Raw genomic sequence first — 57,671 nt, forward strand, 5'->3', positions numbered from 1 at the left:
TGTGGACTACCAGTACGCCCACGGACGGCCCGGCCTGAGCGATGCGGTCATCAAGGCCTTTCAGGACATTGGCATCCGGGGCGTGCTGGCCCGGGGACATGCCAACACGGAGGACTACCCCGACCCCTGCAAGCCGCCCCATGTGGAGACCATGGAGGACTTCTTTGACAACGTGCGCCGTCTCCACAGCCAGTACCGCTCCGACCCCCGCATCGATGTCGCCATCGCCCCCGGCATTGTCTGGAGCCTGTCCGAGGACGGCTTCCGCCGCTGCGCCGATCTGGCCCGGGAGCTGGACACCCTCCTGACCATCCACACGCTGGAGATCGAGGAGGACAACGCCTTCTGTCTGGAGCGCCACGGGGTATCCACCATTGAATTTTACGAAAAGACCGGCGTTCTGGACACCAAGCTCCTGGCCGTCCACTGCGCCCTGATTCAGCCCCACGAGGTGGAGACCCTGGCTCGCCACGGGGTAAGCGTCTCCTACAATGCCATCTCCAACATGCTCATGGGGTACCAGACCCTGCCGGTGTGCCAGCTGCTGGAGCACGGCATCCCCGTAGGCCTGGCTACGGACGGAGCGGCCTCCAACGACAGTCAGAACATGCTGGAGGTGCTGAAGATCTCCGCCCTGTGGCAGAAGGCCTTCTACCGGGACCCCACGGTCCTCCCCGCCATGCGCCTTCTGGAGATGGCCACCATCGACGGCGCCCGGAGCATCCACCGCGAAAAGGACCTGGGCTCCCTGGAGGTGGGAAAGCGGGCCGATCTCTTCCTCTACGATCCCATGAACTGCACCACCGTCCCCAGCTTTGATCCGGTCACCTCTATTATCTATAACGCCAGCCCGGCCGGCGTCCGCACCACACTGGTGGAGGGCGAGGTGGTGCTGGAGGACGGCCGCCTCACCCGCATCGAGGAGGCCCGCTCGGTCTTCCGCCTCCAGGAGGAGGCCGCTCTGCTCCGGGAAAAGGGAGGGTTAAAGCCGTGAAAACGATAATTCTGGAGGGCTCCGCCCGCCGCCGGGGCCGCACGGCCGAACTGGTGGAATTCCTCCGTCTGCGCCTGCCCGGCGAGGTCACCGTGGTCCGGGCCTATGACACCCCAGTCTCCCCCTGCCGGGACTGCCGCTACTGTCTCTCCCACCCGGGCTGTGCCGTAAAAGATGAGATGCAGGATCTCTATCCGGCCATCGAGGGGTGTGACAATCTGATTATTGCCTCGCCCCTCTACTTCCACTCGGTGCCCGCTCCCCTGAAGACCATCATCGACCGGCTCCAGCCCTACTGGGCCGCCACCGTCCGGGGGGACGAAGATCAGATCTCCACCAAGCGGGGCGCGCTGCTGCTGGTGGGGGGCGCACCTCCCTTTGAGGGGCAGTTCCTTCCCGCTGAGCTCATGCTGCGGGGCGTTCTCTCCGATCTGCACGCCAGCTGTGAGGACATCATCCGCATGGATGACGCCGACCGCCGCCCACTTCCCCAGCGCCCGGAGATCCAGACACAGCTTATGGATTTGGCCCAGCGTCTGTCCACCCTGTAAATTTCCAGAGAAAGAGCGCCTGTCCCAGAAGGGACAGGCGCTCTCTTTGCATATCCGATGGATTGGATCTGTTTGGGATGCGTCACTGCCCCAGGAAAAGCTGGACCCATCCGCCCTCATGGTAACCCACGCCGATGTGGGTAAACGTGCTCTTGAGGATGTTGGCCCGGTGGCCCGGCGAGTTCATCCACAGCTCCATAACCCGCTCCGGATCATCGGTCCCCATGGCGATGTTCTCTCCGGCGGCGCGATAAGAGGACACGCCGCACTCCTCCAGGACCGTAAAGCAGCTGCGCCCATCGGGCCGGGTGTGCTCAAAGAGTGTTCCCAGCTCCTGGGCCCGAATCTCAGCCGCTGTCTCCAGTTCGGAGAGGACCTCCAGCGGGGGCAGGCCCTCCTGGGCCCGGACCTCATTGACCAGACGCACCACCGCCGCCACCGGGTCCTCTGCCTCGGGCGTGGTCTCCTGGGAGGGGAGCCCCGCTCCCGCTGTAAGCACACCCTCCAGACGGCCATATACCGCAGCGGCCTGGGCCCGGGTAAAGGTCGCACCACCGGCAAAGGTGCCGCTGCTGTCCGTACCAGAGAGGATGCCCAGAGCCATGACCGCCGCCACGGACTCCTGATATCGCGCGGGGATCTGGGCCCAGTCCCCGATCTTGGCCTGGGTATCCCGCAGGGCCTCCTCATCCGGCATGGCCACGCCCTGCTCCTCCAGCACATGCCGGATGACCACCGCCATGGCATTTCGGGTCAGGGCCCCTTCCAGGGGCACATCCTCCACCCCATCCAGCAGGCCGTGGTGCTCTGCTACCGCCGCCGCACCGGCATACCAGCTTCCGGAGGACGGGGCGGACGCCACCTCCTCCGGCCAGCAGGCGCGGGTCAGCATGCTCAGCCACTCCGCCATGCTGAGGGAGCCCTCGGGGGAAAACTGCCGTACTCCGGTCACGGCGTCATAGTAGGTCCCCGTCATCACTCCATCCGCATAGGCCTGCTCAATGGCCGCAAAGGCCCAGTGCTTCTCCAGGACATCCGAAAAGGCGCCCCGGCTCCCGGCCTGCGCCGGGACCCCCAGGATCATGGCGGCCGCCAACAGGGCCGCGGCTGCTCGCTTCTTCTGCATCCTCCATCCTCCTGTCATACTCTTATTTTCCCACACAGAACCGCTCAAAGATCCGCGCCGTCACATCCTCCCGGAGCGTCCGTCCGGTGAGTTCTCCCAGAGCCTCCATGGCCCCTTCCACATCCACCAGCACCGCGTCGGGCGTCATACCTAAGGCAAGGCTCTCCCGGGCGGCGCGGACCTGCTCCAGGGCCCGCCTGGCGGCGCCCGCCTGCCGGGCGTTAGTGAGCATCTCGCCCCGCTCTTCCCCTCCCTCCGAGGGGAAGCAGGCGGCGATGGCCTCCTCCAGGGCCGGAAGACCCTCTCCCGTACGGCTGCTCAGAGAGACCACCGGTACCGGCTTCTCCGCACTCCAGGGCAACGAAAGGGGATGGGCCTGGGGCAGATCGGCCTTGGTGCCCACCAGGATCACCTGTCCGGCCCGCTCCACCGCCTCCCGGAAGAGGTCCTTGTCCACCTCATCCAGGGGCCGGGTCAGATCCACCAGCACCAGAGCCAGTTCCGCACCGGCCAGCGCCCGGCGGCTGCGCTCCACGCCGATGCGCTCCACCGCGTCTCCGGTCTCCCGGATGCCCGCAGTGTCGATGAGACGCAGCAGCCGCCCGCCCAGCGTGCACTTTTCCTCGACCGTATCCCGGGTGGTGCCCGGGATATCGGTGACGATGGCCCGTTCATAGCCCAGCAGGGCGTTGAGCAGAGAGGACTTTCCCGCGTTCGGCTGCCCCACGATGGCACAGGGGATCCCCCCTACCAGCAGCTTGCCCCGGCGGTAGGTATCCAGCAGGGCGGAGAGATCCCGCTCCGCCCCTTCCAGCGCGCGGTCCAGGGTCTCCGCCCCAAAGGCATCGATGTCCTCATCCGGGTAGTCCAGCACCGCGTGGAAATGGGCGCTCACGTCCACCAGCGCGTCATAGACCGCCCCAATCCGGCGGCTGAGGGCACCTGAAAGCTGTCCCCCCGCGATCCGGGCCGCCGCCTGGGTCTCCGCGTCGATCAGGTCGGCCACGGCCTCGGCCTGGGTCAGGTCCAGCTTTCCATTCAGGAAGGCCCGGCGGGTAAATTCGCCCGGCCTTGCCTGGCGCACGCCCTGGGCAAACAGGGCCTCCAGCCCCAGCGTCAGCACCGCCGGGGAGCCGTGGCACTGCAATTCCGCCGTATCCTCCCCCGTATAGCTCTCCGGCGCCCGGGACACCGTGGCCAGCACCTGGTCCACCGGGTTTCCCGCCCGGTCCAGCAGAGCGCCCAGTACCAGGCGGCGATTTTCATACTCGGTCAGGCTTCGGCCGCTTATCGCCCGGAAAACAGCGGCGGCCGCCGCAATGGCCTCCGGCCCGGACAGGCGTATGATTCCCACCGCCGAGCGGACCGGCCCCGTAGCAATGGCGGCAATGGTATCCCTCATGGTCTCACCTCATCGACCGGCGCTCCATGGTGCGCCGGTTTTCATGCAGAATACACCGCCTGCACAGCGGGCGGTGCCTTGTCGCTGTTTATTCTAGCACGGTTCTCCGGAGGGGGGCAAGTCCCGCCCCTTTTCCTTTGGATATTCTGCCGTCTTTTTTCGTTATATTTTGCGTTATGTAAACAATATTTTGAATAATGCATCCACATAACTTGTCCACCACCTTGTGGATAACTATGTGGATAATGTGGAAAACTTACTCTCACAAGGATAGCCTTTTTCTTCCAATCCACATATCCTGTATATCATTTTGCATAGTGGGCTCCAAAGAAAAATTATTTTCACCCTTTTTTGACAGTCGGTTTTTACAAAAAGGTATGGACTACTCTTATAAAGTGTTATATAATCTCTCTAGATAAGGAGGTGAAGGCAATTCGGCCGCGCTTGCAGTGAATGCGCGGGAGGGCCGGAATTCTTTTCTTGTCTTATTCCACCCTCAAGCCTGTATACCGAAACGGCTCAGCCGGCGTCCCCTGGGGGACGGCGGTACTTTTTATGACCAGCCGACAGGCAGGCGGCACCCACCGAGTTCCCCCGACAGTGCCGCTTCGTCCGCAACGAGATGAGATGAAATGGAAGGGAACGCCCCTTCCCGTGGACATCCTGTGGAGGGACATACAACGTTGAAACAGTTCAAAAGCGCAAAAAGCAATGCCATCTATGAGTTGGACGGCAGACCGCCGTTCCTTCAGGCCTTTCCCCTTGGCTTCCAGCAGCTGCTGGCTATGTTCGTGGGCAACATCGTTCCCATGATCCTGGTGGCCAGCGCCGCCAATATGGACAGCTACTATTCCACCCTGCTCATTCAGTGCTCTGTTCTGGGCGCAGGCGTGGCTACGCTGATCCAGGCTTTCCCCATCCATCTGGGCAAGATCCGCATCGGTTCCGGCCTTCCCATTATGCTGGGCCTCACCTATACCTTCCTGCCCATCTGTTTGGCCGTGGCGACCAACGAAGAGCTGGGACTTCCCGTTTTGTTCGGTGCCCAGCTGGTGGCGGCCCTGTCCTCGGTCTTTGTAGCATTTGTGCTGCCTTACATTCGTAAATTCTTCCCGCCCATCGTGACGGGTACTATAATCGTCTCCATCGGTATCTCCTGCTTCTCCATCGCCGCCTACAACCTGGCCGGCGGTCAGGGAGATCCCACCATGGGACAGCTTCATAACTGGCTGATCGGCGGCCTGGTCATCGTGGTGATCGTGGCCTGCTCCGCCTTCGGCAAGGGCATGGTCAGCGCCGCGGCCGTGCTCATCGGCATCGTGGTTGGCTATGTGGTGGCCGCGGTGACCGGCTATGTGGACTTCAGCAACATCGCCTCCGCCAAGTGGTTTGACATTCCCCGTCCCCTGGCCTTCGGCGACGGCGGCCCCGCTCTGGTCTTCAAGCCCGAGTTCATCCTGGTCTTTATTCTGCTCTATTTCATCAACGCCGTGGAGATGGTGGGCGATATGACCGTGTCCGCCACCGGCGGCCTGGGCCGTCAGCCCAAGGACGAGGAGCTCTCCGGCGGTATCCTGGGCAACGCCTTCGCCTGCATGTTTGCCTCTGTCTTCAACTGCTTTGCCACCGGCTCTTACAGCCAGTGCTCCGGCATCGTGGCCATGACCAAGGTCTGCTCCCGCTGGGTCATGGGCACCGGCGCCCTGACCCTCATTGTGGCCGCCTTCTGCCCCAAGCTGGCCGGCCTTCTCTCCACCATCCCCAACTGCGTGGTGGGCGGCGCTACCATCGTGGTCTTCTCCATGATCGCCATGAGCGGCATGAGCCTGGTGGCCAAGAGCCGCTTTACCAGCCGTTCCATGCTCATCTGCGGCATCTCCATCACTCTGGGCCTGGGTATCTCCTTTGCCAAGGACACCCTGGATCTGGTGGGCGGCTATGTGCAGATGTTCTTCGGTGAGTCCAGCATCATTCTGGTGGCCCTGACTGCCATCGTGCTGAATATCGTCCTGCCCAAGACGCAGGAGGATCTGGACGCGGAAGCTTCCGCCGACTGATTTGGAAAGGAGCGCAACTACTATGATCGACCATCTGCTGAAAAACGGAATCATTGTCACCGTCAATCCCGACCGTGAGGTCTTTTTCCACGGTGCTGTGGCCATCCAGGGCAACCGCATCGTGGAGGTCGGCCCCAGCGACGCTCTGGAAGCCAAGTACACCGACGCCGCCAAGGTCACCGACCTGGACGGCAAGATCGTCTTCCCCGGCTTTGTCAACACCCACAACCACCTCTTCCAGACCCTGCTCAAGGGCCTGGGCGATGACATGGTGCTCAAGGACTGGCTGGAGACCATGACCTTCCCCGCTGCCACCAACCTGACCCGCAATGACTGCTACCTGGCCGCCATGCTGGGCTGCATGGAGGGTCTGCACAGCGGTATCACCACCATGCTGGATTATATGTATCCCCATCCCACCGGAGAACTCTCCGACGGCGTCATCGACGCCATGAAGGAGCTGGGCATCCGCGGCATCCTGGGCCGTGGCTGCATGAACACCGGCAAGCAGTTCGGCGTTCATCCCGGCATCATGCAGGATGTGGACACCATTGAGAAGGACCTGCGCCGCCTCTTTGAGACCTATCACAACAGCGAGGACGGCCGCATCAAGATCTGGGTGGCTCCCGCTGCCATCTGGTCCAACTCCAAGGACCTGCTGCAGATGCTCTGGCGTGTGACCAACGAGTACAAGTCCGGCTTTACCGTTCACATCTCCGAGACTCCCTTCGACCGCGACGCCGCGCAGGAGCTGCATGGTCTGCCTGACGCCGAGGTCCTGGAGGACCTGGGCATCGTGGGCCCCAACGTGCTGATGGTCCACTGCTGCTACCTCACCGACAAGGACATCGCCATGGCCAAGAAGTACGACATGAAGGTGTCCCACAACGTCTGCTCCAACCAGTACCTCTCCTCCGGCGTGGCCGATGTGCCCAAGATGCTCCGCAACGGCATCACGGTCTCCCTGGGCGTGGACGGCGCTGCCTCCAACAACGCCCAGGACATGGTGGAGCTCATGAAGTTCACCGCCCTCCAGCACAAGGTCGCCACCCGGGATCCCCTGGCCATGACCGCCGAGAAGGTGCTGGAGATGGCCACCATCGACGGCGCCCGCGCTCTGGGCATGGAGGACGAGATCGGCTCCCTGGAGGCCGGCAAGAAGGCGGACCTGGTCATCTTCGATCCGCTGGAGTGCCCCAAGGCCATCCCCATGCACAACCCCGTGTCCACTCTCGTCTACTCCGCCTCCATGAAGAACATCGTGGGCGCCATGGTAGACGGCAAGGTGGTCATGGAGAACGGCGTCATCACCACCGTCAAGGACGAAAAGGAGATCTACCGCAAGGTGCAGAAGTGCGCCGAGGACCTGTGCGAGCGCGGCCACATCACCAACCGCCGCGAGGGCCACAAGTGGAACCGCAGCTTCGGCTAATTGGCTCCTGTATTTCCTTTCTATCACACAAAAACATCCGCTCCGGAACTCCGGAGCGGATGTTTTCTTTTTTGCTCATTTCAAAATATTTTATTTTTGTGCCACCTCAATCAAAAATGTAACCATTCCTGTAACCGCGCCGTGTTACAATAGCACCAAGAGTTACAAAATGACATGTAATTGTCTTCTCTTTTCCTAGTTTGCAATCAGGAGGTGCTGTGGATGCGTTTTATCTATGAATTTACCGACCTGGCCGCCTTACAGGGCCTGTGTCTTCAGCGCCTGGGGATCCTGCCCGACGAGGTCTGGGACGTATCCATTCTGGATGTGACCGCCCACACCCGCCACGGCAACCTCCTCTTCTCCACAGCAGAGACCGACCTGCCCCAAAACCGCTGCCGCCTGGGCCTGTGTGTACATTCCGAAGATCTCCTGGCGCTGGAGATCCGGCTGGCCTATCAGCCGGGCTGGCAGTACCGGCGGCGTTTCGCAGTGGTCACCCTGCCAGTCTGGGAGCTCTGCTTTAGCCAGGGAATCCACTTCTCCCCCGTGGCCATCACCCTTGCACCCCAGGGCACCGCTTGCACCCTGTTCGACGGCCTTGCCCAGGTGGAGCTGCCCGAACTTCCCCACACAGATTCCGACCTCTATATTCTGGATACGTCGTCCCCGGTTCAGCCGGAACTGGCCGCTCTACCGCTGAGTTCCTGACCCGCTCTGCCCTTGTCTTCTATGGTCTGCTATGCTATAATGAACGAAATAATAATAGTAGCATAATGGTACTAATAGGAGAGGAGCTTGTCCTATGTCCCGTTCGGAACTTGTGCGGCGTTACGGCATTTTTACCTCCGGTGTTATCTTTGCTGCCCTTGGAATTTCTCTCATCACCCGTGCCGGGCTGGGCACCAGTGCGGTGTCCGGCCTGCCCTATGTGTGCAGTCTGATTTTCCCCGCACTCTCCTTTGGTACCTTCAATTTTATCTTTGAGATCCTGCTCTTTTTGGGGCAGGCCGCCCTGCTGGGCCGGGCATTCAGCCGGGTCCAATTTCTTCAGCTGCCCGCCAACTTTGTCTTTTCTTACTGCATTGACCTCTGGATGTGGGTGCTGCATTTCTTTATCCCGGAGGTCCTGCCCTATCCGGTGCGGCTGCTCCTCTTGCTGATCGGCTGCGTTCTGCTTGGCTTTGGTGTGGCCCTGGAAGTGGTGGCCGATGTACTCATCCTCTCCTACGAGGGCTTTGTCAAGGCACTGAGCCAGCGCTTCCACCGGGATTTCGGACACACCGAGCTGGTGGTGGACAACACCATCCTGGTTCTGGCCATTCTGACCTCCTTTGCAGGACTGGGCCGTCTGGCCGGACTGCGGGAGGGCACCATCATTGGAACGCTCATCGTGGGTCATATCTCCGGCTTCTTCTGCCGCCGTCTGGCTCCGCTTACAAAGCGCCTTTGTCAGAGCGGCGCCCTCGAGTAATGATACAAAAACGCCCCGGTCTCCCAAGGGAGACCGGGGCGTTTTCTTTTTCAAACCGAATCAGGCATCGGCGGCACTGCCGCCAAACTCCCGCAGGGTGAGGTTCTTGTTCCGGTCGGCCGTCCACTGGATGGCCCACTGGGACCCGAAGAGCAGGAGCTGATTGCCCTTGTAGTCCTCCACCAGCTTGGTATCGGTGCCCAGAATCAGATCCTCCTCCTTGAGCGGCTCGGCGTCCTCGTCCTCCCGGACGATCCAGCGCAGATACTCGTAGGGCAGGCCCTCCATATAGAGGTCCACGTTATACTCGTTTTTCAGGCGGTACTCCAGCACGTCGAACTGAAGGGTACCCACCACGCCCACGATGACCTCCTCCATACCGGAATAGGGGGTCTTGAAGATCTGGATGGCGCCCTCCTGGGCGATCTGCTCCATGCCCTTGAGGAACTGCTTGCGCTTCATGGTATCCAGGCTGCGCACCCGCTTGAAGTGCTCGGGCGCGAAGGTAGGGATGGGATCAAACTTAAACTTCTTGGCGGCAGTGCACAGGGTGTCGCCGATGGAGAAGATGCCGGGATCAAACACGCCGATGATGTCTCCGGCATAGGCCTCCTCGATGATCTCCCGCTCGGCGGCCATCAGCTGCTGCGGACGGGAGAGGCGGATCTTCTTCCCGCCCTGGACATGGTAGACCTCCTTGTCCGCGTCAAAGCGGCCGGAGACCAGGCGCATGAAGGCGATCCGGTCCCGGTGGGCCTTGTTCATGTTGGCCTGGATCTTAAAGACAAAGGCGGAGAAATTGTCGTCCATGGAGTCGATGATCTCCTCCCCCGCCTTCCGGGGCAGGGGCGCGGTGGTCATCTGGAGGAAGTGCTCCAGGAAGGGCTCCACGCCGAAGTTGGTCAGGGCCGAACCGAAGAACACCGGGGAGAGCTTGCCGTGGCGCACCCGGTCCAGGTCAAACTCGGCGGCGGCGCCGTCCAGCAGCTCGATCTCGTCCACCAGCTGCTGGTGGAGGGTGGAGCCGATCAGGCCGTCCAGGTTGGGATCCCCCAGCTCCACCTCGGTGGCCGTAGCCGCCTTGGAACCGCCGTTGCTGGTAAAGTGGATGATCTTCCGGCTGCCCCGGTCGTAGACACCTTTAAAATCTTTGCCGCAGCCAATGGGCCAGTTGACGGGGTAGGTCTCGATCCCCAGCTCCTTCTCCAGCTCTTCCAGCAGCTCGAAGGAGTCCCGGGCCTCCCGGTCCATCTTGTTGATAAAGGTGAAGATGGGAATGTCCCGCATGGCGCAGACCTTGAAGAGCTTGCGGGTCTGGGCCTCCACGCCCTTGGCCGCGTCGATGACCATGACCGCGGAGTCGGCTGCCATTAGGGTGCGGTAGGTATCCTCCGAGAAGTCCTGGTGGCCGGGGGTGTCCAGAATATTGATGCAGTATCCGTCATACTGGAACTGCATGACCGAAGAGGTCACCGAGATGCCGCGCTGCTTCTCGATCTCCATCCAGTCGGAGGTGGCGGCACGGGTGTTCTTCTTGCCCTTGACCTGGCCGGCCTGGGCAATGGCCCCTCCGTAGAGGAGGAACTTTTCGGTCAGGGTCGTCTTACCGGCGTCGGGGTGGCTGATGATGGCAAAGGTGCGCCGGCGCTTGATTTCCGATTCATATTTTGACAAGGCAAAAACCGTCCTTCATTTCAAAAATAGCATTTTATTTTATCACATATGCCGCCCTCGTCACAAGGGACCCCGCCGGGCGGTCTCATTCCTTCAGGGGGGCGTGAGCAGACCGGTCAGCTCCGAGATGGACTGAATGCGCCCCTCGGCCTGGTCGACGCTACCAAACCCATAGGCCGCATGGAAAAAGGGCACGCCCGCCCCGTGGGCGGCGTCGCAGTCCCCCTGGGTATCCCCCACATAGACCGGTGCGGAGAGTCCGTTGCGCCTCGCCACCAGGGCGATGTTCGCGGCCTTGGCCTGTCCGGTCCGGCCCGGGCACTCAAAATCCCGGATATACTTCTCCAACCCGTGGACTTTCAAGAAGCACTGGATATAGCCATCCTGGCAGTTGCTCACGATGAAGAGGGGAACGCGCCCGGACAGCTCCTCCAGCGTCTCCGCCACACCGGGGTAGAGCTTCCCGCCGTGCTCCCCCAGATAGCGGAGCTGGTGGCGGTAGCATACCTCCATGATCTCCATCCGCCGCGCCCCGTCTTCGATCTGTGGCAGGATCCGGGCGGCGATGTCCTCCATCAGCAGCCCCATGCAGCTGCGCAGCTGGGGCACGGTCAGTACAGGCTCCAGCCCACACTCCTGAAATCCGGCGTTCCAGCCCTGGCAGATTCCCTCCACGGCGTCCCAGAGGGTTCCGTCCAGATCAAATAAAATGCCGTCCGTCTCTCGCATGGCACTGCTCTCCTTCCGCAAAAATCACCTGTCTAGTGTACCATGTCCAGGCCGGTACGGCAAGGTGATAATTGGGCCAAAAAAGCCGGCTTTCGCCGGCTTTTTGTCTCTGTTTCTCTCAGTTGGCGGCCTCTTTGGCCTCGTCGATGTAGCTGTACAGCGTATATTTGGAGATCCCAAAGAATTTGCACACTTTATCACCGCTCTTGGTGATGAGGAAGGCCCCCGAGTTATTGAGGAACTGGATGGCCTTGACCTTGTCCTCCTTGTTCATCAGCGCCACCGGCTTACCCACCACCCGGACGCTCTGCTCGATGAGCTCGTCCAGCAGGTCGCTGACGTTGCGGGAGATCTCCTCCGGCTCTTGGTTCTCCTGCTCGGTGGAGGTAAACTGCTTGAGGCTGTTCTCCATGGCCAGCATGAGGGTAATGTCGTAGTTGATGCCGAAAATGCCAACGGCATTTCCATCGTCATCCCGGATATAGAAGGTGCTGGACTTGAGGATCTTGCCATCCTTGGTCCGGGTCAGGTAGCTCAGGTGGTCCTGCAGATTGGCCCGCTCGCTGCGCAGAGCCTCCAGCACCACATGGGAAGGGCCGTCTCCCACCTTCCGGCCGGTCACATGGCCGTTTTCAATGGCCACAATGGAGCTGTCCGGATCATTGGAGATCAGATCGTGGACCACCACTTCACAGTTGGGGCCAAATTGCTGGGCAATTCCCTTGGCCAGCTGAAACAAAAACTGAAGCATGGATGCGTTGAGCATAATTCATTCCTTCCTTCCGCCAGAGGCCGGCAGTCAAGCGCCTTTTTGCGGAAAATGTACCTTTTTTTGGCTCTTCTGTCCCCATTCTCTCCTTCTCTGCCTCAGAATCGGTCGTAAAAGCCACATATGCATTGAGAATATTGTATCATATCATGGAAGAATTACAAGAAAAATCGTTATGCCTGAAAAATTTTCTGGTACTCTAAAAAAGGGTTGATTTTCGGTGCACTCTGTGTTAGACTTGGAGTATAAAAAGTGATTTGCCTGTGCAAATCCACTAAAAAGTCATCATATTGGTCGTGGCTGCAACGAAGTGCTTCGCGCACGGGCTGGAGGAGTGTTTCTGAATCCGATTGCTGGTCATGGGCCGCAACCGGCAGGACGCTCATTTCCATGAGGGTCCTTTTTTATTCCGCCGCGCAAAGGGGAACAGGGGCATCTCGTGCAGACCCGCCGAACAAATAAGGAGGACAACCATATGCTGCTAGTGGGAAACGGTAAACTCATCACCCGCAACGAAGCCCTCCCCTATGTGGAGGATGGCGCTGTCGTGATCGACGGCCAGGTCATCAAGGAGATCGGCTCCTTTGCCGACCTGAAGGCCAAGTATCCCGAGGCTGAATTTGTGGACGCCAAGGGCGGCGTGATCATGCCCGGCCTCATCAACGCCCACACCCACATCTACTCCGGCCTGGCCCGCGGCCTGTCCATCAACGGCTTCAACCCCACCAATTTTTTTGAGGTGCTGGACGGCCAGTGGTGGTACATCGACCGGAATCTGACCCTGGACGGCACCCGCGCCTGCGCCTATGCTACGGTGCTGGACTGCATCCGGGACGGCGTGACCACCATCTTTGACCATCACGCCTCCTTCTGTGAGATCCCCGGCTCCCTCTTCGCCATCAAGGATGTTTGCCAGGAAGTGGGCATCCGTGCCAACCTCTGCTACGAGGTCAGCGAGCGCGACGGCATGGAGAAGTGCGACCAGGCCATCCAGGAGAACGCCGACTTTGCCAAGTGGTGTAAGGAGCAGGACGACGACATGATCAAGGCCATGTTCGGCGGCCACGCCCTCTTCACCATCTCGGACAAGACCTTCGAGAAGATGGTCAAGGCCAACGACGGCATGACCGGCTTCCACATCCACGTGGCCGAGGGCATGAACGATGTGTATGACTCTCTGCGCAACTACGGCTGCCGCCCGGTCAACCGCCTGCTCTACAACGGCATTCTGGGTGAGAAGACCATGCTGGGCCACTGCATCCACGTCTCTCCCGCCGAGATGGACATCATCAAGGAGACCAACACCATGGCGGTCAACAACCCCGAGTCCAACATGGGCAACGCCGTGGGCTGCGCGCCGGTCCTCCAGATGTATCAGAAGGGCATCCTCATCGGTCTGGGCACCGACGCCTACACCCACGACATGCTGGAGAGCCTGAAGGTCCTGCTGCCCATGCAGCGCCACAACACCGCCCAGCCCAACGTGGGCTGGTGTGAGGCCACCGGCATGCTCTTCCAGAACAACGCCAAGATCGGCGCCCGCTACTTCAAGAAGCCTCTGGGCATCCTGGCCGAGGGTGCCGCGGCCGACGTGATCGTCATGGACTACAAGCCCTTCACCCCCTTCTCCGACGCCAACATCGACGGCCACATGCTCTTCGGCATGATGGGCAAGAACTGCCGCACCACCATCATCAACGGCAAGGTGGTCTACAAGGACCGCGAGTTCGTCGGCATCGACGAGGACAAGATCAATGCTTGGTGCATGGAGCAGTCCAAGAAGCTCTGGGGCACTCTCAATCACTGCACCTACTAAGTGCAACGCACATTGAGCTTGTCCTCACCAAGCGTTTTGCCAAAGGCAAAACCTTGATGCCGGGGCGATTCACTCGCCCCGTGCAGATCAAAGCAGGGTTCCCACACGGCCCGCCGTGTGGGAGCAAGATCAACGCCTGGTGCATGGAGCAGTCCAAAAAACTCTGGGGTACCCTCAATCACTGCACCTACTAAGCACTGTAAACCGATTTTATCCTCCGCGGGGCGGTAAGCCCCCGCTTCGCGGAGGGATGTCCCTATTTGTCTGGAGAAAATACGGAAATAAGCCGGGAGGTTTTCTTTATGAGCGATATTATGCGTCCCATGTCCTTTGCCCATCTGATGAACTGGATCCTGACCGAGCATCATGACCAGGGTACTATCTTCGGCGTCTCTAAGATCGTCGAGCACAAGGACGGCCAGGCCCGTCCCATCTTCCAGGAGAAGATTGAGTCTCCCTTTGGTCCGGCCGCCGGTCCTCATACCCAGCTGGCCCAGAACCTGATCGCCGCCTATGCCGGCGGCAGCCGTTTCTTCGAGGTCAAGACAGTCCAGATCATGGACGGCGACGAGCTGTCCAAGTGCGTGGCCAAGCCCTGTATCACCGCCGAGGATGAGTGCTACAACTGTGAGTGGTCCACCGAGCTCTATGTACCCCAGGCTTTTGCCGAGTATGTGAAGGCTTGGTTCGCCTGCAAGCTGCTGGCCAAGGAGTACGGCCTGGGCGATCCCGACGGCTTCGTGTTCAACATGAGCGTGGGTTACGATCTGGCCGGTATCCAGTCCGAGAAGATCGACAAGTACCTCAATGAGATGCGGGATGCCTCCAACACCGAGGTGTGGAAGGAGTGCATGGACTGGGCCCTGAACAATCTGGACCGGTTCCAGAACGTGGATGAGGCCTATGTGAAGGCCATCACCCCCCGGATCAGTGAGTCGGTCACCATCTCCACCCTGCACGGCTGCCCCCCGGATGAGATCGAGCGCATTGCCAACCATCTCATCCAGAACAAGGGCTTCAATACCTTCATCAAGTGCAACCCCACTCTGCTGGGCTATGAGTTTGCCCGCAAGACCCTAGATTCCCTGGGCTTTGACTACATCCAGTTTGACGACCATCACTTCCTGGAGGATCTCCAGTTCTGTGATGCGGTGCCCATGCTCCGCCGCCTGATGGCCCTGTGTGCCGAGAAGGGTCTGGAGTTCGGCGTCAAGCTGACCAACACCTTCCCCGTGGACGTGGCCGCCAGCGAGCTGCCCAGCGAGGAGATGTACATGTCCGGCCGCTCCCTGTACCCCCTGACCCTGTCTCTGGCTGGCAAGCTCTCCCACGAGTTCGACGGCAAGCTGCGCATCTCCTACTCCGGCGGCGCGGATTATCACAACATCAAGGCGCTGGTGGACTGCGGCATCTGGCCTGTCACCATGGCTACCACCATGCTCAAGTCCGGCGGCTACAACCGTCTGGCCCAGATCGCCGCTCAGTTTGACGACAAGGAAAACGGCGCCTTCCAGGGCGTGGATGTGGCCAAGCTGGACGCCCTGCTGGCTCAGCTCTTTGCCGACTGCCACTACCAGAAGCCCATGAAGCCTCTGCCCAGCCGCAAGCTGGACAAGAAGGTCCCCCTCATCGACTGCTTCACCGCCCCCTGCCGCAACGGCTGCCCCATCGAGCAGGATATTCCCGCTTACCTGATGCTGGTCAACGCCGGTAAGTATGAGGAGGCCCTGGAGGTCATCACCCACCGCAATGCTCTGCCCTTCATCACCGGCACCATCTGCTCGCACCGCTGCCAGGACAAGTGCATGCGCAACGCCTATGAGGAGAGCGTGTACATCCGTACCCAGAAGCTCAAGGCAGCTGAGGGCGGCTTCTCCGCTCTGCTGCCCAAGCTGAAGGCGGGCGCGCCGGTCTCCGGCAAGAAGGTTGCCGTCATCGGCGGCGGCCCGGCCGGTATGTCTGCCGCCTACTTCCTGGGCCGTGCCGGCGTGGACGTGACCATCTTTGAGCGCAAGGATTCCCTGGGCGGCATCGTGCGCCACGTGATCCCCGCCTTCCGTATCCCCGCCTCCGCCATCGACAACGATGTGAAGCTCATGGAGGCCATGGGTGCCAAGGTGGTCCTCAACACCGAGGTCAAGAGCGCGCAGGAGCTCTTTGATCAGGGCTATACCCACGTCATCTTCGCCACCGGCGCCTGGAACAAGGGCAGCGCCGGTCTGGAGTACGGCGAGGAGATGAACGTCATCGAGTTCCTGGAGAAGGCCAAGAAGGCCCCCGAGTCCCTCCAGCTGGGCGAGAACGTGGTGGTCATCGGCGGCGGCAACACCGCCATGGACGCCGCCCGGGCTGCCAAGCGCATCCCCGGCGTTAAGAAGGTCTCCCTGGTCTACCGCCGCACCAAGCGCTATATGCCCGCCGATCAGGAGGAGCTGGAGCTGGCTCTGGAGGACGGCGTGGAGTTCCGTGAGCTGCTGGCTCCCGTGGGTGTGAAGGACGGCGTCCTCACCTGCCACGAGATGGAACTGGGCGCTCCCGATGCGACCGGCCGCCGCACCCCCGTGGATACCGGCCGCGTGGTGGAGGTCCCCGCCTGCACCGTCATCACTGCCGTGGGCGAGAAGGTGGACACCGCTCTCTACACCGCCAACGGACTGGCTGTGGATAACCGCGGCAAGGCTGTGGTCAACGCGGAGACTCTGGAGTCCAGCGTCAAGAACGTCTTTGTGATCGGCGACGGTCAGAAGGGCCCCGGCACCGTGGTGGAGGCCATTGCCGGCGCCACCAAGGCCGCCAAGGCGATCCAGGCCTTCGACACCGAGAAGTATGTGGAGAAGAACGTCAATGCCGACTACCAGGCTCCTCTGGCCAAGCGCGGCATCCTCTGCAACGACTGCAAGAGCTGCGACGAGATCCGCTGCCTGGGCTGCGCCACCGTCTGTGAGACCTGTACTGAGGTCTGCCCCAACCGCGCCAACGTGGCCGTCTGGGTCCCCGGAAAGCGGATGCGCCAGATCATCCACGTGGACGGCATGTGCAACGAGTGCGGCAACTGCGCCACCTTCTGCCCCTATGACTCCCGTCCCTACAAGGATAAGTTCACCCTCTTCTGGAGCGAGGAGGACTTCAACAACAGCGAGAACGAGGGCTTCCTCCGTCTGGAGGGCGATCTGACCCGGGTACGCCTGGGCGGCCAGGTCAAGGAGTACCACGTGGAGGACGCCTCCTGCGGCCTGTACGAGGACCTGCGGAAGCTCATCTGTGCGGTCTACGCCAATTACAGCTATCTGCTGAAGTAAGCGTGTTCCGATAAAACCCCTTTCTTCTTTCTCAACTCTGCAAACGAGAATCCCCGCCCGGAGCGCATGCCGGGCGGGGATTCTCGTTTATCCATTCGGTTCAATGTATAAAGCTGCCGGTCTCCCGCGGGAGACCGGCAGCTTTCCTCTGTTTTCAGCTTTGGACGGAGACCTCGGATGGGTCGGTCTCCTCCGTTGTCCGGTCCAGGAGGCTCCCAAGCTTCTCCCGGAAAAAGCGGGAGATGCCGCCTACGGTGGCCGCCGCTACGATCGTGCCCTCCCGCAGGCCGCTGATGTGCCCCAGACAGAGCACCGATACCACAATGGCCGAGAGCACCATGCTCAGATCAAAGAGGGTCTTAATCGTCCCAAACTCGGCGTGGCTCTTGTAGCTGATGGCCTTGACCACCCCTTCGCAGGGCAGATAGAGCACATCGCCCAGCACCTCCAGCGCCACGCCCAGGCCCAGGATCACACAGCCCGCCAGGAGGGGAATCCATCCCATGGGGTAGGCGCCCACGGTCCAATCCCGCATCAGGTAGGTCCAGAGATCAATCCCCGCCGAGAAAATGACGGTAGCCGGCAGCTGGAGAAACTGAATGGGCCGAAATTCCCGTCTCAACAGCAGGATCTGGGCTCCCAGCGCCGCCAGATTCACCAGCAGCGTAAAGGTCCCCAGCGAGACGCCCGGGACCACAAAGGTCATGACATAGGCCAGACTGGAGATGGCACTGGTCCCCAGCCCCGCCTTGGTGATGAGCGCAATGCCCAGGGCAGACAGGACCACCCCTCCGAAAAAGATGCCGTACCGGCAGGCGAGTGTGTGACGCTGCATGATGCGCCCTCCCTCTTTTTCTAAAAAATATTTTTTATTGCTTATAAAATTTTAGCATATTTAGACAGAAAAAGCAACCCCTCCACGTTCTTATATGTCTGGAATTGCATTTTATTTTTTAGGCTTTCCAGTCTGCACTTTCCGTCTTCTGCGGCATAAGATGGCATAGAAAGGGGGCGGTATGGATCGAAACCGAACGTTCTTCCCTTTTGGAGGGGCAGCGGGATGTAACCTGTACCATCCTCTTTCTGCTGTTTGCCGTCCTCTCTCTGCTGCTCGCCCTTCAGGCAGCACTCTGGGAACGGGAATCTCTGGATGCCCAGCTGGAGGGCCGCACCCCCCGGGAAACCGACTCCCTCCCCCTCTCCTGGGGGAGTGCCGCGCTGGAGGTGGGGGGCGGACTCTTCTTTCTCTGTCTGGCCTGGAAAAATCAGCGCTCCGCCCCTGCGGAGGAGCGGCGGGCCGCCGGGCTGGAGAGCGCTGCCTCGCTCCTCACTCTCCTGGCGGCCCTGCTCCGCTTTCTCGCCCTGGAGAGCGGTACCCTTCCCACAGACGATACCCTCCCCTAGAAAAAAGCGGGACCATTTCCGTGGAAATGGTCCCGCTGGTTTTATTCGCTTTTCTGCGTCTGTCCGTATGCTTTGGCCCGCTCCACCAGCTCTTCAAAGTTGGGCAGGGGTTTATCGGTGAGGAAAAAGCTGAAGGTCCCCACCGCCACCAGCGCGCCCTCGTCGTTGGTGAGCTCCGCCCGATAGAGGGTAATGGTCTTCCCGATCTTCTGGGGAATGGCCACGCAGCGGATCTTTTTCGTGTTGACCGCCGGCCGGAGGTAGTCCATCCGGCAGTCCATGGTCACGCCCACCCGGCCCCGGGTGGCCACCGCCGTACCGGTGACCGTGTCGGCCAGAGTGGCGAGACAGCCGCCATGGACCATCCCCATGGGGTTGAGATGGGCCTCGGTGACAGTGATCTCCCCCTCCACATGGTCGGTCTCGATCAAGGTAAGCTCGATGCCGTTGTGCTCGGCAAAGCGGTTGCACTTGGCACGGGCCCGCAGGTTACTGTAAGAATCCATCCAAAATTTTCTCCTCTGCCTCTTCCTCGGTCAGGCCCAGCGTCATCAGCTTGAGGAGCTGATCGCCGGCGATCCGGCCGATGGCAGCCTCGTGGATCAGCTGCGCGTCCACGTGGTTGGCCACGATGGCCGGGATAGAAGATACCTGGGCATTCCCCATGATGATGGAGTCACACTGCACATGGCCAAAGCACTTGTTGTTGCCCGTCATCTTGGGGTAGAAGATCTGCTTGGACTCCTCCTGTGCCACGGAACGGGAGATCACCCGGCCGCTGGCCCCCTCGCCGTCCAGGATAATCTCCATGTCGGACTCGGCGGTCTGGCTGCCGTGGGTAAGGAGCTTTTCGGTGATGACCGCTTCGGCGTTCTTCCCCACTACGATCTTGGTGTCCCGCTTGGTGGAGTCCACGCCCCGGATCTGGGTGGTCTCCATCTGGATAGAGGCCCCCTCCTCCAGATAGACCACGGTCTGGGGATTGAAGATCCGCTCGCCGGTCCCCTCGCCCTCGCCGTAGTGGCGCTCCACATAGCGCACCTTGGAGTTCTTTCCGATGTAGAAGGTGTGCAGGCCGTCGTGCTGGGCGGTCTCACAGCCGGTATTATGGATGCCGCAGCCCGCCACGATGTCGATGTCGCAGTCCTCGCCGATGAAGAAATCGTTGTAGACCAGCTCGGTGAAACCGGTGGCGTGGATGATGACGGGGATGTGCACCGACTCCTTCTTGGTGCCCGGCTTGACCCGGATATCGATGCCCGACTTTCCGTCGGTCTTGGTGGTAATGTCGATGTTGGCCGTGGTGGAACGGGAGTCCATCTGGCCGTTGACGCGGATATTGTAGGCGCCCTGGGGGGTCTTTTCCAGGTCCGCGATCTCCTTGAGGAGCTTCCAGTCGGTCTTGTCCATCATTACTTGTTCGCCTCCTGGCTGAGATAGGTGCATCCGGCGGAGGTCCGCTCCAGAATGAGGGGGAAGATCTCCTCCTTGGGCCCGTGCTGGGCCACGCGGCCGTCCTCGATCATGACGATCTCGTCGGCCAGATTGATGATCCGCTCCTGGTGGGAGATGATGAGAAGGGTGGCCTCCCCCCGGGCATGGATGGCCTGGAAGGTCTCGGTCAGCTTGGCAAAAGACCACAGGTCGATGCCGGCCTCCGGCTCGTCAAAGATCATCAGACCGCTCTTGCGGGCCAGAATGGTGGCGATCTCAATGCGCTTGACCTCGCCGCCGGAGAGGGAGGCATCCACCTCCCGGTCAATGTAGTCATGGGCACACAGACCCACCTTGGTCAGATACTGGCAGGCCTCCTCCGTGGCCAGATTCTCCCGGCCGGAGGCCAGACAGAGCAGATCCTTCACCCGCAGGCCCTTGAACCGGGGGGGCTGCTGAAAGCCGTAGCTAATGCCCATGCGGGCCCGCTCAGTGATGCTCTTTTCGGTGATGTCCACGCCATTCCAGAGGATGGAACCGCCCGTGGGCTGCACCAGGCCCATGACTGCCTTGGCCAGCGTGGTCTTACCGCCGCCATTGGGGCCGGTGATGACCACCAGTTTATGATCCTCGATCTCGAGGGATACGTCGTTGAGAATACCAAGGGACTCGCCGCTCTCGTCCGCCACCTGGTATTTCAGCCCTTTGATTTCCAGCATAATACCGATACTCCTTGTATCCAGAGATATTCTTTTCTCAATGGTGTATTATAATACGTAAGAAACAAAGCCACAAGCCTTGAAAGCCCATGCTTACAAGGCACGATGGCTTTGTTTGGGCGCAGGGTTTTATCCCTGCGCCTTCCATCCGGGCCGTGTATGCCCGGATGGAAATACGCATTGCAACAATGGATCCTTCTTTTCCGAGAACTGCTGGCAGTTTTCGGAAAAGAATTGTGCGGCGCAGCCGCACGAATCAACCGCTATGCGGTTGATTCAGCAGGCATTATTATAGCATTCTTTCCCCCATTATACAAGCTTGCCCCCGCCAAAGCCCGTTATAGGATACCCAAAACAGGGGCAATTTCTTCGCCTCGGACATAGGATGGAGGGAAATCCAAACAAACGGGAGGTATTTCCCATGACGCAAGTTCCAACCCCCGCCGGCAGCCCGCCCACTGTGGACGGCCGGAACGAACAGGACTTTGCCCGGATCTGGGGCCGGGTCATGCCACTGGAGCAGGCCGGATGTCCCATCCGGGTGGGGCGTCCGCCGGAGGAATCGCCCTCCGCCCCGCCCCAGGAGCGAGAAGACATGTGCTCCTCCACCCCCGCTGTCCCGGAAGTCCCCACTCCCCTGCCCTGTCCCCGGGAGGCTCCTCCCCCGTCCAGGGCCCACATCTCCCCCGCCACGCAGCCGGATGTCCCCCTTCTAGGATCGGGTTCCGCCATCTACGGGGAGCAGCTCCAGATGTACATCGACCAGGAGGCCGCCGACTGGCGGACCTACCTCTCCCTCTCCCGCCGCTCGCCCGGCGGGTGTGCCCGGGTACTGGCCGCTATGGCGGCGGAAGAACGCCGCCACGCAAAACGCCTCTCGGCGGCCTACTTTCTCATCTCCGGGGTACGGTATTTCCCCTCCGAGTCCTCTCTGCCCACGCCCCGGGGTGCACTGCCTGCGGCTTTGCGGCAGTGCTTCTGTGCCGAGCAGCGGGGGGCGCTGGCCTATCTGGCCGCTGCGGAGGAGTGTGCCGATCCCGCCCTGCGCGCCCTCTACCAGGAGCTGGCCCGGGATGAGGCCCGTCACGCCCAGCTTCTGCGGGAGCTGGTGGAGGAGCTCTGAGTCCGCCCATAACAGCGGGCAGGCGCGGCCAATGGCCGCGCCTGCCCAATTTTTTTCGTTCAACTCTTAGCGCCGCTTGTCCAGCTCTGCCTTGATGGCCTCCAGGAAGGCCCGGCTGTCCACCGCATTAGCAGGGGTCTCCCCCTCCCAGAGTCCAGCCAGGTCCTTGGTCATGGTACCCCCCTCGATGGTGGCCAGGGTGGCCGCCTCCAGCTGGTCGGCAAACTCCCGCAGCTCCACCAGGCAGTCCAGCTCTCCGCGCTTGCGCAGGGCGCCGGTCCAGGCGAAGATGGTGGCCACCGGGTTGGTGGAGGTGCTCTCCCCCTTGAGGTACTTGTAGTAGTGGCGGGTCACGGTGCCGTGGGCGGCCTCGTACTCGTACTTCCCGTCGGGAGAGACCAGGACCGAGGTCATCATGGCCAGAGAACCGAAGGCAGTGGAAACCATGTCGCTCATCACGTCACCGTCGTAGTTCTTGCAGGCCCAGATATAGCCGCCCTCGGAGCGGATGACACGGGCCACCGCGTCATCAATGAGGGTGTAGAAGTAGGTCAGGCCCATGGTCTCAAAGCGCTCCTGGTACTCCTTCTCATAGACTTCCTGGAAAATATCCTTGAAGGTGTGGTCATACTTCTTGGAGATGGTGTCCTTGGTGGCAAACCACAGATCCTGCCGGGTGTCCACCGCGTACTGGAAGCAGGCCCGGGCAAAGGAGTAGATGGAGGAGTCCTTGTTGTACTGACCCTGGAGCACGCCGGCGCACTCAAAGTCGTAGATGGTCTGGCACAGCTCCTGCCCATCCTCCCCGTGGAAGACCAGCTCGGCCCGGCCGGGGCCGGGGACCCGGTACTCGGTGGACTTGTATACGTCGCCGTAGGCGTGACGGGCAATGGTGATGGGCTTCTTCCAGTTTTTCACCACCGGAGAGATCCCCTTGACCATAATGGGGGCACGGAACACGGTGCCGTCCAGAATGGCCCGGATGGTGCCGTTGGGGGACTTCCACATCTCATGGAGCTGATACTCCTCCATGCGCTGGGCATTGGGGGTGATGGTGGCGCATTTCACCGCCACGCCGTACTTCTTGGTGGCCTCGGCGGCATCCACCGTCACCTGGTCTCCCGTCCGGTCCCGCTCGGGAAGGCCCAGGTCATAATATTCTGTCTTCAGGTCAATATAGGGGGTGAGCAGGATGTCCTTGATGTCCTTCCACAGGATGCGGGTCATCTCGTCGCCGTCCATCTCCACCAGGGGAGTTCTCATCTGGATTTTTGCCATAATACATGCACCTCCGAACGCAGTACGCGCTATGTTCTGCTGTTTCCTGTCTATTATACTGGGGTGGGCCTGCTTTTGCAATGTCAATTTACTATATTAATGCAACAAAGCAACAGCCGCCCCGGAACCTTGGTTTCGGGGCGGCTGTTCTGTTCATAATTTACTTCACGCTCTCGCCGGCGGCCTGCTTGGCCTTGATCTCCTTCAGAGCGTCCTTGTAGGAGAGGTTCACACGGCCCTTCTCGTCGATGTCGGTGACCTTGACCCAGATCATATCGCCGATGTTGACCACGTCCTCCACCTTCTCCACCCGGCGGTCGGCCAGCTTGGAGATGTGGACCATGCCGTCCTTACCGGGAGCCAGTTCCACAAAGGCGCCGAACTGGAGGATGCGGACCACCTTGCCGTAGTAGAGCTGACCCACCTCGGGCACAAAGACGATGGTCTCGATGATCTTCTTGGCGGCGTCGCAGCTCTCGGCATTCTCGCCGGCAATGTAGATGGTGCCGTCGTCCTCGATGTCGATCTTGGCGCCGGTGTCGGCACAGATCTTCTGGATGACCTTGCCGCCGGAGCCGATGACCTCGCGGATCTTGTCCACGTCGATCTTCATCTTCACCATCTTGGGGGCGGTGGGAGCCACCTCGGGCCGGGGCTCGGCGATGCAGGGCAGCATGATCTCGTCCAGGATGGCAAAGCGGGCGTCCTTGGTGATCTCCAGGGCTTCCTTGATGATCTCATGGGAGAGGCCATCGTTCTTCAGGTCCATCTGGATGGCGGTGATGCCCTTCTTGGTGCCGGCCACCTTGAAGTCCATCTCGCCGTGGAAGTCCTCCACGCCCTGGATGTCGATGAAGGTGGTGAAGCCGCCGTTGTCGTCCTGGATCAGGCCGCAGGAGATGCCGGCCACGGGGGCCTTGATGGGCACACCGGCGTCCATGAGGGCCAGGGTGGAGCCGCAGATGGAGCCCTGAGAGGTGGAGCCGTTGGAGCTGAGGACCTCAGACACCACGCGGATGGCATAGGGGAACTCCTCCACGCTGGGGATGACGGGCTCCAGAGCACGCTCGGCCAGGGCACCGTGGCCGTACTCACGGCGGTTGGTGGACCGGGCGCCGCGGGCCTCACCCACGGAGTAGGAGGGGAAGTTATAGTGGTGCATGTACCGCTTCTCGGTCTCCTCCCAGATGGTATCCAGCTTCTGGGCGGCGGAGAGGGTGTTCAAGGTACAGACGCTGAGCACCTGGGTCTGACCGCGGGTGAAGAGGCCGGAGCCGTGAACACGGGGCAGCACGCCCACCTCGGCGGAGAGGGGACGGATCTCGTTCTTGGCGCGGCCGTCCACACGGTGGCCCTCCAGGAGCCAGGCCTTGACGATCTTCTTCTGGAACTTGTAGGTGATCTCCTCCAGGTACTTGTCCATCTCAGGATAGTCCTCCAGGAAGAGCTCGTGCCAGTGATCGATGAGGGCATTCCAGCGGGTCTCGCGGACGTTCTTGTCGTCGGTGTCCATGGCGGCCTTGGCCTCGTCCATGGTGGCCTCCACGATCTTGTCGAAGAGCTCCTGATCGAAGTCCGCGTGCTCATACTCCATCTTGGGCTTGCCGATCTCGGCCACGATGCCGTTGATAAAGGCCACCTGCTTGCGGATCTCCTCGTGGGCCTTCACGATGCCCTCGTACATGATCTCGTCGGGGATCTCCTTGGCACCGGCCTCGATCATGACCACCTTACCGTCGGTGGCGGCCACGGTCACGTCCATCTGGGAGGTAGCCCGCTGCTCCTGGGTGGGGTTGAAGACGATCTGGCCGTCGCAGTAGCCCACCTCCAGGCAGCCGATGGGGCCGGCCCAGGGAATGTCGGAGTAGGAGAGGCACACGGAGGTGCCGATCATGGCGGCCACCTCGGGGGAGCAGTCATAGTCCACGCTCATGACGGTGCAGGTAACGCACACATCGTTGCGGAAGTCATAGGGGAAGAGGGGACGGATGGGACGGTCGATGAGGCGGGAGGCCAGCACGGCGGGCAGAGAGGGGCGGCCCTCCCGGCGCATAAAGGAGCCGGGGATGCGGCCCACCGCGTAGAGCTTCTCCTCAAAGTCCACGCTCAAGGGGAAGAAATCCACGCCGTCCCGGGGACGGGCGGAGGCGGTGACAGCCACCATGACGGTGGTCTCGCCGTACTTGACCATGCAGGCGGCGTTGGCCAGCTCGGCCACCTTGCCGATCTCGATGACCAGGGGGCGGCCGGCCAGGTCCATGGAATAGGTCTTGAAGCCGGGGAATTCTCTGTGCTTGATAACAGTAGACATATGTTGTCCTCCTTTTCGCTGGCACAGCAGAGCCCGTCGGCCTTTTAGCACTTGAATCCAAGGCGAATCCCCATTCGTCCCGCATTCAACTGCTAAAAAAGCGTTCCGGCTCTGCGTGTCGTGTTCGGTGAAATGATAATTGGAGAAAAGGGTGGTGTGGAATCCCACACCACCCCTATTTTCTCATGCTGCGCGTCCTCCGCAGCGGCACACGGCGCACCGCTCCGCGAAAAATCCGCGCCGCCGGGGCGGCACCTGTTTTTCCGTCTGCGCGGTCTCCTGTGCACCTGCTCCCGGACGCTCCGCGCTTCCGGCGTTACGCTTGGTTCTTACTTGCGGATGCCGAGCTTGGCGATGATCGCACGGTAACGCTCGATGTCCTTGGCAGCCAGGTAGTCCAGCATCTTGCGGCGCTTACCGACCATCTTGAGCAGGCCGCGGCGGCTGTGGTTGTCATGGATGTGCACCTTCAGATGCTCGGTGAGCTCCTGGATGCGGGCAGTCAGGATCGCGATCTGGACCTCGGGGGAACCAGTATCGGTCTCGTGGGTGCGGTTGGCCTCGATAACAGCCGTCTTCTCGTCCTTACGGATCATGGGAAAATTCCACCTTTCTGATATTCTTCCCGGTAACTGAGTGCAGGGCGGGTGAATCCCCCGCGTCAAAGCGGGCAAACTCCCTGGACTAAGTCACGGGACTGCACCTAATGCGTGCTTGTCTACTATATCATAGTTTATTCCATGTGTAAAGAAAAAAATCAAAGATAAATCCAGCAAAAGAGACCATTTTTGATGAATCTCAGTACAAAATTTCTCTCGACACGCTGTTTCCAATTAAAATACAGATCCCGCTCCGGTGTCGGCGGAGCGAAACATCATCCCCGCTTCTTATGCGCTCGGCCAGGTTTCCCACCGGCCCGGCCTATCCCATCCGGTCTGCTGGGCCGCGCTGGAGCTGGTTGAATTTCCTTGCGTGGTTTGGGTCATGAGCTCAGCAATCCGCTCCGCCACATTCGAGATGGGGATGGCGTAGCCCATGCCCTCCACATCGGTATCCGAGAGCTTGGCGGTGTTGATGCCGATGAGCTCCCCATCCAAATTGAGCAGTGCGCCGCCGCTGTTGCCCGGGTTGATGGCGGCGTCCGTCTGAATATAGGAGGCGGTGGTGCCGCTCTCATTGGTGAGGCTGCGGTCCAGGGCGCTGGCAATGCCCGTGGTCACCGACTGGCCATAGCCCAGGGCATTTCCGATGGCCACGACCTGTTCCCCTACTTCCAGCTCATCCGAGTCCCCGATGGAAATGACTGCGATCTGGGACAGCGTATTCGAAGACAGGTCGGCAACAGCCACCTTGATCACCGCAAGGTCGGCCTCCTCGTCAGTCCCGCACAGCTGGGCCTCATAGACCGAGTGATCCACAAAGCTCACCGAGAGGGTGGTGGCGTTTGCCACCACGTGCTGGTTGGTGACCATGTAGAGGTAGGTCCCGTCGTTGGCAATGATGACTCCTGAGCCGCAGCTGGTGGTCTCCTCCAACTGGGTCTGTCCCGCTCCGTTAGGCCCAAAGCGGTTAAAGTAGCTGCGCACCTCCTGTACGGAGATGTTGGTGATGGCCACCACGCTGGGCAATGCGGCAGAGGCGATGTCCGACACATCCATGCCATACCGGGCAGCAGTGTAGGAAGTGCTGGCCAGAGTGGTGGCTACCTCCCCCGAAGTCCCGGCGCTCAGGGTACCTTCCGCCTCGCTCTCCGGAGAGAGCATTTTCCCCACACCATAAAAACTTCCGGCGGAGACCGCCCCGAACAGTGCAGCGCTCAGCACCAAAGAGGTCAGCCGCCGCCAGGCCTTCTGTGCGGGCTTTTTTGCCCTCTGGTCCATTTGCGGCATGGGAGTCGGGGGGAGGGAGATGGATTTTCCATAGAGATATCTGTTTTTTTCATAGGACATACTCCTTTTCCATTTGGCGTATTTCTCTCAGGTTTCTGCCATCAGGATAAAAGAGCAACCCTAATTGAACTTAAAAATCAAACGAAACTGTCATCGCGGGAGAAGGACCACCACCGACAGTGTCGTTCCGTCCGGGCTCTCCGCCCGGATCTTTCCCTTATGGGCCACCACGATGCTCCGGGCAATGGACAGTCCCAGCCCGTAGCCACCGGTCTGACTGTTGCGGGACTGGTCCGTCCGGTAAAACCGATCGAAGAGATGGGAGAGTTTTTCCCGCTCCAGCGGCTGCTCGACGGTATTGGACACGGTCAGCTGGAGGGTACGCCCCTGCTTTTCCAGCCGCAGCTCTATTTTTCCTCCCCGTGGGGAATATTTCAAGGCGTTGTCCAACAGGATGGAGATGAGCTTTCGGATGTTTTTTTCATCCCCCGTAAAGGAGAGCATGGGCTGGATGGAGAGAGAGAAGTCCTTTTCCTGGCTCTTGGCGGGGGCCTGGAAGGAGTCGGCCATCTCCTCTGCCACGTCGGAAATGGGAAACTCAATGCACTGCAGCTTGGGCTGCTCCTCCTCCATGCGGGAGAGATAAATGAGATCATTGGTCAGCTCGGTCAGGCGCCTGGCCTGACGGCGGATGTCGGTGAGCCACTGGTTTTCTCCGCACTCCATCTCTGCCAAATCCGCGTCGGCGCTGATGATGGTCATGGGGGTCTTCAGCTCATGGCCGGCATCGGTGATGAATTGCTTCTGCTTTTCATAGCTCTCCGCCACTGGCCGGACAATATGCTTGGACAGGATCAGCAGCAAAATCAAGACCGCCGCCAGCCCCAGCAGGGCCAGCGACAGGCTGGCAAGAAGGGTGCTGCGGAAGGAAGAGAGACTGCGGCCGCAGTCCAGAAAAATGACCCGGCTGCCCAACTCATCATCACAGAGCAGATAGCGGTAGTTTCCCCAGAAACCGGTGCTGTGCCCGGATTTCACTACACTCTGAGCATAGGCGGCGGCGTCCTCGGCATCCACAGCGGCGATCTGACCGGTGTCTGTCTGGAGCACCTGGCCGTCTTCGCTGAGGAGCACCGAAAAGAAGCGGGACTCATACGGCGTCTCCGGGGACATGCCCCGCTGGTCAAAGAGGTCCGGTTTCCTTCCCAGCTCACCGGGCGGGGGCTGCTGGAGCCCTCCCTGGTGTTTGGGAAAGGTCCCGTCATTGGTGGCCAGCACGGCCAGGATGGCATCGGCGTCAGAGACCACCTTGTGATAGCTCATCAGGTTCACGCCCCCCAGGATCACCAGCAAAACGATGGCCAGGGAGAGCATACAGGCGGCGATCAGCTTATGCCGCAGACGTCTGATCATGGCCGCTCCTCCAGGGAATAGCCCGCGTTGCGGGTCGCCTTAATTTGAATATCCGCCTGAAGGGCCGCGAGCTTTTTCCGCAGATAGGAGATATACACCCACACCACATTCAGCTCCACCTCGCTGTCATAGCCCCAGATCCGCTCGAAAAACCGCTCGCTGGAGATGAGCTGCCGGGGATTGCGCAGGAGCAGCTCCATCATCTGATATTCCTTGTTGGCCAGGCGGAAACTTCCGTGGGGAGAGGATAGCTCAAAGGTGGTCTGATCCAGGGTGATGTTGCCCAGGCTCAGGCGGCTGGTCAGCTGGCCGCCGGTCTGGCTGCGGGTTATGGCCCGGATGCGCGCCATGAGCTCCTCGGTGGAAAACGGCTTGGTGAGATAATCGTTGGCCCCGGTGTCCAATCCGGTCACCTTATCCTCTATTTCTGACCGGGCGGTGAGCAGCAGCACCGGGATGGGATTCCCCGCCGCCCGCAGCCGCCGCAGGACCTCCAGTCCATCCAGCTTGGGCATCATGATATCCAGGATCAGGGCGTCGTAATTCCCCGCCTCCAGATAATCCAGGGCCTCTTCTCCGTCATATACCGCGTCAGCGGAATAGTTGTGTTTTTCCAGCAGGGCCACCACGGCCCGGGACAGGGACCGCTCGTCCTCTGCCAATAAAATGCGCATTGCGCCACCTTCTCTCCTGTGTTATAAGGCAAGAATAGCATACGCTCCTTAACTCTAATTAAAAGAATAGCACCGGGGGCGAAAAATGTCAGCCGAAAAGAGTGGGCGGATTTTAAGTTCAATTAGGGTTGGATCTCTATACTGACCTCACGATGTTCAAAAAGGAGGCCACACCCGTGAAAAATCAGATGGTCTTTCAGCGATATGAGATCAAATATCAGATGAGCCGCCGGCAGCAGCAGGCCATCCTGGCCGCGATGGCGCCCTATGTGGTGCCCGACGAGTACAGCCACAGCTCCATCCGCAATCTCTACCTGGATACCCCCGACTTCCGCCTCATCCGCCGCAGCCTGGAGCGGCCGGTCTACAAGGAAAAGCTCCGTGTCCGCAGCTACGGCCGGGCCGGTCTGGAGGCGCCGGTATTCGTGGAGTTGAAGAAGAAATACTGTTCCGTGGTCTACAAGCGCCGTCTCACCATGCCCCAAAGGGAGGCCCTTGGACTGTATTGCGGGCAGTGCCTCCTGGCCGGAGACCCAGATCGGCGGGGAGCTGGCCTATACGGCGGGATTTTACGCCGCCCTACGCCCGGCCGTCTTCCTCTCCTATGAGCGGGACTCCTACCGCGGGGTGGAGGACGAGGCGTTCCGGGTCACCTTTGATACTGAAATCCGCTACCGCCAGGAGGCTCTTACCCTGAACTCTGACCCCTGTGGCATTCCCATCCTTCCTGCCGACCAGGTGCTCATGGAGGTCAAGACCGCGGGCAGCCTGCCCCTCTGGATGGCCCGTACCCTGTCCGAACTGGGCATCTTTAAAACTTCTTTTTCCAAATATGGAACCGCCTATCAAACAATCCTGCTTTCCCAGCAGAGAGGAGAACAAAAATATGCCTGACAACTTGTTTCAAGGTCTCTTCGATACCGCTTTGACTAATACCATTGCCCCCGGCGCCTTTCTGCTGTGTGTGGGGGTGTCCCTGATTCTGGGCCTTCTGTTGTGTGCCATGACCCTGTGGCGCTCCCACTTCAGCCGGAGCCTGGCCGTAACACTCGCCATCCTGCCCGCAGTGGTCTGCGTGGTCATCCTGATGGTCAACGGCAATGTGGGCACCGGGGTGGCCGTGGCCGGAGCCTTCAACCTGGTGCGCTTCCGCTCTGCCCCGGGCTCCGCCCGGGAGATCGGGGCCCTCTTTGTGGCCATGGGAACAGGCCTCATTACCGGCATGGGCTACCTTGGTTATGGGGCTCTCTTTACCCTCATCCTGGGCGGAGCCATGATGCTCTATAACGCCCTGAGCCTGCGTCCCTGGGCCCAGAATACCCCCGAGCGCACCCTCCATATTACCATTCCTGAGGACCTGGACTATGCCGGGGTATTTGATCCCGTTTTGCATCAGTATGCCCGCCGGTATTCCCTCACGCAGGTCAAGACCACCAACATGGGCAGTCTCTTTAAGCTGACCTATGATCTGACCTTAAAGGACCCTTCCCAGGAAAAACGCTTTATCGACCAGCTGCGGCTGCGCAACGGGAACCTGGAGATCTCCCTGGGCCACCAGGATACCAGCGCCGCCGCCCTGTAAAGGAGGAAGTTTTTATGAAACACCCAATCCTGCGGCTAACCCCTCCCCTGCTGTCCGCTCTGCTGCTCCTCAGCAGCTGTGGAGCGCAGAACACCCAGGCTACTCCCTCTGCCGCCGTTGAAACTGCCGCTCAGACGGCAGAGCCCACTGCTGCCGCCATCGATACCCAGGCGCTTTTCAGTGACCGGGATCTGGCGGGCACCTATGACGAGAGCGCCGCCATCCCCATCCAACTCAATGGGGACAGTGCCTCCTGCGCTTCCGATGCCGTGACCATCGAAGGCAGCCGGGTCATCCTATCCTCCGAGGGCGTATATCTCCTCCGCTTCCGATGCCGTGACCATCGAAGGCAGCCGGGTCATCCTATCCTCCGAGGGCGTATATCTCCTCTCGGGCACCCTCACGGACGGGCAGATCGTTGTCAACGCCGGCGAGAGCGACAAAGTCCAACTTGTCCTCAACGGCGTGGATGTGACCAGCGCCACCTCCGCTCCCATCTATGCTCTGTCGGCGGATAAGGTGTTCCTTACTCTGGCGGATGGGACTGAGAACTACCTTGCCAATGGCGGGGAGTATGTGGCCATAGATGAAAACAACATTGACGCGGTTCTTTTTTCCAAGACCGACCTGACTCTCAACGGCACCGGCAGTCTTACCATCCAGTCTCCGGCCGGGCACGGGGTGGTGTCCAAGGATGAGCTGGTGATCACCGGCGGCAGCTATACCATCACTGCCGCCAACCACGGCCTGTCCGGAAACGACAGCATCGCCATTGCCGACGGCAGCTTTACCATTACCTCGGGTAAGGACGGCCTCCATGCAGAGAACAGCGACGATCCCTCTCTGGGCTTCCTCTACCTTGCTGAGGGCAGCTTCTCGGTTACCGCGCAGGGAGATGCCATCAGCGCCGCCGGCGCCCTCCAGATCGACGGAGGGACCTTTGACCTACACACGGGGGCAGGCAGCGCCAGCGTAGATCTAAGCAGTAGCGAGGATGCGTTTGGCCCCATGGACGGTGGACAGCAAAAGAGCGGGGTAGCGCAGAGTGAAACCACTGCCGCAGAGACCGAAGCGGACACCGTGAGCCAGAAGGGCATAAAGGCCGAGGGCAGCTTCACCATAGCGGGCGGTACTTTTACCCTGGATACCGTCGATGACGGCCTCCACGCCGGCGGGGAGGCTCTCATCACCGGCGGCACCTTCTCCCTCCGCAGCGGTGACGACGCCATCCACTCCGACGCCGCCCTCACCATCCAGAACAGCTCCTTTACCATCCCCTATTGTTACGAGGGGATCGAGGGGTTGAGCATCACAGTTGATGCCGGCACATTTGATATTACCTCCTCCGACGACGGGCTCAACGCCGCCGGAGGGGCCGACAGCTCCGGTTTCCGCGGACCTGGCGGGCAGTCCCAGGACACCTTTTCCAGCGGCACGGACAGCTTTATCCTCATCAACGGCGGAGAGTTCACCATTGTCTCCACAGGGGACTGTGTGGATTCCAACGGAGATCTGACCATCAACGGCGGAACGTTGGATCTGATCTGCAATGGCAGCGGGAATACGGCGCTGGACTGCGACGGCACTTATACCAACAACGGCGGCACAGTCACCACCAATGACGGCTCAGAGCAAAATCCCGGCCAGATGGGGGGCGGTATGGGCGGCCGCGGTGGTCTTCGCGGCAATCCGGGCACCCAACCCAGCGGTGCTCCCTCTGAGAATGGAGATCGTCCCCAGCCACCGCAAGACAGTGTTCAGGAGGCTCCTTCCGGGGTGTAACCTATTGACTTTTTCTCCATGCAGGCGTATAATACCCCAAAAATCGCAGGAGGTGTGACAATGCACAACCGTTTTTCTGTTTGCCATGTGGACCATGTATTCGGTAACCCTATGCCTACTTGCTGCATGGGGCTTACATTGTCATACTCTTTTTTCCAATAATCCAGGCGGATCTGGAGCGAAAACAGAGCAGTGTGGGCCAAAACCTTCCACGGTTGGCCCACACTGCTTTTTTATTTTGTACGCTACATGGAAAGGACTGATTTTATGGCGATCCACAGGGGAACCTAAACCATTGAAACCCAGAGACTTCTTCTCCGCAGAGCCGTACCGGAAGATGCACAATCGATGTTTGACAACTGGGCCTCTGATCCGGACGTGGTAAAATACTTGACCTGGCCCGTCCACAGCAGTGTAGAAGCTTCCCAACAGGTTCTGCAGGATTGGATCAATCACTACGTCCAAAGCGATTACTACCAGTGGCTCATTGTCCTAAAAGAGGTGGGACAGCCCATCGGAAGTATCAGTGGCATGGACCCCAACGAACAGCTCTCTTCCATTGAAATCGGATATTGCATCGGACGACGCTGGTGGCATCAGGGCATCATGACCGAAGCGCTGCAAGCGGTCATCCACTACCTTTTTGACACCTGTGATTTCAACCGCATTACTGCCAGACACGACCCCAACAATCCCCATTCTGGCGCTGTCATGAAAAAATGCGGCATGAAATATGAGGGTACCACCAGACAGTCCGGCCGCAACAACCAGGGGGTCTGTGATACCGCCCATTACGCCATTCTGAAAAATGACTGGGACAGACCCGCGCTTTTTTCAAATGGCCTCTCGTTTGAAAATGACACCGAACTTGTACAGACCCTGTATTCCCGCTTGGACGAAAACAGCCGTCTGAATCGCTCCAAAGCTGCCCGTGTGGAGTTCTTGACCACGGTGCGATATATAGAGCAGTACCTTGCTCCGGGGACAAAAATCCTGGATGTAGGAGCCGGCGCAGGGGAATATAGCCTGTATTTTGCCCGCAAGGGCTATGCCGTCTCCGCTTTGGAACTGTCCGACCGAAACATCGAAGCCTTTCAAAAAAGCTGACTCCTCAGGACTCCATTGATTTGGTACAGGGCAACGCTATGGATCTCAGCCGCTACCCCGACGATTCCTTTGATATCGTCCTTCTCCTGGGCCCCCTGTACCACTTACACAGCGAAGCGGACAAGCTCCGGTCCATTGCCGAGGCAAAGCGTGTGTGCAAACCCGATGGCAAACTGTTCTTTGCGTTTATTTCCAATGACATGGTCATACTCACTATGTTCCACGAGATACCGGACTATTTTGTAAACGGGGACTACAACAAAGAAACATTCCGCTGTGATGATTTCCCCTTTGTATTTCATACCATCGACGCCTGTCGGGATCTGCTCTGTGCGGGTGGTATCAAAATCCTGCACGAGGTCGCCTCCGACGGTATCAGTGAACTGCTTCACGATAAGATCAATGCAATGGATGACGAGAGCTATGCCCAATATCTGCGGTATCACTTTTACATCTGCGAAAAGCCCGAACACCTGGGCGCTTCCGATCACCTGCTGTTTATCGGTGAAAAATAAAAATGACATGGGCCGGTGTGCGGATCTACTCTGATCCGCACACCGGCCCATACAAAATCCATCCGCTTTTCAGCAACAAAAAAGCCTCGAAAACCGAAGTTTTCAAGGCTTTTTGAAATGCCAGATCAATCTGGATATTTATAGCTCGGAAAATCCGGCCTTCTAGACGGCGACGCTTTTACGCGGTACGAGTACTTTGCCATAGGCAAAATCTCGGCACAGAGGCAATTCATTTGCTCCGACCATACAAAATCTAAGGGGGAAGGCTACCCTGGTCACCGAAATCCCAAAGTGAGAATTATTTTTGCGGGGCTATCTTTTTGCCCAGCGGTGATGTTTTCGACTTTAAAACAGAAAATATAGCTTTGATAAAGGGTAATAATTATTCTCTCAGGGCTAGTTGCACTCTGTTAATTGCACGCAACAAACTCTCAGAGTTATGGCTTGCTATCTCCATATTCCAATGGTTTTCAATAAAGTCAGCCCACAGGGCATTATATGTAGGCGGCTTTTTTCCAGGCCGCTCACACGATAAATTCTCCAGAACTCTCTTTTTCCTCGAATATGGAACCATTTGTTGCAAAAAATAGAGACTAGTTTTGTATGGGATTGATTCTGACAATTCTTGCGAGTTTTTCTTTATATCAGGTATTAATGATAGCCTTATCCCAAAATAGTCGGAAAAACTTTGCCTATCGGCCATTAACCAAGTTTCTCCTTCGTCAATGGCAATGTTTATTGCTAGATGCTGTTTTTCCAGCCGTCTCTTGCATACCTGTTCAAAATTTCTATCACACAGTCGTTATCTGAATCAAATACACATATCACAGGAGCTGCATTGCTAAGTCGTATTATTAATTTCAATTTTTCTAATGCACGAGTACCATAATCACGAGGGTTGGCATCATCTAAGGTGAGATTGTCAAGTCCTTCCAGTTGAGCCGCATACCGTATTAGTTGTTTGGCAATCAACTTCGTAACTTGATCTTCACCACCATAATATACTATCATTGCGCTTCTCCCTAATTAAACTCAAAAAGGGACAACTGCCCATCGCGAATCCCTTCTGGAGCAACTTGAGGGATTACCGCATCTGCAGGGGTGTAGCCAGCCTGAATTTTTACATTAACAGATTCTAATTCATCTGCCGCTTCTATCGTTGTATCTTCTTTTCCTTGCTTTAAAAGAATGATCTCATCTAGAGCGATCGTATCAGTATTCAGGAGATCATAACTATGCGATGAAATGATAACCTGTCGCTTACCCCCGTTTTTCAATTTCTGGGCATTGGCAATAAACATCGGTAATTGTTTTACAATCTCCGAATGAAGGTATAACTCAGGTTCTTCCAAAAGCATTAATCCTTCTCCATCTAAAATAGCCCATATAATTCCGAAGAGACGTAATGTGCCATCTGAAAACTGGTCTTCCCTCTGATATGCGCCCTGGGGCCTAAAATGATTGTATTTTACCTGAAGATGGGGACGCCCTTTTTCGTCGGGAATAAAAGACAAGTTTGAAAACTGAGGAACGGCCATTTTTAAAACTTTATTGATTACATTTAATCGAGAATTCCGAGTTCTCTCTGGCGTGGCAGATATTGTTTCCAGAAGATTTCTTCCATAAAAATCCTCTGCTGCATTGGAAGGAATAAAGGAGTCAGATTCCCGTATAAGCTGAGGGATAATATTGACATAAGAGATATTTCTGAAGCCCTCGTAAATCGGACGGAAGGATCCATTAATTGCCGGTTGCTCCAGTAAAGTAAACTGTTTTGAGAGGTAGTCTTCTCCTGAGTCATTGTACCTTCTTTCCTTAATAATTTCCCCGTCTTTGATTATTTTCTCCAAACTAATGTTGGTATCTCTTTTCCCCTGGCTACCGCCAGCATAGTTGAATTGTAGGATGTATTGCCAATCAGTTGTCTTTCCGTCATTCAGTTCTTGGAGTATCACTGATATTTCCACATAACTGGGATTACGTGCGTTTAAATTGCGGATCTTCTCAATGCCTCCCCTTGCTTTTACAGCCTTTTGAAGGCCATCTGTTGCAACATCTTTCAAAAAGCGGAACGAATCCAGAAAATTTGATTTACCAGATGCGTTTGCGCCAATCACAAATATCCTATCAGACAGGGTAGCAGTTACATTCCCAAAGTTCTTCCAATTTCTGAGTTTAATGCTTTTAAATGCAATCATATAAGCTCCCTTCCTTATGTCTATTTGATTGTTTCTATTATATCCTACAAAGATGACCCCTACAACGGCAACAAACTGATTTGCATATAAAGTATATCGCAACTGTAGTATCAATCCATTTCTGGGGAGTCATTACAAAACTGTTCAGGCCAGCCTGCTTTTAAACGCATCGAATTTGACACGGTTAAAATTGGGGTTGCAGAGGGAGTAGCAGACATCAAGAAACTCGATCGTATTTCGGTTCCGCATCCAGTTCTGGATAATGTATCTAGGGTTATCGCTGTCCTTCACTTTTGCAATATCGGTCAGGCTGATATAGTCATCCCGCTCCATATTCCATTGGATACTGACTTCTGCTCCACGGACAATCAGTTTATCCACCTATCGTTCACCCCCTGCATTTCAAATGGTCTAGCAGCCCTTGACACCCCTCCAACACATCCCGCCAGGTGGCGTCGAAGTCGTCGGTGTAGCAGGGATCGGCTACCTCCTGCTCCGGGCGGCCGGCATATTCCATCAGAAGGTGCATCTTGTCGTTGAAGTCGCCGCCGCAGATGCGGTACATGTTGCGGAGGTTGGCCTTGTCCATTCCAATGATCAGGTCGTATTCCTCGTAGTCGTGGTTGCGGAGCTGCCGGGCGGCGTGGCTCTCGCAGGGGATGCCGTGCTCCGCCAGCTTCCGCCGGGCCGGAGGGTAGATCGGGTTGCCAATCTTCTCCCGGCTGGTGGCCGCCGAGGCGATCTGGAACTCCTCCTCCAGACCTGACTTTTTCACCAAGTCCTTCATCACATACTCGGCCATCGGACTCCGACAAATATTGCCGTGACACACAAAAAGGATCTTCTTCATGCTCCAGACACCCCGCTGATACTGTGTTGCTCTCAGTATAGCAGGTATTGCCCAGCTCGTCGAGTCCTTCCTGCAGCCATGCCCCGGCCTGGATCTGCTCCATCAGCTTCGCCTTTGTCCAGCGGTGCTCCAGCGCGGCCCGGAGATACCAGGCGCGTTCCTGGCTACCTTCACAGCCCTCCAGAATGGCCACGTTCTGCGTCCAGCCCAGCTTTAGGGCCAGCACCTGCAGTCCCCGGCTATCTGCGTAGGCACGGTAGAACTCCCGCATCCGTCGCAGGTTTCGTGGGGAGAAGCCCTTGCTTTCAGGGCAGCTTGCCTGGAGATGCTCAGCGGCCATGACCGCCGCGCCCTTCTCCGGGCGTATACAGACAGCCCGGCCGATCTCGAAATACAACTCCACCTCCGGTAGCTCGGTCTGCATCAGCGTGTCCAGGGCTTTGTACATTGAGGTATAGTCAACCAGCTTTCGCTTGTTCATCTTCTTGTCCTTTCCGACGGATTGCCTTATCTGGAAAGCCACAAAGGAAAAGGCGGCGGAACCGCCGCCCTTTCCCTTATGGCCTTCTGCTTATAGGATCTGCACGATTTGCTCCCACAGGAGGATGTGCTTGGTATCAATGGCTTTGTTGTCATGGTAGTGGCCAAACAGCCAGTAGTGGTATTGGGCCCGGTCTTTGACCTCCTGGAGGAAGTCTGTCAGGTGATCCGCCACATTGTGCCGGGAGAACTGGAGGGCGATGCTGGTGGGGGCGCAGTGGGTGAGGATGTAGTCCACCGCCCAACCGTGGGCGTCCAGGTTTTTACGCGCCTCCGCATACTCCTCATCCCAGGGCAGTTCCTCCCTCCACCAGGACAGGTGTTCGATGCGGAATCGGGTGTGCTCTTTCCGCTTCAATGTCAGGTATTTCTGCTCAAAGTTGGGATCGTCCAGGCTCAGGATGCCGTCCTCAATGTCGTGGGAGGCCGCCCCGCCCATAGTGAAGAAGGTACGCCCGGCCAGCTCAAATACCTGCCCCCGCATCAGGTGGAGCACGTGGGGCCGGATGGGCCGCACCCTGCCGCCGTGCCAGTTCTCTATCGGGTATTTCACAAGGGCGTCGTAGTTTTCATGGTTTCCCGAGACGAAGGCCACCGTGAAGGGCAGGCCCTCCAGCCAGTCCAGGGACTCATCGTCCCGTTCATCCCCGAACCACACGCCGCCGAAGTCTCCCAGCTGGAGTACCACATCCTCCTTGGTGAGTTCCAGGCCCTCCGGGAAGTATTCCGGGCGGAACTGCTCAAAATTCCCGTGGGTATCGCCCGTTACAAAGATCTTCATGCCGTGATACATCTCCTTTTTGGCTGGTTGACCGCCTGCTCGATCTCCCGGCCATCCCGGAAGGTCACCCGGATCTTCTCCCGGGAGAGCACCGTCACCTTCTCCAGCAGCTGGTGGATGACCTCCTCGTCCCACTCCGTCATCGCCGCTGTCATATGCTCCATGGCGGCCGAGACCACCCGCAGACGGTTCTGGAGCCGGCCCTGCTCCTGGCAGGCCCCCTCCAGCTGTGCCTTCCGTTCTTTGAGACGGGCGGTGGACTCGGACAGCTCCCGGAACCGCCCCGTATAGTCCTCTGCCGGGTTGGCTGACGCCTCAGCCAGCAGGCTACTGAACTGGCTACTCAGTTCCTCTAGGGCTCTGTCAATGTTCGCCAGGCTCATACTCTCACCCAACATCGGAGCAAGCTCCCACTCCATGACTGCGGCGAGCTGACGGGCCAGGGTATCGCGGTCCAGCATGACGGCGTTGACGGCGGCCAGGATGGCCTGCTGGAGCGGTTCCTCGTCCAGGGTGGGTGATTGGGTACAGAACTTCTTCCCATAGTCCAGGCGGCTGACGCACCGCCAAACGGGCCGTTTGACCCCGTGCTGGGTCCACACGCACCGCCGGTAGGCCGTCCCGCACTCCCCGCAGAACAGCAGGTTGCTGAGGACATGCTTGCCACTGTACTTACCCCGGCCAGTGGGGGTGCTCTTTCGCGTGGCGCCCGCCTTGGCGTTCCGCCGGGCCATCTCCAGCTGGACGGCATCGAAGGTCTCCCGGCTGACGATACCCTCATGGTGGTTTTGAATCAGGTATTTGGGCAGCTGTCCGGTATTGGGGATCACCTTCTTGCTGATGCAGTCCTGGATGAAGGTCTTCTGGAGCAGGACATCCCCGCAGTATTTCTCGTTGGTCAGGATGCTTCGGATATGGGATGCCATCCACTCTGCTTTTCCGGAGACCGTGGGAATTCCCTGGCCCTCCAGGGCCGCCTTGATCTCCCGGATGCTGTCCCCGGCCAGATAGCGGTCATAGATGAAGCGGACGGTCTCCGCCTGCTCCGGCACGATCCTTGGCTTGCCGTCGGGGCCCTTCTCATAGCCCAGCAGCTGCTTGTACTGCATGGCGACATGGCCGGATTTCATGGCCTGACGCTTGCCCCAGCGCACCCGGCTGCTGGTGCTCTCGCTCTCGGCCTGGGCGAAGGCCCCGTGTAGGGTGATGAGGAACTCGCTCTCCGGGTAGATGGAGTTGATGTTCTGTTCCTCGAAGATGACTGGTATACCCAGGCTCCGCAGCTCCCGGGTGAAGTTGAGGGTATCCACGGTATTGCGGGCGAAGCGGGAGACGGATTTAGCCAGAATCATGTCGATCTTCCCCTGCCTGCACTGGCGGATCATCCGCAGGAACTCCTTCCGCTTGCAGGTGGAGGTGCCGGTGATGCCCTCGTCGGCGAACACCCCGGCCATGGTCCAGCCCGGTTCCTTCATGATCTTCTCGGTATAGTAGGAAAGCTGGTTTTCATAGCTGGAGAGCTGCTCCTCGCTGTCCGTGGACACCCGGCAGTAGGCCGCCACCCGCAGGTGGCGCTTCTTCTCCTGTTCCTGGGGCGTCTCCACTTTGGCTGGGATGACGATGACGTTGGGTGCGGTATTATTCATATACCATTTCCTCCTTCCAAGGTCTGGTTATTTTTCAGCAGGATGGTAACCGTCCCGTTGCTGACAGTGATGCGGCGGACGCTCTCATGGAGCAGTTCCTGCTCCAACTCCACCATGGGAGCCCGCTCCTGGAACAGCATCCGGAGGCCTAGGGTTTCATACTCCTCCGGCCCGATGGCGTTTAACTGGAGGGCGGCCAACTGGAAGGCCAAGCATTTGACCTGTGTCTCGTCCACCGGCGGGCGGTGCAGGAGCTCGTCCAGCTCCCGGCGCAGATTCTCTGTCTCCGGCGGCGATCCAGCCACCGGGGCCGGACAGGTGATACGCTCCGGATGCTGGGTCAGGCGGTTCAGGAGGCCCAACACCTGCCGCTCCACCCAGGCCGGTGGGCTGCCGCCGCACAGTTTCCGCAGCTCCTTCTGGGCCGGCGTCTTTTTGCAGGGGGAGAATTTTTCTTGCCTTTGAGCCTGAACCATGTTGAACCGGGCCTCCGGGATGATGGACGGGAATCCACCTTCGCCGGTGTACCGGCGGTCCGCTAGGATACGGGCTGCCATGTTCTTGTTCCAGGGCTTGTCCCCGTCATAGGAGATGCCTCTCTCCCGGAGCTTGTCTACCAAGGCATTGTAGCTGGCACCGGCCAGGTAGCTGTCGTAGAGCCAGCGCACCGTCGCCGCCTCTGCCGGGTGGAGCACGATTTCGCCTAGCTCCATTTTGTAGCCGAAGGGCCGCTTCCGGTTGCTCCCCATCACCGCATCGTCCTTTCTATGGGCTCTGTCAGCTCCAGGCTGTTGACCAACCGGAACCGCAGGCGATCATTGCTCTCCACGATAATCTTGTCCACGAGCTCGCGGAACAACTCCCCATCAAAGGCGTCCAGGAAGTCCGGCCCGGCCTCCAGGGCTTCGATCAACTCCTGGGTCTGCTGGATCGTCTGATCTTCCTCGGCCTCCAGGAACCGTTCCTTTTCCAGCTTCGCGGCGCGGAGTTGTTCCGCCAGCTCGTTTTGGCGGGATATAAAAATGTCAGGGCCAACAAGCCCTTGCTGCTTGAGCTGGGCCAACAGTCGATCCTGACGGGTGATGTCTGCAATTTTCTGGTTGAGTGCCACGATGTCCAGGCTCCAGAGCAGCTTACCCTTCCGGGCGTTCTGGAGATCTGCGAGCAGTTGGGTGAGGATAGGCACTCCCTGGTGACGGAGCTTATAGTACAGGTGGAACACTGCTGATACTACCGCTTCCTCAGCAATGGGCAGGAGGTCGCACAACTCCGTGGATTCTTCATGCCCACGACATGCCATGTACCATTTCCTGTTTATACATTTAGGGCGAAGCGCCTTCCCACAGCAGCCACAATATAGCCAGCCATTGGCAAGGGGACGTTGGCCTGCGATTCCGGGCACCTGGCTGTCCCCGCGCCTCCGACGCAATTCCTGTGCTTTATTAAACACCTCTTGGGAAATCGCTGCCTCGTTAATCCCTTCCACAAAGTACATGGGCTTTTGGCCATGGTTATACTTTATTTTGCGTGGCAGGGTATCCGTCGTATACCGTTTCCGCAGAAAGGCGTTGCCGCTGTACCGCTCATTGGTGAGGATGTAGTCAATCCGCTGTGGCTTCCAGAGTTTTCCTTTAGAGAACAGGTTCAGCGCCGCTGCGATATCCCCCGCCGTCTTACCGGACAGGTACGCTTCGTAGATATACCGGATGATTGGCACCTGCTCGGGGATCAGCTCCAGCTTCCCTTTGACCAGGCGGTATCCGAAGGGTGCGGTGCAGGTGTTGTACTTTCCCGCCCTCATCCTCATGTCGATGCTCCACCGGAGGTTGTCTGAGATGTTTTCGCTCTCCTTCTGGTCCATCATGGCGAAGATGGCGGTAAGAAACTCACCGGCCAACTCTGAGGTGTCGATGCCCTGCTCCTCGAAGCATACCCCCACCCCCAGGGCCTTCAGTTCCCGGACGGTCTCCAGGCACTCCTTGGCGTTCCGGGCGAACCGGGAGGAGGACTTCACCAGGATCTTGTCCACCCGACCCCGCCGGCAGTCCGCCAGCAGCCGTTGGAAGTCGTCCCGCTTTTCCGCCGAGGTGCCGGTGATACCCTTGTCCGCGTACACGTCCACAAACTCCCACTCCGGGTTGTCGGTGATGAGCTCCGTGTAGTGGGCGTTCTGGGCGGCAAAGGAGTTGAGCTGATCCTCTGAGCTGGAGCTCACCCTGGCGTAGGCCGCCACACGCAGCTTGCTGTCCCTGACCGGGGTGCTGGGCGCGATGGTGATTACCCGGGGCGTGCTGTTCAATGCCAGGGAACCACTGGTTTTCTTTTGCTCGTCCACGAAATTGCCTCCTGTCAGCAACACACAATACCAGCACCGCCACAAAATATCCATATCCAAACGCAACAAAAATCAGGGGGAAAATATGACGTCCGCCCCGGTCTCTACACGGAGCCGGGCGGCGATCCTCCCAGCCTCCTTCCGACTAACAAGGCCGGCGCTCTGAAGGTGGCGAAGGAGAATTATCAGCCCGATATAATTGATATTCTGGTTCATAACCAACCCTCGTTTCAGAGGGAGGCCACCCCCAATAGGCAGGGAGCGGCCTCCGCTTCCTATTTTGGATTTCCAAAGGCAATCATTCCGCACCTGTATTCGACACTACTCCCCCAGGTGTCAGGGCGGCAGCAGACGGACTGCGCTGGCGCGCATCACGGGAATCTCACCCCTCCGAGGATCTCTCCGAGCTGCCCCCATTGCTTGATCCCGGTATCACCCGGGGCTGTGGCTGGACAGGAGTATCATTATCAGATTGCTGACGAGGGTCGGGCCGGGTAAACCAGCCGCAATGCGAAACAGCCCGCCACAGGCTGCTTTGTGGACGTATGGGCACCGCTCTGCACCTTCCTTGGCCGTCTTTGATGCGGGCTCACGGTCCGCACAGGTGGTCTTGGCGCATCCTCCAGCGTCGCTTTAGCCCTCCTTACAGAGGGGCTCTCATCAGTGGACGTATCCCGCTGCCGGATATTCTATTTGCAAGGATCAGGACGGAAATCGGTAGATCACCGATACTCCCAATACAGGGCAAACTGTGCCAGGATGCTGTTCATGACCTGAAGATCATCTCCAGACAAGGTTTTACGAACCTTCATCAATAATACTTGTTGCTTAGAGGATAGTGTGCGGCTCTCCATGTGAAACCAGTCTGGCAAATGGATCCCTCCACCAAAACGTCCACGCACAACTTGGATTGGATAGTAGCACGAGAGAATCACCAGGTCTGCACGGATTGTCCGCTCGGAAACGCCAAGTTCTGCCGAGAGATTTATGGCGGTCTCATGGCGCCTTTTGCATAGCAGATGCAGAATTTCGCTTCTCCGCTCTGACGGGGTCATCTCTCTCACCGCCTCGTCTTGCCCTGTGATTAGAAGTATAAAGGTTAAAGCGGAAGACCAATTTCCGGTTTAAAAATTTTTATGATCTGATAATGCAATTTCGGCATTATGCCAGATTAAAAGCCATTCTTTTATGCAATATGACAGGCTCGTTTGGAATACAAAGAAAACTGCCCATGTCGGAAGAGCCATATGGCCGTTCCAACATGGGCAGCTCCTGCCTGTAAATAAATTCCCGTCAAACGGTTATGCAAAAGATCTTTGCCGTTGAACTACTATCTCTCCACCATTCCATACTTGACCTTTACGCGGTCCAGCTTCTCCAGCATGGGCTCTGCCCCAAACCAGAGAAAAAGCCAAGTGGCAGCCGCCTGGATACAGTCGAAGGGGAGTCCGGAGATGTAGTAGGTCAGCAGGACCTTTTCATTGAGCTCTCCCACCCAGGTGAGGGCGGATGCCGGATTCATAATTCCGCCGTAGATCAGTATGGCGGCCAGTGCGCCAAACACGCATAGTGCACCCCGGTTGCGCCGCAGCAGCCCCTTTCGGAACAGGATGCCTGCCAGGAAGCCGATGATCCCCATGGAAAACATCTGCCAGGGGGTCAGTGGCCCCTGCCCGAAGAGCACGTTGGAGGCCAGCATGGTCATTGCACCCACCAGGAAGCCAGTTTCACCACCGAAAGCCACGCCGGCGATAATGGTCACCGCCATCACCGGCTTGAACTGCGGCAGCATAAAAAGCGCCGCCCGCCCTGCAATTCCAATGGCACACAGAACCGCTATGATCACCAGTTCCCTGGCCTGCGGCTTCCGGCCCTCAAAAATCAGGAAAAAGGGGAGCATACACTCCAGCAGAACCAGTAGAGAGATAAAGTAATACTTCTTATTGTCCAGATAAAACACACCGATATACAGGGTCAGAGGGATCATCAGCAGCACTAGTACAGCCGCCACAACGGTTCGCTTGGCCAGCTTCCGCTTGGCCTTGGGTACCTGTAAGGCATAATCCTTTCGGTGGGATCTCCGGGTGATGCAGGTAGCAAACAGAAAGAGCGAGAGAATAAAGAGTGCGTATAGAATCATTTGATGGTTTGCCAGTTCTGTCATGCCGTCGGCAGTAATCAGTTGGGTCAGATCCGTAACGTTCATAAACGACAGGAACAGGAGGAAAGACACCGTTCCTGTCAGCACTGCCCCCAGCTTGCGCCACCAGGGCAGCGGTTTAGGCTTGTAGTCTGCGCTGGCTTCCTCTGGTTCCGGGAGCGGCTCCCCGCTGTCCGGAAGCTCTGGCGCCGGCGGTAGATTTCCCCCGCATGCCTGTATGACGTCCTCCGCAGTTACCGCCTCCGGAAGCAGGCCGCGGGCCATGCGGTTGGCTGAGGTGGTATAGAAGCTATTACCGGAGAAAAAGGCCCGCGGTGGGGCTTCCGTCACAATGGAGCCGTCAAAAAACAGAGCGCAACGGTGGGCATACCGGGCGCAGAACTCAATGTCGTGGCTGACCATGAGCAGGGTCACACCCTGACGCAAGAGGCTTTGCAGGATCTCGGCAAACACCTGCTTGAACTCTGCATCCAGCCCCTTGGTCGGCTCATCCATCAACAGGATCTCCGGCCCCAGCAGGAGCACTTTTGCCAGAGCCGCCCGCTGCTGTTCACCGCCGGACAGATCATAGGGGTGCCGATCCAGTAATCCCTCCAGGCGGCACAGCCGCACCGCCCAGGCCACCCGCTCCTCCTGCGCCTTCCCCGAGAAATTCCGGCCCTTGAGAATCTCAAAGAGATCCTCTCGAACGGTTTTCTTCACAAAAAGCGCCTGGGGATTCTGCGGCAACACGCCCACGCTCCCCGCCAGCCTCACCTCGCCTCGGTAGGGCTTCTGGAGTCCGGACAACAGCTTCAGGCTGGTGGTCTTTCCCGTTCCGTTGCCGCCCAGCAGGGCCAGAAACTCGCCCCGCCTCACGGTGAGGCTCAACCCCTTCACCACGTCCGGCAGCTCTTTTTCGTATTTGAACCACAGGCCTTCCGCCGTGATGGCCGGTTCATTCGGATATGTGCGGCGCGGCTCAGACGGCAGCTCCATCAGGGGGTGTCCATCCGCGAACTTCGTCAGCCAATCCCGGCCCTCCCGCACCGTGACCGGGCAGTGTCCGCCCGCATCCGGCGCGGATGCCCAGATCCGCATCGGGGTTGGCATGGCCAGGAACATTGAGTGTCCCGCCCCGCGCAGGATCGCCCCCACCTCCGCGGGACTCCCTGTGCAGAGCAGCCGCCCGCGGTCCATGACCGCCACACGGCTGGCCAACAGGAAGGCGTCCTCCAGCCGGTGCTCCGTCAACACGACCGTCGTCCCCAGCTCCCGGTTGATTTTCCCCAGCGTCGCCAAAAAGTCTGCCGCTGCAATGGGATCAAGCTGACTGGTCGGTTCGTCCAGAATGAGCACACTGGGCTGCATCGCCATGATAGACGCCAAATTCAGGAGCTGTTTCTGCCCGCCGGACAGCTCTGTGACATTCTTGTAGAACCATGTCTGAATGCCGAAAAAGGAGGCCATCTCGGCCACCCGGCGCCGGATGGTGGGCGTATCATATCCCAGGCTCTCCAAGCCGAAGGCCAGCTCATGCCACACCTTGTCGGTGACAATCTGGTTCTCCGGGCTCTGCTGCACAAAGCCGATTCTTGCGCTCTGCTCGCGCTGATCCAGCTCCTCCAGCGGCCGTCCCTCAAAGCGGATGTGACCCATCCGGCGGCCATGGGGGGCCAGTACGGTCTTGAGCTGACGCAGCAACGTGGATTTCCCACAGCCTGACGGGCCGCACAACACCAGGAATTCCCCCCGCTCCACGGTCAGCGTTAAATCGTCCAGCGTCTTCTCCGCCTGCTCCGGGTAATAGAAGGAAAAGTGTTCAATTTCAATACTTGGCTTCTTCTGCTCAGACACGCATCCGTCCTCCCTGCCGTAATAATCTTGTCTGTACGCTCACGGCCTCCGCCCGGGCCATGCGCCCGCGAGAGGACAGCTCGTGGGTCAGGTATCGCGGTTCAATCTGCTCCAGAACTGACAGGATGGCGGGGTCTGCCCAGGGGCGATGCTGATCAATCTGGAGGATGTGCTGATAGCTCACTCCAAACCGCTCCATATAGTCCTCCGGCAGCCCCGCTGGCAGTGAACCAGTGTGCGCCTTCACATAGGCCCCACTCAGGGACTGGTGTAGATGGACGCCCCGCACCCACTTTGCCAGGCTGCCATGCCGGTTCAGCATACGCCGGATGTAGTCTGCTCCCTCTGCCTCAGTTTTCAACTCAGTACAAGCATTCATCAGATGTCCGGTGTCCAGCAGAATCCCTTTCCCCGCAAAGCGGATTCCCTCCAGCAGCCGGGCCGTCTCCTCCGGTTCCGTAAAGGTAAAGCCTGGCCACCACTGATTTTCCACCAGGAATTCAAACGGCCATCTCTCCTCGCCAAGAATGAGGTTCACCACCTCTACCGCCGCGTCAATGACCTCCTGGTTGGTGTGCAGCCAGCGGTAGGTATATCCCTCCTCCAGCGATACGTCCGACACATGGAAGACCACATAACGGGCGCCCAGGTTCACCGCCCGCCGTAAATCCGCGCGGTATTGCTCCAGCAGCGTATCTGGCCCCAGCCCGCCATAGAAGCTGGCCGTAACCTCCAGTGAGCCGAATTTTTGTTTCAGTGCCGCCCGGTCATCTCGATAGAAGTCCAGCCAGTCCGGGTAAAAAATCAGGTGGTACCCAAGAATAAGCTCGGCAGGCAAATCCTTTGGCAGATCCTCTCCGCCCCAGACGCCCTCGATGCCGTCGCAGCCCAGCCGTTCCAATTCCTGGCCTAGATCACGCCAACTGTTGTACTCCCCAAGAGTCCCGGAGTACAGAGGCAGGCTCATCATTTGGTACATGGCTTCACCTCATTTCGGGCGTCCAGTCTGCTCCAGGTACGGTCTGCGCGGATATTCAGGAACACCGGCGTCAGGCATAATGCCAAATAGACCGCCTGTAGGCAGACTGTCAGCGGCGCCGCAGGCGCTCCCTTGGCCGTCGGGTAGTATCTCCAGGCAAAGCCGCCCAGCGCCGCTCCGCAGCAGAGGAAGAACCCGCAATAGAGCAGCCATCCCAGCGCCATCTTGTCCCGGTCATCAAAGCGGTAAATGGAGAAGGCCGTCCGCCCAGGAAGCCCATACCCCCGGCTCTTCATGCTGTCAGCTGTCTCAATTGCATTTTCCAGGCTCCAGGTAAGCATGATGGAGAAAATCGTGACAGCGTTTCGAATCCGCCGGATAACCCCACCATCGGAGACATCCCGTCCGATGCATCGCTGCGCCTCCGACACAACGTGGAACTGGGCCTGGAACTTTGGGACAAACCGCAGTGCCATGCTCAGCACCAGCGAGAGGGCCGGTATGAGCCTTCCAAACAGGTAGACAAATTTGTCCGAGGTCATTACCGCTGTGTAACAGGAAAACCATGTCACCACTGCGGCCAACATGGCTGCCGCCGCTAATCCATACAGGATACTCTCCAATGTGAGCGGATTTCCCGATGGCAGGTATGTAAGCAGGGTCGCCCCCTCATGGTTGAAGGCCGGGTTGATCAGGGCGGCCATCACCATCATGGGGAGCATAAAGACAAGCGAGAAGCGTATCGCCTTCCGCCCCCTCAGATAGACCGCATAGGCCAGCGCCGCTCCAAGGGAAATGCCGAGGCTGACCGGGTGCATGAAAAACATTGTAAAGGCTATCACCATTCCAAAATACAGAAAATTTATTATCGGGTGATAGCTGGAAAAGGTATCTCTGTTTCGGATAAGGCATCCCCTCTAAACACCGGGTACGGCAGTCAGCCGTACCCGGTGTGCATTTCTGTTGCGAGGCATTCCCGGTATGCGCGCTACTAGGCCTGCTCTGCCCGCGGCTCCTGTTCATGCCTCGCTATCTCGCCGGCAATCTCTTGAAAGCGGCCAGCAAGATAGCCATAGTTGTCCCTTTGGTGCGGTATCAGGCATTTGCTGCAATCCTTAACGCCGTTCTCCAAATGGTGAAGCATCTCCGCACGTTCTGCCCAACATATACATCGGACGATAGCGGAACAGGCGGCCGAGTTCCATCCCTTCCGCATGGCACGGCAGGGATAGCGCTCCCACGCCTTATTGGAGGAGAAAGAAAACGTCCTGCCTTCCCGGTATTGCAGTTGCCACACTCCCTGCAGTAGTGCAGGAATCGTCCCGCAACCACGCACTCGTTCAGATAGGTTCTTACAGGAACGGCAACTGCATTTGCCTCTACCGTATACGGCATGAGCATTATCCCTCTGAAAGAATTTCAGATCACTCTCCAGTCGAATAAAAACCGCCCACATCCACACCCAGGTCGCAGGTGTAGACCCACTCTATTACATCCCCCTCTTTGAGCTGATAGCGTGAGCAGCCATAATTGGGGAACCACCCGTTCACTTTATACATCCAGCCGGACAGCTCGCCGCAGTCAAACTCATAGAGGTTGTTAATCCCCTCAATATAAGCGGAGTTATACATGGGGGTGTCCTCGAACTCCATGTGGATGCCAGCCTTCCGCATCTCGCGCTGGAGCACATTGAACACACTCTCCCCCTCGTAGAACGTAACAGTCGTCGTAGGGAATATGACTCCGTCTTCCGGTACCAGCTCCACCTTCTCTGGATCCAGCCAGTCCATGTTGTCCAGAATGGTGTCACAGCGGACAGAGAGCGTACAGGTATGGGTCACATCGGAGAACTCCACATCCTGCGGCTCCACCGGCAGAGGCTTTCCTTCCGGCACTGGATCCGTAAGATACTTGTCCTTTCCAGTCTCCGGATTGATCTCCATGCCGTTGGCCTCTGAGTACGCCTTGTCGCCCTTTTCCACACCGGCGGAGGAGCCGCCCGCCAGCTCGGCCGCGGCCTCCACCTTCTCCCGGGCAGTCATGCCGCCCTCCGCACCGCCCGGGCGGGCATCCAGCCCACCGGGTGTTGGGGATGGCGCAAGGGCATCAGTCTCCTGGGGGGTCTCGGACGGCACCGGACTACCGCTCACCGTCGGCGGGGGGCTTTCCGCCTCCCCGCCAGGTGTCACGATAGGCGCTATGGATTCCTCCGGACCGGAGGCGGGCGGCGCGGCCTCCAGCACTGCGCTGCTCTCCTGCTCCTGCACCGTCCAGCCCTGAAGACCTGGCGCGTTGCCGCCATACCAGAACGCCCCTGCCAGGACCGCGATCACGGCCACAGCGGCAATGATTTTCCCTTTTGTCAGCTTCATTCGGCCGCCTCACTGTCTTCCCACGGCGTGTACAGGCAGTAGGCCGGGCACAGGTCGCCCATATAGATCCACACGTTCTCTCCCATGTCGACGGGCTCGGAGAATGTCAGATTGGGGATCATCAGCTTGAGAGTGGTGCGCTTACGGCCCTTGATATTTTCCCCTTCAGGTGAGGGCTCCTTCCGGAACGCCTCCACCCGCTGGGCCAGGTCGTTGATGCCCAGCTCCCGGGAGAGCTTTGGAAGTATCTCCTCCTCCTTACAGTAAGCCACATGATCCGGATTCTTGAACCAAGCTACGTTCATCATACTGTTTCGTCCCCTTTCTGTAATCGTCAGAGCAGCTCAGCGCTACTCAGAAGGTTGAAAAGCATCTGAGCAACCTCTGCTCGGGTCACAGCGTCCTGGGGCCGGACGTTCAACTCCGTTTGGCTCAGGATCCCCTCCTGGTAGCAGAAGGCCAGCTGGGCCCTGGCCCACTCCGCGGAGCTCATATAGTCCGGGAACTGCGCCAGCATATTCCGCACAGCTGCGGTATCCATCTCCGTCTCGAGTCCGCACAGCTCCGCCGCGCGGGACACCATGACGGCCGCCTCCTGCCGGGTGATAGTCCCGTCCGGGCTGAACCGGCCCTCGCCCACGCCGTTGATAAGGCCGTATGTGCTGGCCGCGCCCACATAGGGGGAATACCAGGCAGTGGAGGCCACGTCCACGAAGGCGCCGGTGTCCGCTGGTGTCAGCCCCAGGGCCCGTACCACGATGGTTGCAAACTCTGCCCGGGTCATGCTTCCATCCGGGTCAAAATTTCCGTCGGACTTGCCGTCAATGATGCCTCGGGCGGCCAAAGCCTCGATGGCGGTGATCTGGTCACTGAAGGCGATGTCCGGGAAGGTCTTGCCCGGTGACGTGATAGGCTGGGCGGTCACGGCGGGATCCTTGCCCTCCAAGCCCTGTCCCTGCCCGCTCATCTCTGTCTCCACGGCGTCGGGGATGGAGAGGGCGTCGGACATGCGGTAGAGGCTGCTGCGCCCCTCCGCCGCCCGCTGGGCGGCCACCAGGCCGTAGAAGCCCTGCTCCGTCGCCATCTGGTTGGACCCGGAGCCGGACTGGGTGTGCAGGAAGCCCTCCCCCTGCCGGTAGAAGGTCATCAAATTGTCCAGCATGGTGTTTCCGTTCTTTACAAACCGAGGATCATCCAGTTCGATGCCCAGCTCACACAGAGCCACGATCATCTGCACACAACTCTCGGAGTTAGCCGTCCCCCAGGACGCAAAACCGCCATCGTCGCTCTGCTGTTCCGACATGCACGTCAGTGCTTCCTTAGTAGCCCGCGCTACCTCCGGCTGATCTTGATACTTGGCCAGTGCCTGCAGAGCCATACCGGTGATGTCTGGATCGGATATTCCATCGCCAGAACTGGCTGCCTCTGTTCCTCCGAACAGGCTCCACCCTCCATCGGGCAGCTGGCACTCCAAAATGCGGTCGATATACATTTGACGGGTCGCCTGTACATTTGCCTCCGGGTTCTCCGGCATGGGATAGCCTGCGCTATCCAGTGCAATCAACGCCCAAATTGGGCCGTTAAGCCCCTGCCAAATCGTTTTTTCGTAGTCGCCCAGCGGTTTGGTCAGGTCATATCCAGCCACATTTCTGGCATCTTTCCCGATTGAGCTGAGAGCAACTATCACACGGGAATACTCCGTATATTTCTTATCGTGCAGCTTGCCGTCGCAGGCCGTTACATAGGCCTCCACAGTGGCATAGTAGTCCTGATAATAGCTGTCCGGTACATCGTACCCACTTCGGGCCAGCCCCAGCACAGCCCATTCACCGCCGATAGACCCTACCTGCGGGTTCTGTACGGTGCGGTACATATATTCTGCGGTATCCTGCACCGCCTCGTTCAAGGTCTCTTTGGATACGGCCGCCTGCGCTCCCGTCAACATACCCGTGGTCAGGGACAGGGCAAGCACAAATGCGAATCCACGCTGTTTCCATTTCTTCATATGACCGCGTCTCCTCCTGTTTTTCTTTCGGAAGGCCCTGCAGGTTCCCTCCAGGCACTGAGCCAATAGCTCCACAAATGCTTCATGGCCAGCTTGCTAAGGACAGGTATGCCCATCAGCTCCATGGCCCTTTTATTGGTACATCGCTTTTTTTGAAACAGCTTCTTAAGCTCTGGTGTGATTTCTTCTTCTCCCGGCGGCCGCCAGCTTTCTTTGACAGACTTGCACATGCGTTCTACCAGTTCTGACTCCCGCTCCGTCAAGGGAGAACCAATCCGTTCGCAATACGCCCTGAATCTGTCTGCGGACACCCGCTCCGGCCAGTCTGGCGGCCACCGCTTTTGCTCTTCCAGCCTTTTTCGAAATCCTTTGGCTGCCCAGCACGCTTTATTGGTACTTCCAAAGCGCCGTTTCAAATAAACCTGACGTATTAGGCTGAGCTGATACAGCCGTGGCTTATGGCCTGGATGATCCATTGTCCCAACCACGGCCTCCAAAAGCGCCTCATCCGTATAGCTCTCATAAATCTGCCGGCCGATATTCCCTTCGGGATTAAATACCCGCCAGATGTCCGGATCCACCGTTTGTCTTGAACTTTCTTGTTCTTCCCGGCTTTCCACGTCCAGTTCTGAGAGCCACTGGCGGTATCCCCGCAGCTCTTTTTCCGTCAGCTTTTGCTCTTTGAGCATGATACCGCTCACCTCAACAAGTAAAAGGCACGCCCTCCCCTTGGGTGAGCGTGCCTTACATTTGTATATCCCACCCATTTCTTCACAATCAGGTCTTGCCGACTAGACGGCGGGGGCAGGCCCGTACCGGTTTCCCGGAGTTTCACCTGACTGCATCTCTGTTTAATTGTGGGCTGGGCCGCCCGGCAGACCAAATTCGGTCTGCCGGGCTCCTGCTCAAGTAAGAAGGTGCTCCCTCCATCCTTACTGGGTGGATAGGGGGAGCACCCATGCGGCTCGGCCTGGGTTTACAGACCGGAGCCGAACGGGGGTTTCATAGTTTCTTCCGGCATCTCAGGCGTTCTTTGCCTTACTCTCCAGAAGGCGCATCAAAATGGTGGCAACCTCAGCGCGGCTGGCCTGGCCCTGCGGGTCTAAACACTTTCCATCCTTTCCGGTAATCAGCTTCTCCGCATAGGCCCACTCCATAGCCCGGGTTGCCCAAGCGGAGGTATCCGTACCGTCGGCAAAATCCTGCAGATTGGCCGTTTTGCTTACATCCCAGCCCTTGAGCTTCGCATAGCGATACAGGATGGAGGCAATCTGCTCACGGGTCACGCTGCCCTCCGGGTCAAAGCCCGCACCTGTGCCGCTGACGATATCAGTCTGGCTGGCCCAATCCACAGCCTCGGTGTACCACGCATCCGGCTTCACATCCGGGAAACCGGATGTGCCAGCCGCCGCAGGCTCGCCCTCCAGCCGCCACAGCGCCGTAACCAGCATGGCGCGGGTCATGGTGCCGTTGGGAGAGAAGGTGGTGGCGCTGGTGCCGTTAAAGAGCTCGTTTGTATAGGCATAGGCCACTGCGTCGTAGAACCAGTCTCCCTCACGCACGTCGGTGAAGGGGAGCTGCACCGGCTGTTCCGGCGGTACTGCAACAAAGGTGCCCAATTGGGTCGTGCTGACCTTTACCCAAAGCCCGCCGTTCCGGCTCAGGCAGACGCCAGCCAACTTCTCTACCGCGCCGCCTCCGCTGATCTGGTATACGGTGCAGGCCTGGCCCGCCTGGAATGCACCGGCATTCACGGGCAGAAGCAGGGTAATGGACCGGCCGCCAAAGCTGGTGATGGACTTGTTGCCGGAGGTAAGGGACACCTCCACCACAGAGGCACCGCTCATCTGCTCTTCCGTAACGTCCGCCCTGCCGTTCAGCAGAGCCTCTGCCTGGGAGATGGTGCGCCGTGCCATATTGACGGTCAGATCCTGCCCGCCTGCCCCACTCAGGATTCTGGCAAGGGTGAGATTTGGCATGGACAGCTCGCCCAGCGGCGTCCGTACAGCCAGATCCGCGTTCGTCTCGTCAAGGGCGTTGTCCAGGGTGCATCGGGGCAATTCCACAGAGATAGCGGACGCCTGTTCCGCCCCCGTCGGGGCGATGACCAGCACGCTGGCCTCGGCCTCGAGAGCCTCGTCCAGGAGCTTGTTGAGATCCGCCGCAGTCACTGCCGCAGAAGCGTTTCCGCTATTATCCACAGACGCTTTGGGCTCCAGGACAACTTCAACGCCGTCCTGCTCTGGCAGTGTCAGGCTACCGTCAATGACAGGCAGCTCATTCTGCCCGACCGCACCGGACTCTATCAGCCACAGCCGCAGGGCCTCATACCGCCCTGCGTCCTCTGCTGTAATGTACTCCCGCTGCTTGCTGTTCAGCTTCTCATATGCGTCTGCGGCTTTCCGCACCTGACGGATCAGGCTACTGGTCGGGACTTTGTTCTTGTTAACCGCCGGCAGCTCCTTTAGGAGCTTTTTGGCTGCGTCGATCTTCTCATAGAACTCGATTTTCTCCTCGGCGGCCTCCAGCTTATTCAAGAGGGTCTGGCTGATCTCAGCCTTCGCCTTTTGGGTCAGCGCGTCATAGGCCGCCCGCGCCGCCGACACCTTAGATGCCTGGGTCTTGTAGTTGGCATAGGTAATCTCCGGCACTGCCTTGATCATCCCAATGACCGCTTCCGCGCTGTTGCCGTTCACCACGGTAATGGTATACTTGGTACCCTCGTAGTCAATGGCCTCCGTGCTCTGGTTGTTCATAGAAGGCCACGATGGGTCGCCTACGCCGATGTAAAGGATGTCGCCGGGCTTGACTGTGATGCTCTCCGTGCGCTTGTAGAAGGCAGAGTCGCGGTTGTAGCGGTTCAGGAAGGTCTTAACCATGTAGTTCTTGTTGACCGCGGTGGGCGTCACGGTGACCCGCGCACTGTTCCCGGTAATGCTCAGGGTATACTCCAAGGTATCGCCGTCAAAACGGGGGGCGAGACTCCCGCCGCTAATGTGCAGGTCCTCCAGACTAGTGTCCGAATTGCCCCAGAGACTCCCCACATCTTCGCCCAGGTTCTGGGTGAACACGATGTTCAGGTAGTCGCCGTCTGCCAGCTCGTAGGTGCCGCGGCCTCCGACCCGGAAGGACTGGAAACCTTCGTTGACAAACCAGTCGTTGAGGGTGCCCATCCAGCCGGCACCCCGGGAACCGTCGAACTCGGCCAAGCTGGGCTCGCTGTTGTCCCGCCGGCCATTTCCGTTTTTATCCATATAGATGCCGGACAGGTAGGTGATATCATAGCCTCCGGTATCGCTGGCCCCGGTACCCCACCAGGAGTAGCCGTCCAGGGCCAGGGCCTTGAGTACGATGGTCATCATGGTGTCCTCGGCGCACAAGTCATACCAGCCAGACGCCAGGGTGCCGGTGAAGTCTCCGCCCCAGTAGGTGTTATTCTCAATGCTGATATACACCTCGCCTACCACGGGGCCAAAGTCCGGGATCTCCGTGCCACGCTGGAAGGTGGCGCGGATGCTGTGGCTCGCATCCACATCGTAGAAGGTATAGGAAGCGCTGCCGTCCGAACGGATGTACAGCTCGTCCAGATCGACCGTCTTTCCGTCTACGCGCAGAGTGGCGATCTCGTAACCGTTGTCCGGCGTGATGTGGAAGATCTGATCTTCGCCGGCATCCACTTCGACAGAGCCAAACGGATCAATATCTCCATTGCCGCCAGCCGTCGCCGTGATGGTAAAGGTCTGCGCTGTGGTCTCTGCCAGGACGATGAAGGTGCTCAGGTGGTTCACGCTGATGCTGACCACCCGGCCACTGTCAGAAACGCGGCATGTGCCGGTAAGAATCTCATGGCTACCGTTATCGCTGATAACCAGCACTTTGTACTCTCTACTCAGGGTAAAGCTGTTGTCCACGGGGATGGTGAGGGTAAGGTCGTGACCACCGAAAGAGGTAAGTTCTGTGCTGCCCACCCTGACCGACACTTCCACCGCCACGCTACCGGCGAGGTTCGTCCCATCGGGAACTATGTCCTCCATTGCGCTGTGACTCTTCTCCTCCACATGGATGGACAGCTTCTCCCCGTCAGTCTCTTTTTGGGCAATGGAGCCCAGGACATTTGCGGGGAGGGTGACGGTTCCCCTGGACGTCTGGATCTCCACACCGGCATTGGCCTCCGAGATGGTCTGGGCCGCGCCCGCGGGCAGTTCCACGCTGACCGAGGAAATGCTGCTGCTGTCCGCCGTGGGAATGATGGTGATGGTATCCGCCGCTGATGCAGTCACCGCTTCTACCGCTTTCTGCACCGCCGCTTCGTCGATGACCGCGGTCTGAGTATTGCCATTTATTGTCACCTCCTGCACGATCACAGGGGAGGGCTTCTCAAAGGTGACGGATATGGCGTGGTCCTCGGTGACGTTCTCAAAGGTGTAGGTGTAGGATTTGCTGTCCGCGCTGGTGACCAGGGCGTTGGCGGCTGTGGTCGGGGCGGCAGATTCCGCCTCCGTCCGCTCCGCGCCGCAGTCCGGGCACACATAGACGGAAATTGTCTCCGTGGAGGCCGCCGCGTCCAGCTCCCAGCTGTGGGGGGCCAGAGAGGACAGCTCCTCCAGGCCGCAGGCGGCGCATACGTTCCAGTGCACCCCGCTGCTGTGGGCTGTCTCTGTGAAGGCGTGCTGTGCGTAATCGCCATAGGACTGGCCGCAGAGGTCGCAGCTCGCCAGGGCCGTGCAGGTGGCTGTGCCGCCGCTGTGGCTGCACGCCGCCGTGCCGCCCGTCTCCGGGCTGTAGCCGCACACCTGGCAGGCGCTCCCCTCTGCATGGGGCTCCGCTGTCCCGTCCGTCTGGGGCAGACCGGCGCCCACGCTCATCAGGAGCATCGGGTGGATTCCCACAACACTGACCAGTTCCCCGCCCGTGCTGCCGGGGTTTATATCCGGCTGGCTCTCATCACTGGCCGGGGCTTCGGCGGATTCCGGAATTTTGGTCTGCTCCTCTGCCGGGGGCTCGTTTTCGTTGGCAGAGTCTTCTCCGGTTTCCTCTCCGGGGGCAGGTACTTCAGGATCGGATTCTCCTTCTGGAGGAATTGTGTCGGGATCTTGCCCCTCGGTCTCCTCCGGCTGTTGTCCGTCGGCATCGGGCATCTCCGGTTCGGCCCCGGGCGCTTCGGTTTCCTCGCCGGTAGTGGGTTTCTGAGTGGCGCCTCCCTGCTCCGGGAACTCCAGCTCCGGTGGAGCGGGCTCCTCCGTCTGCTCGAACACATGGGGTTCTGCGCTACTTTTGGCGCCGCAGATCTGGCACACCTGCCAATGGCTCGTCTCGTCCATCTGCCACGCGCCGCCGTACTGATGCGGAACCGTTCTGGTTTCCGCGCCCTGCTCCAGCACTTCGCCGCAGGCACCGCAGATCGTATCTCCAGT

General features: G+C 58.9%; 49 protein-coding genes and 1 pseudogene (2 of these 50 cut by a window edge). 16 read left to right on the forward strand and 34 right to left on the reverse strand.

The features are described from left to right. Both H8S34_RS11305 and H8S34_RS11310 read left to right on the forward strand, forming a co-directional pair. On the forward strand, nt 1-994 hold the 3' portion of the coding sequence (locus H8S34_RS11305) for an amidohydrolase family protein (protein WP_186964025.1). 371 nt of this gene lie to the left of the window's left edge; 994 of the gene's 1,365 nt are visible here — the last part of the coding sequence; the start codon falls outside the window, past its left edge; its stop codon occupies nt 992-994. Next, a complete protein-coding gene (locus tag H8S34_RS11310; RefSeq protein WP_186964026.1) occupies nt 991-1,545 on the forward strand; it encodes a flavodoxin family protein in 555 nt (184 codons plus the stop codon). The genes H8S34_RS11305 and H8S34_RS11310 overlap by 4 nt, the downstream gene beginning before the upstream one ends. An 82-nt stretch (nt 1,546-1,627) precedes the next feature. On the opposite strand, the gene H8S34_RS11315 is transcribed toward H8S34_RS11310, so the two are convergent. Together H8S34_RS11315 and mnmE are read right to left on the reverse strand one after the other, a co-directional pair. Next, nucleotides 1,628-2,671 carry a CAP and S-layer homology domain-containing protein gene (locus H8S34_RS11315; protein ID WP_186964027.1) on the reverse strand — a complete coding sequence of 348 codons (1,044 nt, stop codon included), beginning with the start codon at nt 2,669-2,671 and terminating at the stop codon, nt 1,628-1,630. 22 nt (nt 2,672-2,693) lie between these two features. Then, nucleotides 2,694-4,073 carry a tRNA uridine-5-carboxymethylaminomethyl(34) synthesis GTPase MnmE gene (mnmE, locus tag H8S34_RS11320; RefSeq protein WP_186964028.1) on the reverse strand — a complete coding sequence of 460 codons (1,380 nt, stop codon included), beginning with the start codon at nt 4,071-4,073 and terminating at the stop codon, nt 2,694-2,696. A 683-nt stretch (nt 4,074-4,756) separates the two neighbouring features. Between mnmE and H8S34_RS11325 the strand changes: the two genes are divergently transcribed. The 4 genes from H8S34_RS11325 to H8S34_RS11340 all read left to right on the forward strand — a co-directional run bounded on the left by H8S34_RS11325 (nt 4,757) and on the right by H8S34_RS11340 (nt 9,036). Next, on the forward strand, nt 4,757-6,130 hold the full coding sequence (locus H8S34_RS11325; RefSeq protein WP_235964352.1) for a uracil-xanthine permease family protein: 1,374 nt from the start codon (nt 4,757-4,759) through the stop codon (nt 6,128-6,130). Nucleotides 6,131-6,152: 22 nt separating this feature from the next. After that, nucleotides 6,153-7,562, forward strand: coding sequence for an amidohydrolase family protein (locus H8S34_RS11330; RefSeq protein ID WP_101690964.1), 1,410 nt, complete (start codon nt 6,153-6,155; stop codon nt 7,560-7,562). Between the two features lie 222 nt (nt 7,563-7,784). Then, complete coding sequence (locus tag H8S34_RS11335; RefSeq protein WP_186964029.1) at nt 7,785-8,273, forward strand: hypothetical protein; 489 nt, start codon at nt 7,785-7,787, stop codon at nt 8,271-8,273. 94 nt (nt 8,274-8,367) lie between these two features. Further along, nucleotides 8,368-9,036 (forward strand): YczE/YyaS/YitT family protein, encoded by a 669-nt coding sequence (locus H8S34_RS11340; RefSeq protein WP_186964030.1) that lies wholly within the window; start codon nt 8,368-8,370, stop codon nt 9,034-9,036. 60 nt (nt 9,037-9,096) lie between these two features. Here the strand turns inward: H8S34_RS11340 and H8S34_RS11345 are convergent, their stop codons facing one another. The 4 genes from H8S34_RS11345 to H8S34_RS11360 all read right to left on the reverse strand — a co-directional run bounded on the left by H8S34_RS11345 (nt 9,097) and on the right by H8S34_RS11360 (nt 12,600). Continuing rightward, entirely contained in the window at nt 9,097-10,710 is a 1,614-nt protein-coding gene (locus tag H8S34_RS11345; protein WP_186964031.1) for a peptide chain release factor 3, read from the reverse strand. 93 nt (nt 10,711-10,803) lie between these two features. Beyond that, a complete protein-coding gene (locus H8S34_RS11350; RefSeq protein WP_101690960.1) occupies nt 10,804-11,439 on the reverse strand; it encodes an HAD family hydrolase in 636 nt (211 codons plus the stop codon). 118 nt (nt 11,440-11,557) lie between these two features. Further along, nucleotides 11,558-12,205 (reverse strand): helix-turn-helix transcriptional regulator, encoded by a 648-nt coding sequence (locus H8S34_RS11355; RefSeq protein ID WP_101690959.1) that lies wholly within the window; start codon nt 12,203-12,205, stop codon nt 11,558-11,560. 176 nt (nt 12,206-12,381) lie between these two features. Beyond that, on the reverse strand, nt 12,382-12,600 hold the full coding sequence (locus H8S34_RS11360) for a hypothetical protein (protein ID WP_186964032.1): 219 nt from the start codon (nt 12,598-12,600) through the stop codon (nt 12,382-12,384). Nucleotides 12,601-12,683: 83 nt separating this feature from the next. Between H8S34_RS11360 and ssnA the strand changes: the two genes are divergently transcribed. Both ssnA and ygfK read left to right on the forward strand, forming a co-directional pair. Next, on the forward strand, nt 12,684-14,024 hold the full coding sequence (ssnA, locus tag H8S34_RS11365; protein ID WP_101690958.1) for a putative aminohydrolase SsnA: 1,341 nt from the start codon (nt 12,684-12,686) through the stop codon (nt 14,022-14,024). A gap of 302 nt (nt 14,025-14,326) precedes the next feature. Then, the gene (gene ygfK, locus H8S34_RS11370; protein WP_186964033.1) at nt 14,327-17,323 is read left to right on the forward strand and encodes a putative selenate reductase subunit YgfK; all 2,997 of its coding nucleotides are present in this window, start codon (nt 14,327-14,329) and stop codon (nt 17,321-17,323) included. A 154-nt stretch (nt 17,324-17,477) separates the two neighbouring features. On the opposite strand, the gene H8S34_RS11375 is transcribed toward ygfK, so the two are convergent. Next, entirely contained in the window at nt 17,478-18,158 is a 681-nt protein-coding gene (locus tag H8S34_RS11375; RefSeq protein WP_186964034.1) for a YczE/YyaS/YitT family protein, read from the reverse strand. A gap of 209 nt (nt 18,159-18,367) precedes the next feature. Between H8S34_RS11375 and H8S34_RS11380 the strand changes: the two genes are divergently transcribed. Then, entirely contained in the window at nt 18,368-18,727 is a 360-nt protein-coding gene (locus H8S34_RS11380; RefSeq protein ID WP_186964035.1) for a hypothetical protein, read from the forward strand. Between the two features lie 41 nt (nt 18,728-18,768). Here the strand turns inward: H8S34_RS11380 and H8S34_RS11385 are convergent, their stop codons facing one another. From H8S34_RS11385 to H8S34_RS11395, 3 genes are read right to left on the reverse strand one after another with little or no spacing between them, the layout of a single operon-like run. Beyond that, on the reverse strand, nt 18,769-19,233 hold the full coding sequence (locus H8S34_RS11385) for a PaaI family thioesterase (RefSeq protein WP_101690954.1): 465 nt from the start codon (nt 19,231-19,233) through the stop codon (nt 18,769-18,771). Next, nucleotides 19,217-20,137 carry a SufB/SufD family protein gene (locus tag H8S34_RS11390; protein WP_101691089.1) on the reverse strand — a complete coding sequence of 307 codons (921 nt, stop codon included), beginning with the start codon at nt 20,135-20,137 and terminating at the stop codon, nt 19,217-19,219. Before H8S34_RS11390 ends, H8S34_RS11385 begins: the two co-directional genes overlap by 17 nt. A 2-nt stretch (nt 20,138-20,139) precedes the next feature. Further along, nucleotides 20,140-20,880 (reverse strand): ABC transporter ATP-binding protein, encoded by a 741-nt coding sequence (locus H8S34_RS11395; protein WP_101690953.1) that lies wholly within the window; start codon nt 20,878-20,880, stop codon nt 20,140-20,142. Between the two features lie 421 nt (nt 20,881-21,301). On the opposite strand from H8S34_RS11395, the gene H8S34_RS11400 reads away from it, so the two are divergent. Next, nucleotides 21,302-22,003: a ferritin-like domain-containing protein gene (locus H8S34_RS11400; RefSeq protein WP_186964036.1), complete on the forward strand. Its 702-nt coding sequence runs from the start codon at nt 21,302-21,304 to the stop codon at nt 22,001-22,003. Nucleotides 22,004-22,069: 66 nt separating this feature from the next. On the opposite strand, the gene H8S34_RS11405 is transcribed toward H8S34_RS11400, so the two are convergent. From H8S34_RS11405 to H8S34_RS11430, 6 genes are all read right to left on the reverse strand, one after another. Then, nucleotides 22,070-23,281 (reverse strand): NADP-dependent isocitrate dehydrogenase, encoded by a 1,212-nt coding sequence (locus H8S34_RS11405; RefSeq protein WP_101690952.1) that lies wholly within the window; start codon nt 23,279-23,281, stop codon nt 22,070-22,072. Between the two features lie 160 nt (nt 23,282-23,441). After that, nucleotides 23,442-25,592: a polyribonucleotide nucleotidyltransferase gene (locus H8S34_RS11410; protein ID WP_186964037.1), complete on the reverse strand. Its 2,151-nt coding sequence runs from the start codon at nt 25,590-25,592 to the stop codon at nt 23,442-23,444. Between the two features lie 329 nt (nt 25,593-25,921). Continuing rightward, on the reverse strand, nt 25,922-26,188 hold the full coding sequence (gene rpsO, locus H8S34_RS11415) for a 30S ribosomal protein S15 (protein ID WP_087263108.1): 267 nt from the start codon (nt 26,186-26,188) through the stop codon (nt 25,922-25,924). Nucleotides 26,189-26,479: 291 nt separating this feature from the next. Further along, a complete protein-coding gene (locus H8S34_RS11420; RefSeq protein WP_243208003.1) occupies nt 26,480-27,472 on the reverse strand; it encodes a S1C family serine protease in 993 nt (330 codons plus the stop codon). A 159-nt stretch (nt 27,473-27,631) separates the two neighbouring features. Further along, nucleotides 27,632-28,894, reverse strand: a complete 1,263-nt coding sequence (locus H8S34_RS11425) for a sensor histidine kinase (protein ID WP_186964039.1) — start codon at nt 28,892-28,894, stop codon at nt 27,632-27,634. Then, nucleotides 28,891-29,568, reverse strand: coding sequence for a response regulator transcription factor (locus H8S34_RS11430; RefSeq protein WP_101690948.1), 678 nt, complete (start codon nt 29,566-29,568; stop codon nt 28,891-28,893). Before H8S34_RS11430 ends, H8S34_RS11425 begins: the two co-directional genes overlap by 4 nt. 176 nt (nt 29,569-29,744) lie before the next feature. Between H8S34_RS11430 and H8S34_RS15365 the strand changes: the two genes are divergently transcribed. From H8S34_RS15365 to H8S34_RS11455, 6 genes are all read left to right on the forward strand, one after another. Next, nucleotides 29,745-30,176 carry a VTC domain-containing protein gene (locus tag H8S34_RS15365; RefSeq protein WP_366485905.1) on the forward strand — a complete coding sequence of 144 codons (432 nt, stop codon included), beginning with the start codon at nt 29,745-29,747 and terminating at the stop codon, nt 30,174-30,176. Continuing rightward, a complete protein-coding gene (locus tag H8S34_RS15370; protein ID WP_279287852.1) occupies nt 30,064-30,462 on the forward strand; it encodes a VTC domain-containing protein in 399 nt (132 codons plus the stop codon). Before H8S34_RS15365 ends, H8S34_RS15370 begins: the two co-directional genes overlap by 113 nt. Then, the gene (locus H8S34_RS11440) at nt 30,455-31,150 is read left to right on the forward strand and encodes a DUF4956 domain-containing protein (protein ID WP_101690947.1); all 696 of its coding nucleotides are present in this window, start codon (nt 30,455-30,457) and stop codon (nt 31,148-31,150) included. The genes H8S34_RS15370 and H8S34_RS11440 overlap by 8 nt, the downstream gene beginning before the upstream one ends. Before the next feature lie 336 nt (nt 31,151-31,486). Beyond that, the gene (locus tag H8S34_RS15470) at nt 31,487-32,932 is read left to right on the forward strand and encodes a carbohydrate-binding domain-containing protein (RefSeq protein ID WP_366485907.1); all 1,446 of its coding nucleotides are present in this window, start codon (nt 31,487-31,489) and stop codon (nt 32,930-32,932) included. A gap of 294 nt (nt 32,933-33,226) precedes the next feature. Then, on the forward strand, nt 33,227-34,039 hold the full coding sequence (locus H8S34_RS15475; protein WP_366485916.1) for a GNAT family N-acetyltransferase: 813 nt from the start codon (nt 33,227-33,229) through the stop codon (nt 34,037-34,039). A gap of 20 nt (nt 34,040-34,059) precedes the next feature. Beyond that, nucleotides 34,060-34,554: a class I SAM-dependent methyltransferase gene (locus H8S34_RS11455; protein WP_186964082.1), complete on the forward strand. Its 495-nt coding sequence runs from the start codon at nt 34,060-34,062 to the stop codon at nt 34,552-34,554. A 741-nt stretch (nt 34,555-35,295) separates the two neighbouring features. Here H8S34_RS11455 and H8S34_RS11460 read toward each other — a convergent pair. The 18 genes and pseudogenes from H8S34_RS11460 to H8S34_RS11550 all read right to left on the reverse strand — a co-directional run. After that, nucleotides 35,296-35,565: a hypothetical protein gene (locus tag H8S34_RS11460; protein WP_186964040.1), complete on the reverse strand. Its 270-nt coding sequence runs from the start codon at nt 35,563-35,565 to the stop codon at nt 35,296-35,298. 11 nt (nt 35,566-35,576) lie between these two features. Then, the gene (locus tag H8S34_RS11465; protein WP_186964041.1) at nt 35,577-36,752 is read right to left on the reverse strand and encodes an AAA family ATPase; all 1,176 of its coding nucleotides are present in this window, start codon (nt 36,750-36,752) and stop codon (nt 35,577-35,579) included. A gap of 144 nt (nt 36,753-36,896) precedes the next feature. After that, nucleotides 36,897-37,133: a KilA-N domain-containing protein gene (locus H8S34_RS15175; protein WP_271959382.1), complete on the reverse strand. Its 237-nt coding sequence runs from the start codon at nt 37,131-37,133 to the stop codon at nt 36,897-36,899. A 7-nt stretch (nt 37,134-37,140) separates the two neighbouring features. Next, entirely contained in the window at nt 37,141-37,602 is a 462-nt protein-coding gene (locus H8S34_RS11475) for a low molecular weight protein-tyrosine-phosphatase (RefSeq protein ID WP_186964042.1), read from the reverse strand. A 91-nt stretch (nt 37,603-37,693) separates the two neighbouring features. Further along, nucleotides 37,694-38,083: pseudogene (locus tag H8S34_RS15480) on the reverse strand (DUF1016 N-terminal domain-containing protein); the annotation flags it as partial. Nucleotides 38,084-38,173: 90 nt separating this feature from the next. Then, nucleotides 38,174-38,923, reverse strand: coding sequence for a metallophosphoesterase family protein (locus H8S34_RS11485; protein WP_186964043.1), 750 nt, complete (start codon nt 38,921-38,923; stop codon nt 38,174-38,176). Next, entirely contained in the window at nt 38,920-40,569 is a 1,650-nt protein-coding gene (locus H8S34_RS11490) for a recombinase family protein (RefSeq protein WP_186964044.1), read from the reverse strand. The genes H8S34_RS11485 and H8S34_RS11490 overlap by 4 nt, the downstream gene beginning before the upstream one ends. Further along, entirely contained in the window at nt 40,566-41,318 is a 753-nt protein-coding gene (locus tag H8S34_RS11495; protein WP_186964045.1) for a recombinase family protein, read from the reverse strand. Before H8S34_RS11495 ends, H8S34_RS11490 begins: the two co-directional genes overlap by 4 nt. Further along, complete coding sequence (locus H8S34_RS11500; protein WP_080744519.1) at nt 41,318-42,904, reverse strand: recombinase family protein; 1,587 nt, start codon at nt 42,902-42,904, stop codon at nt 41,318-41,320. The genes H8S34_RS11495 and H8S34_RS11500 overlap by 1 nt, the downstream gene beginning before the upstream one ends. Nucleotides 42,905-43,626: 722 nt before the next feature. After that, nucleotides 43,627-43,959, reverse strand: a complete 333-nt coding sequence (locus H8S34_RS11505; RefSeq protein WP_021630443.1) for an HTH domain-containing protein — start codon at nt 43,957-43,959, stop codon at nt 43,627-43,629. Between the two features lie 275 nt (nt 43,960-44,234). Continuing rightward, complete coding sequence (locus H8S34_RS11510; RefSeq protein ID WP_055270507.1) at nt 44,235-46,901, reverse strand: ATP-binding cassette domain-containing protein; 2,667 nt, start codon at nt 46,899-46,901, stop codon at nt 44,235-44,237. Then, nucleotides 46,894-47,880 (reverse strand): TIM barrel protein, encoded by a 987-nt coding sequence (locus H8S34_RS11515; protein WP_186964046.1) that lies wholly within the window; start codon nt 47,878-47,880, stop codon nt 46,894-46,896. The genes H8S34_RS11510 and H8S34_RS11515 overlap by 8 nt, the downstream gene beginning before the upstream one ends. Then, the gene (locus H8S34_RS11520; RefSeq protein ID WP_186964047.1) at nt 47,868-48,725 is read right to left on the reverse strand and encodes an energy-coupling factor transporter transmembrane component T; all 858 of its coding nucleotides are present in this window, start codon (nt 48,723-48,725) and stop codon (nt 47,868-47,870) included. The genes H8S34_RS11515 and H8S34_RS11520 overlap by 13 nt, the downstream gene beginning before the upstream one ends. Before the next feature lie 579 nt (nt 48,726-49,304). Beyond that, a complete protein-coding gene (locus H8S34_RS11530) occupies nt 49,305-50,252 on the reverse strand; it encodes a DUF4430 domain-containing protein (protein ID WP_007493753.1) in 948 nt (315 codons plus the stop codon). Then, the gene (locus tag H8S34_RS11535; protein ID WP_007493751.1) at nt 50,249-50,560 is read right to left on the reverse strand and encodes a hypothetical protein; all 312 of its coding nucleotides are present in this window, start codon (nt 50,558-50,560) and stop codon (nt 50,249-50,251) included. The genes H8S34_RS11530 and H8S34_RS11535 overlap by 4 nt, the downstream gene beginning before the upstream one ends. Before the next feature lie 26 nt (nt 50,561-50,586). Next, nucleotides 50,587-52,257: an S-layer homology domain-containing protein gene (locus H8S34_RS11540; protein ID WP_050001759.1), complete on the reverse strand. Its 1,671-nt coding sequence runs from the start codon at nt 52,255-52,257 to the stop codon at nt 50,587-50,589. Beyond that, nucleotides 52,254-52,946, reverse strand: coding sequence for a hypothetical protein (locus tag H8S34_RS11545; RefSeq protein ID WP_024724846.1), 693 nt, complete (start codon nt 52,944-52,946; stop codon nt 52,254-52,256). Before H8S34_RS11545 ends, H8S34_RS11540 begins: the two co-directional genes overlap by 4 nt. Nucleotides 52,947-53,279: 333 nt before the next feature. Continuing rightward, nucleotides 53,280-57,671 carry the final stretch of an S-layer homology domain-containing protein gene (locus tag H8S34_RS11550; protein WP_186964049.1) on the reverse strand. The gene runs 5,283 nt beyond the window's last position, so 4,392 of the gene's 9,675 nt are visible here — the last part of the coding sequence; the start codon falls outside the window, past its right edge — the gene reads right to left on this strand; the stop codon is at nt 53,280-53,282.

The sequence above is a fragment of the Pseudoflavonifractor hominis genome, from assembly GCF_014288125.1.
Classification (GTDB): domain Bacteria; phylum Bacillota; class Clostridia; order Oscillospirales; family Oscillospiraceae; genus Pseudoflavonifractor_A; species Pseudoflavonifractor_A gallinarum.

What these genes read in the sequence shown, in the direction of transcription:
- H8S34_RS11530 (WP_007493753.1), bottom strand. Translation starts at nt 50,252, where the DNA reads ATGAAGCTGACAAAAGGGAAAATCATTGCCGCTGTGGCCGTGATCGCG.
- H8S34_RS11375 (WP_186964034.1), bottom strand. Translation starts at nt 18,158, where the DNA reads ATGCAGCGTCACACACTCGCCTGCCGGTACGGCATCTTTTTCGGAGGG.
- H8S34_RS11440 (WP_101690947.1), top strand. Translation starts at nt 30,455, where the DNA reads ATGCCTGACAACTTGTTTCAAGGTCTCTTCGATACCGCTTTGACTAAT.
- mnmE (WP_186964028.1), bottom strand. Translation starts at nt 4,073, where the DNA reads ATGAGGGATACCATTGCCGCCATTGCTACGGGGCCGGTCCGCTCGGCG.
- H8S34_RS11350 (WP_101690960.1), bottom strand. Translation starts at nt 11,439, where the DNA reads ATGCGAGAGACGGACGGCATTTTATTTGATCTGGACGGAACCCTCTGG.
- H8S34_RS11355 (WP_101690959.1), bottom strand. Translation starts at nt 12,205, where the DNA reads ATGCTCAACGCATCCATGCTTCAGTTTTTGTTTCAGCTGGCCAAGGGA.
- ssnA (WP_101690958.1), top strand. Translation starts at nt 12,684, where the DNA reads ATGCTGCTAGTGGGAAACGGTAAACTCATCACCCGCAACGAAGCCCTC.
- H8S34_RS11400 (WP_186964036.1), top strand. Translation starts at nt 21,302, where the DNA reads ATGACGCAAGTTCCAACCCCCGCCGGCAGCCCGCCCACTGTGGACGGC.
- H8S34_RS11410 (WP_186964037.1), bottom strand. Translation starts at nt 25,592, where the DNA reads ATGTCTACTGTTATCAAGCACAGAGAATTCCCCGGCTTCAAGACCTAT.
- H8S34_RS11340 (WP_186964030.1), top strand. Translation starts at nt 8,368, where the DNA reads ATGTCCCGTTCGGAACTTGTGCGGCGTTACGGCATTTTTACCTCCGGT.
- H8S34_RS11335 (WP_186964029.1), top strand. Translation starts at nt 7,785, where the DNA reads ATGCGTTTTATCTATGAATTTACCGACCTGGCCGCCTTACAGGGCCTG.
- H8S34_RS11425 (WP_186964039.1), bottom strand. Translation starts at nt 28,894, where the DNA reads ATGATCAGACGTCTGCGGCATAAGCTGATCGCCGCCTGTATGCTCTCC.
- H8S34_RS11360 (WP_186964032.1), bottom strand. Translation starts at nt 12,600, where the DNA reads ATGGAAATGAGCGTCCTGCCGGTTGCGGCCCATGACCAGCAATCGGAT.
- H8S34_RS11330 (WP_101690964.1), top strand. Translation starts at nt 6,153, where the DNA reads ATGATCGACCATCTGCTGAAAAACGGAATCATTGTCACCGTCAATCCC.
- H8S34_RS11495 (WP_186964045.1), bottom strand. Translation starts at nt 41,318, where the DNA reads ATGGGGAGCAACCGGAAGCGGCCCTTCGGCTACAAAATGGAGCTAGGC.
- rpsO (WP_087263108.1), bottom strand. Translation starts at nt 26,188, where the DNA reads ATGATCCGTAAGGACGAGAAGACGGCTGTTATCGAGGCCAACCGCACC.
- H8S34_RS11485 (WP_186964043.1), bottom strand. Translation starts at nt 38,923, where the DNA reads ATGAAGATCTTTGTAACGGGCGATACCCACGGGAATTTTGAGCAGTTC.
- H8S34_RS11465 (WP_186964041.1), bottom strand. Translation starts at nt 36,752, where the DNA reads ATGATTGCATTTAAAAGCATTAAACTCAGAAATTGGAAGAACTTTGGG.
- H8S34_RS11520 (WP_186964047.1), bottom strand. Translation starts at nt 48,725, where the DNA reads ATGGTGATAGCCTTTACAATGTTTTTCATGCACCCGGTCAGCCTCGGC.
- H8S34_RS11490 (WP_186964044.1), bottom strand. Translation starts at nt 40,569, where the DNA reads ATGAATAATACCGCACCCAACGTCATCGTCATCCCAGCCAAAGTGGAG.
- H8S34_RS11430 (WP_101690948.1), bottom strand. Translation starts at nt 29,568, where the DNA reads ATGCGCATTTTATTGGCAGAGGACGAGCGGTCCCTGTCCCGGGCCGTG.
- H8S34_RS11385 (WP_101690954.1), bottom strand. Translation starts at nt 19,233, where the DNA reads ATGGATTCTTACAGTAACCTGCGGGCCCGTGCCAAGTGCAACCGCTTT.
- ygfK (WP_186964033.1), top strand. Translation starts at nt 14,327, where the DNA reads ATGAGCGATATTATGCGTCCCATGTCCTTTGCCCATCTGATGAACTGG.
- H8S34_RS11405 (WP_101690952.1), bottom strand. Translation starts at nt 23,281, where the DNA reads ATGGCAAAAATCCAGATGAGAACTCCCCTGGTGGAGATGGACGGCGAC.
- H8S34_RS11515 (WP_186964046.1), bottom strand. Translation starts at nt 47,880, where the DNA reads ATGTACCAAATGATGAGCCTGCCTCTGTACTCCGGGACTCTTGGGGAG.
- H8S34_RS11315 (WP_186964027.1), bottom strand. Translation starts at nt 2,671, where the DNA reads ATGCAGAAGAAGCGAGCAGCCGCGGCCCTGTTGGCGGCCGCCATGATC.
- H8S34_RS11540 (WP_050001759.1), bottom strand. Translation starts at nt 52,257, where the DNA reads ATGAAGAAATGGAAACAGCGTGGATTCGCATTTGTGCTTGCCCTGTCC.
- H8S34_RS11460 (WP_186964040.1), bottom strand. Translation starts at nt 35,565, where the DNA reads ATGATAGTATATTATGGTGGTGAAGATCAAGTTACGAAGTTGATTGCC.
- H8S34_RS11475 (WP_186964042.1), bottom strand. Translation starts at nt 37,602, where the DNA reads ATGAAGAAGATCCTTTTTGTGTGTCACGGCAATATTTGTCGGAGTCCG.
- H8S34_RS11505 (WP_021630443.1), bottom strand. Translation starts at nt 43,959, where the DNA reads ATGACCCCGTCAGAGCGGAGAAGCGAAATTCTGCATCTGCTATGCAAA.
- H8S34_RS11420 (WP_243208003.1), bottom strand. Translation starts at nt 27,472, where the DNA reads ATGGACCAGAGGGCAAAAAAGCCCGCACAGAAGGCCTGGCGGCGGCTG.
- H8S34_RS11390 (WP_101691089.1), bottom strand. Translation starts at nt 20,137, where the DNA reads ATGGACAAGACCGACTGGAAGCTCCTCAAGGAGATCGCGGACCTGGAA.
- H8S34_RS11545 (WP_024724846.1), bottom strand. Translation starts at nt 52,946, where the DNA reads ATGCTCAAAGAGCAAAAGCTGACGGAAAAAGAGCTGCGGGGATACCGC.
- H8S34_RS11535 (WP_007493751.1), bottom strand. Translation starts at nt 50,560, where the DNA reads ATGATGAACGTAGCTTGGTTCAAGAATCCGGATCATGTGGCTTACTGT.
- H8S34_RS11395 (WP_101690953.1), bottom strand. Translation starts at nt 20,880, where the DNA reads ATGCTGGAAATCAAAGGGCTGAAATACCAGGTGGCGGACGAGAGCGGC.